The organism is Lysobacter sp. Soil_C_15, assembly GCF_057657315.1.
In genome coordinates, this window is sequence record NZ_JBDGIR010000002.1 from 371,585 (window position 1) to 427,952 (window position 56,368).

Annotated in this window: 50 protein-coding genes (1 of these 50 only partly in view); 16 read left to right on the forward strand and 34 right to left on the reverse strand. The window is 69.8% G+C overall.

Annotated elements, in window-relative coordinates:
- The 4 genes from tadA to AC3A57_RS05625 all read right to left on the reverse strand — a co-directional run.
- Positions 1–454 carry the 5' portion of a tRNA adenosine(34) deaminase TadA gene (gene tadA, locus AC3A57_RS05610; protein ID WP_487577989.1) on the reverse strand. Its footprint begins 35 nt before the window's first position, so the window shows 454 of its 489 coding nt (coding positions 1–454); it begins with the start codon at positions 452–454; the stop codon falls past the left edge of the window.
- A 79-nt stretch (positions 455–533) separates the two neighbouring features.
- Complete coding sequence (locus tag AC3A57_RS05615; protein ID WP_487577990.1) at positions 534–737, reverse strand: hypothetical protein; 204 nt, start codon at positions 735–737, stop codon at positions 534–536.
- A 548-nt stretch (positions 738–1,285) separates the two neighbouring features.
- Complete coding sequence (locus AC3A57_RS05620) at positions 1,286–2,068, reverse strand: SDR family oxidoreductase (RefSeq protein WP_487577991.1); 783 nt, start codon at positions 2,066–2,068, stop codon at positions 1,286–1,288.
- Positions 2,065–2,391, reverse strand: coding sequence for a nuclear transport factor 2 family protein (locus tag AC3A57_RS05625; RefSeq protein WP_363796896.1), 327 nt, complete (start codon positions 2,389–2,391; stop codon positions 2,065–2,067). Before AC3A57_RS05625 ends, AC3A57_RS05620 begins: the two co-directional genes overlap by 4 nt.
- 102 nt (positions 2,392–2,493) lie before the next feature.
- Between AC3A57_RS05625 and AC3A57_RS05630 the strand changes: the two genes are divergently transcribed.
- Complete coding sequence (locus AC3A57_RS05630) at positions 2,494–3,405, forward strand: LysR family transcriptional regulator (RefSeq protein ID WP_487577992.1); 912 nt, start codon at positions 2,494–2,496, stop codon at positions 3,403–3,405.
- Positions 3,406–3,654: 249 nt separating this feature from the next.
- On the opposite strand, the gene guaA is transcribed toward AC3A57_RS05630, so the two are convergent.
- From guaA to folD, 3 genes are all read right to left on the reverse strand, one after another.
- Entirely contained in the window at positions 3,655–5,226 is a 1,572-nt protein-coding gene (gene guaA / locus AC3A57_RS05635) for a glutamine-hydrolyzing GMP synthase (RefSeq protein WP_487577993.1), read from the reverse strand.
- A 142-nt stretch (positions 5,227–5,368) separates the two neighbouring features.
- Complete coding sequence (guaB, locus tag AC3A57_RS05640; RefSeq protein WP_221672469.1) at positions 5,369–6,826, reverse strand: IMP dehydrogenase; 1,458 nt, start codon at positions 6,824–6,826, stop codon at positions 5,369–5,371.
- A gap of 397 nt (positions 6,827–7,223) precedes the next feature.
- Entirely contained in the window at positions 7,224–8,105 is an 882-nt protein-coding gene (gene folD, locus AC3A57_RS05645) for a bifunctional methylenetetrahydrofolate dehydrogenase/methenyltetrahydrofolate cyclohydrolase FolD (protein ID WP_487577994.1), read from the reverse strand.
- A gap of 137 nt (positions 8,106–8,242) precedes the next feature.
- Here folD and AC3A57_RS05650 point away from each other — a divergent pair, with 137 nt between their 5' ends.
- Complete coding sequence (locus AC3A57_RS05650) at positions 8,243–8,578, forward strand: DUF1244 domain-containing protein (protein WP_487577995.1); 336 nt, start codon at positions 8,243–8,245, stop codon at positions 8,576–8,578.
- A gap of 189 nt (positions 8,579–8,767) precedes the next feature.
- Here the strand turns inward: AC3A57_RS05650 and AC3A57_RS05655 are convergent, their stop codons facing one another.
- Complete coding sequence (locus AC3A57_RS05655; protein WP_487577996.1) at positions 8,768–9,793, reverse strand: DUF2272 domain-containing protein; 1,026 nt, start codon at positions 9,791–9,793, stop codon at positions 8,768–8,770.
- Between the two features lie 344 nt (positions 9,794–10,137).
- Between AC3A57_RS05655 and AC3A57_RS05660 the strand changes: the two genes are divergently transcribed.
- Positions 10,138–10,935 (forward strand): alpha/beta hydrolase, encoded by a 798-nt coding sequence (locus tag AC3A57_RS05660; RefSeq protein WP_487577997.1) that lies wholly within the window; start codon positions 10,138–10,140, stop codon positions 10,933–10,935.
- Positions 10,936–10,969: 34 nt separating this feature from the next.
- On the forward strand, positions 10,970–11,338 hold the full coding sequence (locus AC3A57_RS05665; protein ID WP_487577998.1) for a RidA family protein: 369 nt from the start codon (positions 10,970–10,972) through the stop codon (positions 11,336–11,338).
- Here AC3A57_RS05665 and aroQ read toward each other — a convergent pair.
- The 11 genes from aroQ to ndk form a co-directional block, all read right to left on the reverse strand.
- A complete protein-coding gene (gene aroQ, locus AC3A57_RS05670) occupies positions 11,335–11,880 on the reverse strand; it encodes a gamma subclass chorismate mutase AroQ (RefSeq protein WP_487577999.1) in 546 nt (181 codons plus the stop codon). The genes AC3A57_RS05665 and aroQ overlap by 4 nt on opposite strands.
- On the reverse strand, positions 11,870–13,036 hold the full coding sequence (moeB, locus tag AC3A57_RS05675) for a molybdopterin-synthase adenylyltransferase MoeB (protein WP_487578000.1): 1,167 nt from the start codon (positions 13,034–13,036) through the stop codon (positions 11,870–11,872). Before moeB ends, aroQ begins: the two co-directional genes overlap by 11 nt.
- A gap of 116 nt (positions 13,037–13,152) precedes the next feature.
- Complete coding sequence (locus tag AC3A57_RS05680; protein WP_487578001.1) at positions 13,153–14,373, reverse strand: molybdopterin molybdotransferase MoeA; 1,221 nt, start codon at positions 14,371–14,373, stop codon at positions 13,153–13,155.
- A gap of 83 nt (positions 14,374–14,456) precedes the next feature.
- Positions 14,457–15,047, reverse strand: coding sequence for a molybdenum cofactor guanylyltransferase (gene mobA / locus AC3A57_RS05685; protein WP_487578002.1), 591 nt, complete (start codon positions 15,045–15,047; stop codon positions 14,457–14,459).
- A gap of 139 nt (positions 15,048–15,186) precedes the next feature.
- Positions 15,187–16,587 carry a ribosome biogenesis GTPase Der gene (gene der / locus AC3A57_RS05690; protein WP_487578003.1) on the reverse strand — a complete coding sequence of 467 codons (1,401 nt, stop codon included), beginning with the start codon at positions 16,585–16,587 and terminating at the stop codon, positions 15,187–15,189.
- Positions 16,588–16,933: 346 nt separating this feature from the next.
- Positions 16,934–18,181, reverse strand: a complete 1,248-nt coding sequence (bamB, locus tag AC3A57_RS05695; protein ID WP_487578004.1) for an outer membrane protein assembly factor BamB — start codon at positions 18,179–18,181, stop codon at positions 16,934–16,936.
- Positions 18,181–18,810 (reverse strand): YfgM family protein, encoded by a 630-nt coding sequence (locus AC3A57_RS05700; RefSeq protein ID WP_487578005.1) that lies wholly within the window; start codon positions 18,808–18,810, stop codon positions 18,181–18,183. Before AC3A57_RS05700 ends, bamB begins: the two co-directional genes overlap by 1 nt.
- A 107-nt stretch (positions 18,811–18,917) precedes the next feature.
- Entirely contained in the window at positions 18,918–19,742 is an 825-nt protein-coding gene (locus AC3A57_RS05705) for a helix-turn-helix domain-containing protein (RefSeq protein ID WP_487578006.1), read from the reverse strand.
- The gene (pilW, locus tag AC3A57_RS05710) at positions 19,742–20,548 is read right to left on the reverse strand and encodes a type IV pilus biogenesis/stability protein PilW (protein ID WP_487578007.1); all 807 of its coding nucleotides are present in this window, start codon (positions 20,546–20,548) and stop codon (positions 19,742–19,744) included. The genes AC3A57_RS05705 and pilW overlap by 1 nt, the downstream gene beginning before the upstream one ends.
- A 49-nt stretch (positions 20,549–20,597) precedes the next feature.
- Positions 20,598–21,758, reverse strand: coding sequence for a dual-specificity RNA methyltransferase RlmN (gene rlmN / locus AC3A57_RS05715; RefSeq protein WP_487578402.1), 1,161 nt, complete (start codon positions 21,756–21,758; stop codon positions 20,598–20,600).
- 166 nt (positions 21,759–21,924) lie between these two features.
- Entirely contained in the window at positions 21,925–22,350 is a 426-nt protein-coding gene (ndk, locus tag AC3A57_RS05720; protein ID WP_487578008.1) for a nucleoside-diphosphate kinase, read from the reverse strand.
- A gap of 282 nt (positions 22,351–22,632) precedes the next feature.
- On the opposite strand from ndk, the gene AC3A57_RS05725 reads away from it, so the two are divergent.
- From AC3A57_RS05725 to AC3A57_RS05735, 3 genes are all read left to right on the forward strand, one after another.
- Positions 22,633–23,253, forward strand: a complete 621-nt coding sequence (locus tag AC3A57_RS05725) for a TetR/AcrR family transcriptional regulator (protein ID WP_487578009.1) — start codon at positions 22,633–22,635, stop codon at positions 23,251–23,253.
- A 128-nt stretch (positions 23,254–23,381) separates the two neighbouring features.
- Positions 23,382–25,757 (forward strand): 3-hydroxyacyl-CoA dehydrogenase/enoyl-CoA hydratase family protein, encoded by a 2,376-nt coding sequence (locus tag AC3A57_RS05730; RefSeq protein WP_487578010.1) that lies wholly within the window; start codon positions 23,382–23,384, stop codon positions 25,755–25,757.
- Positions 25,758–25,913: 156 nt separating this feature from the next.
- On the forward strand, positions 25,914–27,119 hold the full coding sequence (locus AC3A57_RS05735) for an acetyl-CoA C-acyltransferase (RefSeq protein WP_487578011.1): 1,206 nt from the start codon (positions 25,914–25,916) through the stop codon (positions 27,117–27,119).
- Between the two features lie 508 nt (positions 27,120–27,627).
- Here AC3A57_RS05735 and AC3A57_RS05740 read toward each other — a convergent pair.
- Both AC3A57_RS05740 and AC3A57_RS05745 read right to left on the reverse strand, forming a co-directional pair.
- On the reverse strand, positions 27,628–28,029 hold the full coding sequence (locus AC3A57_RS05740; RefSeq protein ID WP_487578012.1) for a tRNA-binding protein: 402 nt from the start codon (positions 28,027–28,029) through the stop codon (positions 27,628–27,630).
- Positions 28,026–29,321 (reverse strand): NAD(P)/FAD-dependent oxidoreductase, encoded by a 1,296-nt coding sequence (locus AC3A57_RS05745; RefSeq protein WP_487578013.1) that lies wholly within the window; start codon positions 29,319–29,321, stop codon positions 28,026–28,028. Before AC3A57_RS05745 ends, AC3A57_RS05740 begins: the two co-directional genes overlap by 4 nt.
- A gap of 68 nt (positions 29,322–29,389) precedes the next feature.
- Between AC3A57_RS05745 and AC3A57_RS05750 the strand changes: the two genes are divergently transcribed.
- Complete coding sequence (locus AC3A57_RS05750) at positions 29,390–29,842, forward strand: hypothetical protein (protein ID WP_487578014.1); 453 nt, start codon at positions 29,390–29,392, stop codon at positions 29,840–29,842.
- Between the two features lie 90 nt (positions 29,843–29,932).
- Here AC3A57_RS05750 and galU read toward each other — a convergent pair whose 3' ends face one another.
- The 8 genes from galU to cmk form a co-directional block, all read right to left on the reverse strand.
- Positions 29,933–30,847, reverse strand: coding sequence for a UTP--glucose-1-phosphate uridylyltransferase GalU (galU, locus tag AC3A57_RS05755; protein ID WP_487578015.1), 915 nt, complete (start codon positions 30,845–30,847; stop codon positions 29,933–29,935).
- Positions 30,847–32,757, reverse strand: a complete 1,911-nt coding sequence (locus tag AC3A57_RS05760) for a polysaccharide biosynthesis protein (RefSeq protein WP_487578016.1) — start codon at positions 32,755–32,757, stop codon at positions 30,847–30,849. Before AC3A57_RS05760 ends, galU begins: the two co-directional genes overlap by 1 nt.
- Positions 32,758–32,844: 87 nt before the next feature.
- Entirely contained in the window at positions 32,845–33,822 is a 978-nt protein-coding gene (locus AC3A57_RS05765) for an MraY family glycosyltransferase (protein ID WP_487578017.1), read from the reverse strand.
- A gap of 3 nt (positions 33,823–33,825) precedes the next feature.
- A complete protein-coding gene (gene lapB / locus AC3A57_RS05770; RefSeq protein ID WP_487578018.1) occupies positions 33,826–35,004 on the reverse strand; it encodes a lipopolysaccharide assembly protein LapB in 1,179 nt (392 codons plus the stop codon).
- Between the two features lie 2 nt (positions 35,005–35,006).
- The gene (locus tag AC3A57_RS05775) at positions 35,007–35,291 is read right to left on the reverse strand and encodes a lipopolysaccharide assembly protein LapA domain-containing protein (RefSeq protein WP_487578019.1); all 285 of its coding nucleotides are present in this window, start codon (positions 35,289–35,291) and stop codon (positions 35,007–35,009) included.
- Between the two features lie 180 nt (positions 35,292–35,471).
- Positions 35,472–35,774, reverse strand: a complete 303-nt coding sequence (locus tag AC3A57_RS05780; protein ID WP_064749921.1) for an integration host factor subunit beta — start codon at positions 35,772–35,774, stop codon at positions 35,472–35,474.
- A gap of 171 nt (positions 35,775–35,945) precedes the next feature.
- A complete protein-coding gene (rpsA, locus tag AC3A57_RS05785) occupies positions 35,946–37,634 on the reverse strand; it encodes a 30S ribosomal protein S1 (protein ID WP_221672445.1) in 1,689 nt (562 codons plus the stop codon).
- A 199-nt stretch (positions 37,635–37,833) separates the two neighbouring features.
- Positions 37,834–38,523, reverse strand: a complete 690-nt coding sequence (cmk, locus tag AC3A57_RS05790) for a (d)CMP kinase (protein WP_221672444.1) — start codon at positions 38,521–38,523, stop codon at positions 37,834–37,836.
- A gap of 273 nt (positions 38,524–38,796) precedes the next feature.
- Here cmk and ykgO point away from each other — a divergent pair, with 273 nt between their 5' ends.
- The 8 genes from ykgO (at position 38,797) to AC3A57_RS05830 (ending at position 45,455) form a co-directional block, all read left to right on the forward strand.
- Positions 38,797–38,922 (forward strand): type B 50S ribosomal protein L36, encoded by a 126-nt coding sequence (gene ykgO, locus AC3A57_RS05795; protein WP_010342887.1) that lies wholly within the window; start codon positions 38,797–38,799, stop codon positions 38,920–38,922.
- Between the two features lie 248 nt (positions 38,923–39,170).
- On the forward strand, positions 39,171–39,500 hold the full coding sequence (locus AC3A57_RS05800; RefSeq protein ID WP_221672442.1) for a hypothetical protein: 330 nt from the start codon (positions 39,171–39,173) through the stop codon (positions 39,498–39,500).
- A gap of 4 nt (positions 39,501–39,504) precedes the next feature.
- Complete coding sequence (locus AC3A57_RS05805) at positions 39,505–40,542, forward strand: agmatine deiminase family protein (protein WP_487578020.1); 1,038 nt, start codon at positions 39,505–39,507, stop codon at positions 40,540–40,542.
- Positions 40,543–40,730: 188 nt separating this feature from the next.
- Positions 40,731–41,618: a carbon-nitrogen hydrolase gene (locus AC3A57_RS05810; RefSeq protein ID WP_487578021.1), complete on the forward strand. Its 888-nt coding sequence runs from the start codon at positions 40,731–40,733 to the stop codon at positions 41,616–41,618.
- Positions 41,615–42,172, forward strand: a complete 558-nt coding sequence (locus tag AC3A57_RS05815; RefSeq protein WP_487578022.1) for an N-acetyltransferase family protein — start codon at positions 41,615–41,617, stop codon at positions 42,170–42,172. Before AC3A57_RS05810 ends, AC3A57_RS05815 begins: the two co-directional genes overlap by 4 nt.
- 226 nt (positions 42,173–42,398) lie before the next feature.
- Complete coding sequence (locus AC3A57_RS05820) at positions 42,399–43,025, forward strand: TetR/AcrR family transcriptional regulator (protein ID WP_487578023.1); 627 nt, start codon at positions 42,399–42,401, stop codon at positions 43,023–43,025.
- Positions 43,026–43,091: 66 nt separating this feature from the next.
- Positions 43,092–43,973 carry an alpha/beta hydrolase gene (locus tag AC3A57_RS05825; protein ID WP_487578024.1) on the forward strand — a complete coding sequence of 294 codons (882 nt, stop codon included), beginning with the start codon at positions 43,092–43,094 and terminating at the stop codon, positions 43,971–43,973.
- Between the two features lie 270 nt (positions 43,974–44,243).
- Positions 44,244–45,455, forward strand: coding sequence for a TraB/GumN family protein (locus AC3A57_RS05830; RefSeq protein ID WP_487578025.1), 1,212 nt, complete (start codon positions 44,244–44,246; stop codon positions 45,453–45,455).
- A gap of 235 nt (positions 45,456–45,690) precedes the next feature.
- Here AC3A57_RS05830 and AC3A57_RS05835 read toward each other — a convergent pair whose 3' ends face one another.
- The 5 genes from AC3A57_RS05835 to AC3A57_RS05855 all read right to left on the reverse strand — a co-directional run bounded on the left by AC3A57_RS05835 (position 45,691) and on the right by AC3A57_RS05855 (position 56,310).
- Entirely contained in the window at positions 45,691–46,611 is a 921-nt protein-coding gene (locus AC3A57_RS05835) for a general secretion pathway protein GspB (RefSeq protein WP_487578026.1), read from the reverse strand.
- A gap of 3 nt (positions 46,612–46,614) precedes the next feature.
- A complete protein-coding gene (locus tag AC3A57_RS05840; protein ID WP_487578027.1) occupies positions 46,615–48,300 on the reverse strand; it encodes an AAA family ATPase in 1,686 nt (561 codons plus the stop codon).
- A gap of 150 nt (positions 48,301–48,450) precedes the next feature.
- Complete coding sequence (locus AC3A57_RS05845) at positions 48,451–51,540, reverse strand: efflux RND transporter permease subunit (RefSeq protein WP_487578028.1); 3,090 nt, start codon at positions 51,538–51,540, stop codon at positions 48,451–48,453.
- A gap of 12 nt (positions 51,541–51,552) precedes the next feature.
- On the reverse strand, positions 51,553–55,086 hold the full coding sequence (locus AC3A57_RS05850) for an efflux RND transporter permease subunit (protein WP_487578403.1): 3,534 nt from the start codon (positions 55,084–55,086) through the stop codon (positions 51,553–51,555).
- Positions 55,087–55,164: 78 nt separating this feature from the next.
- The gene (locus AC3A57_RS05855) at positions 55,165–56,310 is read right to left on the reverse strand and encodes an efflux RND transporter periplasmic adaptor subunit (RefSeq protein WP_487578029.1); all 1,146 of its coding nucleotides are present in this window, start codon (positions 56,308–56,310) and stop codon (positions 55,165–55,167) included.
- Positions 56,311–56,368: the final 58 nt, after the last annotated feature.

A 56,368-nucleotide genomic window follows, 5' to 3' on the forward strand; every position in this document is an offset into this window, starting at 1 on the left:
GGAAATAAGCGGTCAGGCGCGCCCCGGCCTCCTCGCCGAGCACCCCGCCGCGGACCTCGATCCGGTGGTTGTGGCGCGGGTCGGCGAGCAGATCGAACACGCTGCCGGCAGCGCCGGTCTTGGGGTCGCGGGCGCCGTACACCACCCGCGCCACCCGCGCGTGGACCATCGCCATCGCGCACATCGCGCAGGGCTCCAGGGTCACGTACAAGGTCGCGCCGAGCAGGCGGTGGTTGCCGATCGCGCGCCCGCCTTCGCGCAGGGCGACGATTTCGGCATGGGCGCTGGGGTCGTGGCTGCCGATGTTGCGGTTCCAGCCTTCGCCGAGCACCTCGCCCTCGGCCGAGACCAGCACCGCGCCGACCGGGATCTCGTCGTCCTCGCGTTCGGCCCGCTCGGCCAGCGCCAGGGCGTGGCGCATCCAGCCTTCGTCGATGTCGTCCTGCTCGCTCACTGCGCCCGCTCAGGCCGCCGCTGCGCGGCCTTCCGGCGGGCATTATCTCCGAGCCGCGCGGGACGCGCACCGCATGGGCTCAGCCGTGCGGCGCCAGGCGCCGCGCCGGACGCGCCGGGGCGGCCTGAGCCGGCTTGTCGCGCGCCGCCGCGGCCGCCGGCGCGCGTTGCGCGCACTCGAACGCCTCCACCATCTGCGGCAGCGAGGCGCGATGCGCGGACGCGGCCATCAGCAGGTGCGGCAGGGCCAGCAGCGCCGCCGCCAGCGGCAGGTATCGGGGCATCGTCGGAACTCCTGTACGGCGAGCGTGCGCGGCCGCGCGGGGCAGCGCGGCCTGTACTGATACGACGAACCGACCCGGCCGAAATCGACACGGGCGCCCCGGACGGGGGCGGCCGGGGCGGCGGGCACGGCGGTTCGAGCGCTCAGGCTACGCTGGGTCGCGGTCAGGGTTTGTCCTCGATCGCTTGCAATGGAGCGGCGGATCGACGCAGGGCCGCGGACGGCGGCGCACACCTCGGCTCCCGCGGGGCGGGAGCGACGCCAGTCACGACCGCGGACCGCGCCGGCAGCGCCTAAGCCAACGATCCAAGCCGTTCCCTGCCGCGTGCGGGCGGCGTATCGCAACGTCCGCCGCAGCCGAAGCATCGCGGTCGCGACTGGCGTCGCTCCTACCCCGAGCCCCCGGTAGGAGCGGCGTAAGCCGCGATAGCCGCAGCGGTGCAATACCACGCCGTGGCCGACGCCAGTCGTCCCGCCAAGCTCCTCCACCCACAACGACGAAGCCCGGAGGTCCGGGCTTGTGGCTAGCGTTGCGTGCCCTCCGTGAAACTACACGGTAGGAACCGTACCGCCGTCGATCCGATACTCGGATCCTGCGATCGAAGCCGAACGCGGGGATGCCAGGAAAGCGATCAAATCGGCAACTTCGTCGGGTGTGGCGGGCCGCCCCACTGGAATGCCTCCCAGCCAATCCATGACGATTTTCTTGCCGCCCTCGTAGTCGGTTCCGGCCTGTGCGGCCATGCGCTGCGCAAACACTACCGAAGCCTCGGTCTCGATCCAGCCCGGCGCAACGCTCAGCACGCGAACCCCCTTCGGCGTCACCTCTCTTGCCAGCGACTTGCTGTACGTCGTGAGCGCGCCCTTGGCCGCGGCGTAAGCGGTGGTGGATTCGGGCAGAGGCAGCACGCGCTGGATGGAGCTGACGTGGATGACGACACCCGAGCCTTGGGCCAGCATCGATGGCAGCAGTGCGCGATCCAACCGCACCGCCGGCATCAGGTTCAGATTCAATTCGGCGAACCAATGCTCATCCGTGATCGCAGCGAAACCGCCGCCGGGCGTCTTCGAGCCGCCGAGCACGTTGATCAGGATGTCGACGCCGCCCCAGTCCTGCAGGACGGTTTGGGCAAGGCGGCTCGTGCCTTCCGCTGTCGACAGATCGGCAGGTACGTAGGCGACCCCCTCCACCGGCTGCGCCGGCACGTTGCGTGCGGACGTCGCCACTCGAGCGCCGGCCTGGGCAAGGGTTTTCACGACCGCAGCACCTAGGCCCAGCGTGCCGCCGGTTACCACGGCCCGCAGGCCGTGCAGGCGAAGGTCGAAGCTCATGCCGTGATCTCCAGGCTCGCAATCAGACCGCGTTCGAGGCGAAAGCGGTAAGACAGAACGATCGGGCTGCCAGGGAAGTTGCCGGAAACGTTGGCGCGGACGAGTTGAAAGCCGTCCTCCCGCTCGATGGCGAACGGCACGCTCGTCGCGCTGTACTTGGCCGATGCCTCGGCCATGAAGGCCTTGATGGCGTCGATGCCGGTGTAGGTGTGTCCGTCGTCCTTCATGACGGCTTGGGCCGTGAAGCAATGCGCCAAGGCTTCAGGGCTGTGTTCAGCCGCGAAATACGCGGCAATCGGCTCGGGGAGAGTCAGGGTGTCCATGTCGTCGGTTCCGTGGGGCCAGTGGAGGCCTCAGGATGCGCGCCGGCATTAATTCAGTGAATGCCCTAGAATCCGTATGGGCTATGTAGGAATACATACATAATGCGCGGATCCGACTTCGCTGAGCTGAAGGCCTTCGTCGCCGTCGTGGAGCGCCAGAGCTTTGCCCGGGCGGCCGAGCACCTGGGCCTGTCGCCTTCGGCACTCAGCCAGACGATCCGGCAGCTCGAAGACCGCATCGGCGCCCGCCTGCTGAATCGCACGACGCGAAGCGTCGCGCCGTCGGCAAGCGGCGAACGGCTTTACCGGCGCGTAGCGCCGTTGCTTCGGGAGATGGCGGCGGCCGTCGCCGAAGCCAGCGAGGCGACCGGGCAGATGAGCGGCACGCTGCGGATCAACACGCTGGGGATCGCCGCCCGGACCATCATCGCGCCCCGGCTTTCGCGCTTCCATCAGGCGCACCCCGACGTGGTTCTGGACATCGTGGTCGACGATGCGCTGGCCGATATCGTCGCCGGGCGCTTCGACGCGGGCATCCGCGTGGGCGGACAGCTCGAGAAGGACATGGTGGCCGTGCGTCTTACGCCGGACCTGAACATGGTGGCCGTGGCGTCCCCCGACTACCTCGCGCGTCGGGGAACCCCCAAGTCGCCTGCCGAGTTGCACGGCCACGCCTGCATCAACTGGCGGCTGCAGATGGACGGCAGGCACTACCGCTGGGAGTTCGAGAAACGGGGACAACGGCTCGAAGTCGCGGTGGACGGCCCCGTCGTCACCAATCACGCCGACATCGGCATCGCGGCGGCACTGAACGGGCTCGGCATTGCCTATCACTTCGAGCGAGATGGCGTGGGCGAGCTCTTGGCCCAGGGCCGGCTGGTCCAGGTCCTGGCGGACTGGTCGATCTCGCGCCCCGGGTTGTTCCTCTACTACCCGAACCGGCAGCATCGACCGGCCCTGCTGGGCGCGTTCATCGATTGCCTGTTGGATCGAAAGCCGTTCGATCGACGGTAGGTCTGGGTGGGGCGCGAGCGCGACGGCCCATCGAATTTCCGATGAGGCTCACCGTCGAAGACCGGTCTAGGTACGGATAGCGAATGCGAGGGCCCCGATCCGGCCTCCGGGTCGTATCCTCAGCGCTACCGCCGACCTGTTCTGCAGGCCGGCGATAGCCGCCGCTAGCTGCCGTGATGCCTCTGTTTCTAAATCAACGCGTCACGGCAGACTTTCGATAGCTGACGACAGCCCCGGAACGACCTGTCTTCACTCCCACTCGATCGTCGCCGGCGGCTTGCCGCTGATGTCGTAGACCACGCGCGAGACGCCGCGCAGTTCGTTGATGATCCGGTTCGACACCGTGCCGAGGAAGTCGTACGGCAGGTGCGCCCAGTGCGCGGTCATGAAGTCGATGGTCTCGACCGCGCGCAGCGCGATCACCCATTCGTAGGCGCGGGCGTCGCCGACCACGCCGACCGACTTGACCGGCAGGAACACCGCGAAGGCCTGGCTGGTCTTGTCGTACAGGCCGGCCTTGCGCAGTTCGTCGATGTAGATGTGGTCGGCGCGGGCCAGTAAGTCGGCGTATTCGGGCTTGACCTCGCCGAGGATGCGCACGCCCAGGCCCGGGCCCGGGAAGGGATGGCGGTAGACCATCTCGCGCGGCAGGCCGAGTTCGACGCCCAGGCGCCGCACTTCGTCCTTGAACAGCTCGCGCAGCGGCTCGACCAGGCCGAGCTTCATGTCTTCGGGCAGGCCGCCGACGTTGTGGTGGCTCTTGATCACGTGGGCCTTGCCGGTCTTGCTGCCGGCCGACTCGATCACGTCGGGGTAGATGGTGCCCTGGGCCAGCCACTTGGCGTTGTTCAGCTTGGCCGATTCTTCGTCGAAGATCTCGACGAACAGGTTGCCGATGATCTTGCGCTTGGCCTCCGGGTCGCTGACCCCGGCCAGCTTGGCGAAGTAGCGCTCGGCGGCGTTGACCCGCACCACCTTGACGCCCATGTGCTCGGCGAACATCGCCATCACCTGGTCGCCTTCGTTGTAGCGCAGCAGGCCGGTGTCGACGAACACGCAGGTCAGCTGGTCGCCGATCGCCTTGTGCAGCAGCGCCGCGACCACCGAGGAATCGACCCCGCCGGACAGGCCGAGGATGACCTCGTCCTGGCCGACCAGCTCGCGCACGCGGGCGATCTGGTCGTCGATGATGTGGGCGGCGGTCCACAGGGTCTGGCAGCCGCAGATGTCGACCACGAAGCGGCGCAGCAGGGTCAGGCCCTGCTTGGTGTGGGTGACTTCCGGATGGAACTGCACGCCGTACCAGCGGCGCGCGTCGTCGGCGAAGGCGGCGACCGGGATGCGGTCGGTCTTGGCGGTGACGACGAAGCCTTCCGGCGCCTTGGCGACGTGGTCGCCGTGGCTCATCCACACGTCCAGGCGCGGCGGCGAGCCGGGGTGGTCCTTGAGCCCGTCGAACAAACGGTCCTGCGCGACCAGCTGCACTTCGGCATGGCCGAACTCGCGCTGGTCGGCGGCCTCGGTGGCGCCGCCGAGCTGCACCGCCATGGTCTGCATGCCGTAGCAGATGCCCAGGATCGGCAGGCCGGCCTCGAACACCTGTTGCGGCGCGCGCGGCGAGTCCTGCTCGGTGGTCGACTCCGGGCCGCCCGACAGGATGATGCCCTTGGCGCCGTAGGCTGCGATTTCGGCCGGATCGTGGTCCCAGGCCCAGATTTCGCAATACACGCCCAGTTCGCGGATGCGGCGGGCGATCAGCTGGGTGTACTGCGCGCCGAAATCGAGGATCAGGATTTTGTCGCTATGGATGTCTTGGCTCATCGGGACTCGGGACTCGGGACTCGGGACTCGGGATCCGTCGCCCTTCAGTTACGACGGTGGCCGCAGGCATCGCCCGCGGCCACTTCGCTGCACTTACCGCTTTGCCGAGCCCCGAGTCCCGAGTCCCGAGTCCCGGCAAACATCATCCCGCCCGATAGTTCGGCGGTTCCTTGGTGATCTGCACGTCGTGGACGTGGCTTTCGCGCGAACCGGCGTTGGTGATGCGCACGAAGCTGGGCTTCTTGCGCATCTCCTCGATGGTCGCGCAGCCGACGTAGCCCATGGTGGCGCGCAGGCCGCCGGCGAGCTGGTGGACCACGCCGCGCAGCGGGCCGCGGTACGGCACCCGGCCTTCGATGCCTTCCGGCACCAGCTTGTCGGCGTCGGAAGCGTCCTGGAAATAGCGGTCCTTGGAGCCTTGCTCCATCGCGCCGATGCTGCCCATGCCGCGGTAGCTCTTGTAGCTGCGGCCTTGGAACAACTCGACCTCGCCCGGGGCTTCCTCGGTGCCGGCGAACAGGCCGCCGACCATCACCGTCGAGGCGCCGGCGACCAGCGCCTTGCCGATGTCGCCGGAGTAGCGGATGCCGCCGTCGGCGATCAACGGAATGCGGTCCTGCAGCGCCTCGGCGACCATCGCCACGGCGGTGATCTGCGGCACGCCGACGCCGGCGACGACGCGGGTGGTGCAGATCGAACCGGGGCCGACGCCGACCTTGACCGCGTCCGCGCCATGGTCCATCAGGGCCAGGGCCGCGTCGCCGGTGACGATGTTGCCGCCGATGACCTGCAACTGCGGGAAGCGCTTCTTGACCCACTGCACGCGATCGAGCACGCCTTGCGAATGGCCGTGCGCGGTGTCGACCACGATCACGTCCACGCCGGCCGCGGCGAGCGCTTCCACGCGCGCTTCGGTGTCGCCGCCGACGCCTACTGCGGCGCCGACCAGCAAGCGCTCGGCGCTGTCTTTGGCGGCGTTGGGGTTGTCGGTCTTCTTCTGGATGTCCTTGACCGTGATCAGGCCGCGCAGCTCGAAGCCGTCGTTGACCACCAGCACCTTCTCGATCCGGTGCTTGTGCAGCAGCTGCAGCACTTCCTCGTCGCTGGCGCCTTCGTGCACGGTGACCAGGCGCTCGCGCTTGGTCATGATGTGGCGGACCGGATCGTCGAGCTTCTTCTCGAAGCGCATGTCGCGGCTGGTGACGATGCCGACCAGCTGGCCGCCGTCGACCACCGGCACGCCGGAGATGTTGCGCGCGCGAGTCAGTTTCAGCACTTCGCCGATGGTCGTTTCCGGACCGACGGTGAAGGGCTCTTTGATGACCCCGGCCTCGAACTTCTTGACCTGGGCGACCTGCGCCGCCTGGGCCTCCAGGCTCATGTTCTTGTGGACGATGCTGATGCCGCCGAGCTGGGCCAGGGCGATCGCGAGGCGGGCCTCGCTCACCGTGTCCATGGCCGCCGACAGGATCGGCAGGCGGATCGACAGGTCGCGGGTCAGGCGGGTGGAGAGGTTTACGTCCTTAGGCAGGACGATCGAATGCGCGGGGACGAGAGACACATCGTCGTAAGTCAGCGCTTCAGCCTGGATGCGCAGCATAGGCGGGCCCGGGAGGATGAAGCGCGCCATTCTAACCCGAAAGCGCCCCGCTCCGCTCGCCGCGCGGGCGGAAAGAGGCGTTCTGCAGGTGCGGTTCGAGGGGGCCGTTAAGGCGGGCGGGCGGCCGGTTCGGCCTGGTACCCGGGCGCCGGCGCCCGGCCTGGCCGACACCCCCGCGAACGCGGGGATCCGGCAGATTTCAGCCGGCGCTTGCCGAACGCCGGCTCAGGCGCGGCTTCCGGGGTTCTCGCTCGCAACGCCCCGGATTCCCGCCTTCGCGGGAGCGACGCCGGGGAGACTGGAAGCGAACAGGCGCCATCGAACCGCAAGCGACCGCCTCGCGCCCGGACCTCGGCTCGGAAATCCGCCTGCCGCCGAGCCCCCTGCAGTAGCCCGGTCAGCCGGCCTGGTCCGCAGCCTCGGCCGCTTCCAGGGTGTTCTGCATCAGGGTGGCCACGGTCATCGGCCCGACCCCGCCCGGGACCGGGGTGATCCAGCTGGCGCGCTGGGCCGCGGCGGCGAAGCCGACGTCGCCGACCAGGCGGCCGTCGTCGAGGCGGTTGATGCCGACGTCGATGACCACGGCGCCGGGCTTGACCCACTCGCCGGGGATCAGGTCCGGGCGGCCGACCGCGACCACCAGGATGTCGGCGTTGCGCACCGACTGCTCCAGCACCGCGGCCGGGGTGAACTTGTGACAGCTGGTGACGGTGCAGCCGGCGATCAGCAGTTCCAGCGCCATCGGCCGGCCGACGTGGTTGCTGACCCCTACGATCGTCGCGCTCTGCCCGCGCACCGGCCGGTCGGTATAGCCCAGCAGGGTGGTGATGCCGCGCGGGGTGCAGGGCCGCAGGCCGAACTGGCGCAGCACCAGGTGGCCGACGTTCTCGGGATGGAAGCCATCGACGTCCTTGCGCGGGTCGATGCGGTGGATCAGCGCGGTGGCGTCGCGGCGGTCCGGCAGCGGCAGCTGGACCAGGATGCCGTGCACCTCGGGGTCGGCGTTGAGCCGGTCGATCAGCGCCAGCAGCGCGGCGTCGTCGGTGTCGGCCGGCAGGTCGTAGTCGATCGCCCGGATCCCGACCTTCTGTGCGGCGCGGCGCTTGTTGCGCACGTACACGCTGGAGGCCGGGTCGTTGCCGACCAGCACCACCGCCAGCCCCGGCCGGGCCTTGCCGGCGGCGATGCGCGCGTCGACCTGGGCCTTGAGATTGTCGAGCAGCTCGTCGGCGATGCGCTTGCCGTCGAGAATGCGGGCCGGGTGCGGAGTAGACGTCATGCGGATCGGCGCTGAGGTAGAGTCGGGGCCGCGCATTATCGCCTATTCCCAGCGCCGGTTCCCCGCGCCTGCTCTCCATGCCTGTTCCCCACGCCCGATCCGCCGCTGCCGCCCCGTTCCGCCTTGCGAGCCCCGCCATGACCCAGCCTGCCCCGCCCGCCGACCACGCCCCGCCCGATCACGAAACCCTGGCCATCGAAGCCGCCGCCTTCCGCCGCCTGCTCGCCCATCTGATCCAGGAGCGCCCGGAGGTGCAGAACATCGACCTGATGATCCTGGCCGGGTTCTGCCGCAACTGCCTGGCCGACTGGTACCGCGAGGCCGCCGAGGCGCGCGGCATCGCCATGAGCAAGGACGAGGCGCGCGAGGCCGTGTACGGCATGCCGTTCGCGCAGTGGAAGGCGCAGCATCAGAAGGAAGCGACGCCGGAGCAGTTGGCCGCGTTCGAGGCGGCGCAGCAGCGGCACGGTTGAGGCAGCCGCGGCTTCGGCCGCTGGCGCTCGCGTACGCTGCTTCGGTGGTCGCGGTTCACGCCGCTCCTACAGGGGATGCATGCCGTGGGGTCGGGGCATGGCGGTCGCGGCTTGCGACTGCAGGAAATCCCCGTGGGGCGCCGCCCCTACCCCGCCGCGGTGCGATTCCCGATTCCCGACTCCCGCCCCTCACTCCTGCTGCGGCCGCAGCGACGGGGTATTGGGATTCGGACAACGCGGCACGCCGGAACCGACCACGCATTGCACGCAGCAAGCCTGCGGCTGGCTGGCCGGGGCCTGTTGCGGAGCGAACAACGGCTGCGGCGGCGCCAGCGTCGCCAGCGCGGCCTGCGGCTTGAGCTTGAGCAGCGCCGCCCAATCCATCTTGTTCATGTCGCAGGCCGAGACGGTGTCGGGCGAGCACTCCACCTGGGTGTCGCTGCGCAGCGGCAGCGGCCAGAACTGGCCGTTGCGGTTGACCGCCATCATCCGCATCGTCGCGCCCTGCTGGACGTTGCCGCCGATCAGATAGGCCTTGCCGTCGTGGTCCGGATCGACCGCGACGACGATGTCGCAATGCATGTTCAGGCCGCCTTCGCCGTTGAGCGCAGCGGTCAGCCCGGCATGCCCGTACACCCGGGTGCTGGAGCGCACCGCGCACAGCAGGTCGCCGACCGCCGGATTGGCGGCGGCCGGGTCCAGGTACTGGAACGGGCTCTGTTCGGGGCTGCGGTAGGCGTCGCGCACGTAGTCGTAATGGCTGGCCGAGGGCCGGAAGCCCGGCACCGCGGCCTTCATCATCACGTAGGACACGAACGCCGCCGACCACGGGTTGTCGATCAGGAACGAGCGGCAGGCCGCGGTCGAGTACGCGCTGCCGTACGGATCGAAGCACTGCTCGGCGCCGGCGAAGCCGGCCATGCGCTGCAACAGCCCGGTGTCGCGCCAGTAGCCGGCGGTGCGGCGCCAGGTTTCGGTCGCGCCGTCTTCCAGGCGCGCGCGCTCGGCCTCGCTCAGGGTGGCGCTGGCCAGCCGGCCCTGGGTGTCGATGAAGGGCCGGTACCACTGCAGGTTCTCGGTGCAGGCCGCGGCGGCGATGCGGGTCGCCGCCTCCGCGGCGCCGGCCTGGCCGCGCAAGCGCGGGCAGGCGTCGGCGGCCCACGCCGAGGCGCTGGCCGAAAACAGGACACAAGCGAGCACGAACGAACGCAACATCGAATCCTTTCTCCTGATGGGGGATGCCGCCCGTCGACGGCCGGGGCCGCCGCGCGAGGGCGAGGCGAAGCGACCGGCGACGGCCTCGGCGCGAGCGCCGGCAAGGCGACGCATCCGCAGCCGGCGACCTTACCCGCACGCGGCTTAACTGCCGCACCGCGACGCCCGCCGCCAGCCTATCGCCCGAACGTGCAAAGCGCGTGATCGCCGCCGAACCCTGGCGAGCGGACAGCGCGCGGGTTATCGTCGCCGGGACGTTATCGAACCGGCGCGTCGAACCGACGCGTCGAACCGATCCGCCCGGGCCGCCGCGTCGCGGCCCCCGACCAGGAACGCTCCGCCCGATGGCCCGCACGCCCCGTTTGCTCCCGTCTCTCGCCGCGCTGGCCGGCGTCGCCGCCGCCGGATACCTCAGCATCTGCGGCTGGCTGTACGTGAAGCAGCGCGAACTGATGTATTTCCCGCAGAACACCCGGCTGCGCGCCAATACCACCGACTACACGGTGGACCGCGGCGACATCGTGTTGCGCGGCTGGCGCCTCAACCCCGGCCGCGACAAGGCGCTGATCTACTTCGGCGGCAACGCCGAGCGGATCGAGAACATGCGCGACACCCTGGCGCTGTGGTTTCCCGATCGCACCGTCTACCTGCTGTCCTACCGCGGCTTCGGCGCCAGCGACGGCCGTCCCGAGGAGGCCGCGCTGTTCGCCGACGCCCTGGCCACCTTCGATCAGGTCTCGCGCGAGCATCCCAAGCAGCCGATCGCGGTGATCGGCCGCAGCCTCGGCAGCGGCGTCGCCAGCTACGTCGCCAGCCGCCGTCCGGTCGAGCGCTTGGCCCTGGTGACCCCGTTCGACAGCCTCAGCGAGACCGCGCAGGCGCACTACCGATGGCTGCCGACCCGCTGGCTGGTGCGCGACCGCTACGAGTCGGTCAAGCATCTGCGCAACTACTTCGGCCCGATCCTGATCGTGCGCGCCAGCCACGACGACGTGATCCCGCCGCCGAACACGCAACGCCTGATCTACTCGCTGCAGACCCGCACCCAGGGGCTGGAAGTCGTGCAGTTGAACGGCGCCGACCATCACAACATCGGCCAGTACCCCGAGTACGCTCAGGCCTTGCAAGGTTTCATCGACTGATCCGTCCTTCGCTTCCCAACGCCGGGGCCCGTCCATGCAACGCCGCGAAATCCGTCCTACCGAAGTGTCGTATTCGCAAGCGCTCGAGATCACCGGCTTCAAGCGATTGGTGTTCGTCAGCGGGCAGCTGCCGCAGTGCGAGGAATGCGTCCTGCCCAAGGACTTCGACGGCCAATGCCGGCGCGCCTGGGCCAACGTCGAGCGCCAGCTCGAGGCCGCCGGCATGACCTACGCCAACCTGGTCAAGGTCACCACGTATCTGAGCGAACGCCGGCTGCGCAAGCGCAATTACGAGATCCGCCACGAAGTGCTGGGCGAACACGCGCCGGCGCTGACGGTGATCATCGCCGACCTGTACGAGGAAGGCTGGATGGTCGAGATCGAGGCGATCGCCGCCGACTAGCGCCGGCGGCACAGATCGCCGAACGCGCGGCTCAGGGCGATGCGGTGCAACTCGTCCAGGCGCTGCCGCCGCGCGGCCCGCTCGCGCGCCCGCCGCGACCGCGCCGTGCAGTCCGCGCCTGCCGCTTCGCCCAATCCCGGCCCGAGGGCGTCGAGCAGTTGCTCGTTGAGCCGATTCAACTGCGCGCGGATCGCGTCCAGCTCGGCCGCGGCCTCGCCGCGCCGCGGCGGCTCGCCGAGCAGGCGGTACTGGATCAGCTTGTTGGCTTCGAACTGGGCGCGGAAGAAACCGGTCGCGGCCTCGCGCGGCAGCCCGCGCGCGACGGCGGCCTCGCCGAGCCGCTGCAGCTGATCGCTTTCGCGCGCCGCGTCTTCGACCGGCTTGCCGCTGCGGCGCTTGCTCGCCGCGACCCGATCGGCCAGTTGCAGCCGCTGCGCGCTCAGTTCGGCCAGGCGCTCCAGCGCCATCGGCGCGGGGGGCCGCGCCGAGGCCGGAAGGCCTGCCGCCAGCAGGCAGGCCAGCAGCAGCCGCTCAATGCGCACTGCAGAAGGCGTGGTAATCGATATAGCCGGGAAATGGCCGGCCCGGCGCGCACACCGGGCAATCCGGGTCCGGGCGCAGGCGGGTCTCGCGGAAGCGCAGCCCCAGCGCGTCGAAATGCAGCAGGCGCCCGGCCAGCGGCTCGCCCAGGCCGAGGATCAGCTTGACCACTTCGGTGGCCTGGATCAGCCCGATCACTCCCGGCAGCACGCCGAGCACGCCTGCCTCGGCGCAGTTCGGCGCCGCTTCCGGCGGCGGCGGCTCGGGGAACAGGCAGCGGTAGCAGGGCCGCTCGCCGCGATGGCGGCCGGCGTCGAACAGGCTGACCTGGCCTTCGAAGCGATGGATCGCGCCGTACACCAGCGGCTTGGCGAGCTTGACGCAGGCGTCGTTGAGCAGATAGCGCACCGGGAAATTGTCGGCGCCGTCGAACACCACGTCGGCCGCGCCGATCAGGCGCTCGACGTTGTCGGCGCCGATGCGTTCGGCGAAGGTCTCCACCCGCACCCTCGGGTTGAGCGCTTGCAGGGCGATCTTCGCCGACTCGACCTTGGCCGTGCCGATGCGCTGCTCGGTGTGCAGGATCTGCCGCTGCAGATTGCTGCGGTCGACCACGTCGTCGTCGGCCAGGACCAGGGTGCCGACCCCGGCCGCGGCCAGGTAGAACGCCGCCGGCGAGCCCAGGCCGCCGGCGCCGACCATCGCCACCCGCGCCGCCTGCAGCTTGCGCTGGCCGGCTTCGCCGACCTCGGGCAGGCGCAGATGGCGCGAATAACGATCGTAGAAATCGCGCTCGGCCTCGGACTGCTTCAGGTCGGCCAGCGGCAGGCCGTCGGCGATCCAGCCGCTGGTGCCGCCGTCGACCGAGGCCACGCGCGCGTAGCCAGCGTCGAGCAGGGCCTGCGCGGCGCGCAACGAGCGCGCGCCGGACTGGCAGATCAGCACGATCTCGGCGCCGCGATCGGGCAGGAAGGCCCGCGGATCGGCTTCCAGCGCGTCCTTGGCCACGCCGAGCGCGTGCTCGGCCTGGCCGGACGCGCGCTCGTGCGCCTCGCGCACGTCGACCAGGATCGCGCCGGCCTCCTGGCGGGCGCGCGCCTGCGTGGGGGAAATCTGCTCGGGGGCCATCCTCTCGGGGGCGCTACGTTCGCTGCTCATGCCGGGATTATCCGCTTTCGCCGGCGGGGCGGCAGGCGAATGCGGGGATGCAGCGTTGCGCGGAGCGGCGGTTGGGATCGGCTCGGCTCGCTGCCCTCCCCCCTCGGCTCGCTGCCTCACCCCAACGCGTAAGGCCAAACCTCCATCACCGTGCCTTCGCCCAGTCGCTGGGGTCCTTCCGGCACCATCATCAGCGCCTCCGACTCGGCCGCGGCTCGCAGCCGGTGCGAGCCCGTGGCTGGATTCGGGTCGGCCCACAGCACGCCGTGCTCGTCGCTGCGCAGGCGCGCACGCACGAATTCGCGCCGCGGATGGGTCTTGTCGATGCCGCCGACCAGGCGCGCGCGCAGGCGCGGCCGCGGCTCGCTGCGGCCCTGCAGGCCATCGACCAGGGCGCGGCCGAAGCTCAGGTAGGTCGCCAGCACCGACACCGGATTGCCGGGCAAGCCCAGCAGCCGCGCCTGGTCCATGCTGGCGAACAGCAGCGGCATGCCCGGGCGCATGCGCACCTTCCACAGATGGATCCGGCCGAACTCGCCGAGCACCGTGGGGATATGGTCCTTCTCCCCGGCCGAGACCGCGCCGCAGGTGAACACCAGATCGAAGGCGCAGGCCGCATCGCGCAGCGCGATCTCGACCCGCTTGGGATCGTCGGGCAGGCGCGGCCAGGCGGTCGGCTCCAGGCCGTCGGCGCGCAACAGGCCCATCAGCAGTTCGCGGTTGCTGTCGTAGATCTGCCCCGGCCGCAGCGGCATGCCGGGCTCGACCAGTTCGTCGCCGCTGGTGAACACCGCCACGGTCGGGCGCCGCCGCACCTCCAGCGAAGACAGCCCCAACGAGGCGGCCAGCGACACCCGCGCCGGGGTCAGCACCTGCCCGGCCTGCAGCAGCCGCTCGCCTTCGCGCACGTCTTCGCCGGCATAGCGCACGTGATGGCCGAGCGGGCAGGCCGGAATCAGCGCCGCATCGCCGTCCAGGCGCACGTTCTCCTTGATCGCGACCGTATCGGCGCCGGCCGGCAGCGGCGCGCCGGTGGTGATGCGCACGCACTCGCCCGGCCCCAGCCGCCAGTCGCCGGCAAGCCCGGCGAACTGTTCGCCGATCACCCGCATCGGGGTCGACTCGCCGTCGAGGTCGGCATGGCGGAACGCATAGCCGTCCATCGCGCTGTTGTCGAACGGCGGCAGCGACAGGACGGCCTCGACGTCGTGGGCCAGGACGCGGCCGTGGCTGCGCCCCAGCGACAGGGTTTCGCTGTCGAGCCGGTGGGCGGCGGCGACTTCGGCGACGATCGCCATCGCCTCGTCGAACGGCAACCCGGTCGGGAAATCGGTCATGGTGCGGGGGTCTCCGGTGGTGCGGGCATTCGGGGCGAGGATCGGCAAACGGCAGGGCCGCCGGCGCCGGCCGAGGCGGCGGCTCAGCCATCCGGATCGGGCACGAAACCGGCCGCGGCCAGGTCGTCGGGCGTATTGAGGTTGCCGAAGCGTAGGCCATCCAGGCGCAATGCGGCCATGCCGAGTGCGGCCTGCAGTTCGCGCACCGCCCAGCGGTCGCGTTCGGCCGCCTGCGCCAGCGCCTGCCGCAGCGGCGCGGCCGGCCACAGCGCGAACAGCGGCTGCACGCCGTCGTCGTCGACCGCGTAGGCGCCCTGCCCGTCCTGCGCGGCGATCAGCGCCGGCAGCAGTTCCGGCGCGGCATCGACCGCATCGACCGGCAAGGTGAACAACCACGGCGTAGAGCAGGCCGCCGCCAGGGCGTCCAGACCGCCGAACGGGCCGACCTCGTTCAAGCTGTCGCGCACCGCGCTCAGACCGTGCGCTGAGTAGCGCGCCAGATCGCGATTGGCGCTGATCCGCACCGCCCCGACCCGCTCGCGGAAACGCCGCACCAGGCGCAGCACCTGGGCTTCGCCGTCGCGCTGCAGCCAGGCCTTGTCCAGCCCGCCCAGCCGGCTGGCGCGGCCGCCGGCGAGGATGCCCAAGGTCAATTCGGAACGCGGGATCTGCATGCGAGCGGGCTTGCGGCGGCGATGCCGCCATTGTGCCTGCGGCCTGCGGCGCCGATACCGGACCGGCGCCGCGCGGCGCGGCGCGAACAAAAAAACCCCGCGCGACGGCGGGGTTTTTCCGGTTCGGCGCGGGCGCCGCTTACTTGCCGCGCTTGACGTGGCGGATCAGGCGGCGCTTCTTCGCCACCTGGCGCTCGGTCAGCACGTTCTTCTTGCCTTCGTACGGGTTGCTGCTGTCCTTGAACACGAACCGCACCGGGGTGCCGACCAGCTTGAAGCGCTTGCGGAAGAAATTCTCCAGGTAGCGCTTGTAGCTGTCGGCCAGGGTGCGCAGGCGGGTGCCGTGGACGACGAAGGTCGGCGGATTGGTTCCGGCCGGATGGGCGAAACGCAGCTTGGCCACGTGCCCGCGCACCACCGGCGGCGGGTTGCTTTCGTAGGCGATCTCCAGGGCCTTGGTGACTTCGCTGGTGCCGATCTCGGTGGTCGCCGAGGCATGCGCGCGATGGATCGCGGCGAACAGCTCGCGCAGGCCGGAGCCGTGCTTGGCGCTGATCCGCACCGGCTCGGCCCAGTCGACGAAGGCCAGCTTGCGGATCAGCAGGTTCTCGGTCTGCTGGCGCTGGTACTCGGTCTGCCCGTCCCACTTGTTGACCGCGACCACCAGCGCGCGGCCGGCGTCGAGGGCGTAGCCGAGCACGCTGGCGTCCTGGTCGGTGACGCCTTCGCCGGCGTCGAGCATGACCACCGCGACCTGGCACTGCTCGATCGCCTGCAGGGTCTTGATGATCGAGAACTTCTCCACCGCCTCTTCGACCTTGGACTTGCGCCGCACGCCTGCGGTGTCGACCAGCCGGTACAGGCGGCCGTCGCGCTCCATGTCGATGGCGACCGAGTCGCGGGTGGTGCCCGGCACGTCGGAGGCGATCATCCGCTCCTCGCCGAGCAGGCGGTTGACCAGGGTCGACTTGCCGACGTTGGGGCGGCCGATGAAGGCGACCCGGATCCGGTTGGGATCGTTGTCCAGTTCGGTCGCGCTGCCTTCGGCCGGCAGGCGGCCCAGTACCTCGCTCAACAGTTCGTCTAGGCCCTGGCGGTGGGCCGAGGACACCGCGATCGCGTCGCGGATGCCGTAGCGGGCGAAGTCGTTGATCGCCTCGCGCGCGTCGATGCCGTCGGTCTTGTTGACCACCAGCAGGGTCGGCCGCGCGGTCTTGCGCAGCCAGGCCAGGATTTCGTCGTCCAGCGCCGAAGCGCCTTCGCGGCCGTCGACCACGAACAGCACCAGGTCGGCCTCCTCGGCGGCGGCGCGCGCCTGGCGCGCGGTCGCGCCGGCCAGGCCCTCGTCCTCGCCGGCGATGCCGCCGGTGTCGACCACCGCGAACGCGCGCTGGCCTTCCGGCCGGCACACGCCGTAATGGCGGTCGCGGGTCACCCCGGGCTCGTCGTGGACGAGCGCGTCGCGGCTGCGCGTAAGCGCGTTGAACAAGGTGGATTTTCCGACGTTGGGCCGGCCAACGAGGGCGACGAGCGGGAGCATGTGTTTGGAGCCGGGAATGGGGAATGGGGAATGGAGAGTCGGAGAACGCCGCTGTCAGCCAGCGGCGGCGGCGGCCGATTCCGTCTAAACAGGCCGACATAGTGCCAGAGCCGCTGCCTGGCCGCTCCGACTTCCGATCCGGAGAGCCGTGGCCGGGCACGTCGCCGCATCGGAAAGCGAGCGGCGGCGCTCAAACAATCGGCCCGGAACGGCAGTCGCCGTCCGGGCCGCAGGTCACACGACGAGCGGGAAACCAGGGAATCGAAAACCGGTGCCGGGCCGGGCCGCGCGCCCCGCAGGTCGCGCCGAACCCCCAGTGCCTATGCCCGATTCCCTACTCCCGGCTTCACTGCAACTTGAACGCCGTCAGCTCGCCTTCCACGTTCTGCACCACCAGCACGCCGTCGACGACGACCGGGCTGGCGCGCAGGGCCTTGCCGCCGACCCGGGCCCGGGCGGCGAATTCGCCGGTGTCGAGCTTGAGCCAGTGGATGTAGCCGTCGTAGTCGCCGACCACGGCGTAGTCGCCCTGCACCGCCGCTCCGGACAGGTTGCGGCGCGCCAGCGAGGGCTGCTGCCACAGGGCGCTGCCGCTGGCCTTGTCGAGGCCGAACACCAGGCCGGTCGGGTCGGCCACGATCAGGCGGTCGCTGCCGATGCCGAGGCGGCCGACGCCGCCATGATCGCTGACCCAGATGGGACGGCCGCTGGGCGCGTCGATGGCGACGGTGCGCTTCTTGAAGCTGGTCGCGTACAGCACCGTGCCTTCCAGCACCGGGGCGCCGTCGACGTCGGCCATGCGGTCCAGTTCGCTGCGGCCTTCCGGCAGCGCGACCGGGGCGTCCCAGGTCGGGCGGCCGTCGTTGGCGGCCAGGGCGTTGATCGTGCCGTCGTCGTTGCCGACGAAGACGTAGCCCGGGCCCAGGGTCGGCGAACCGTTGCCGCGCACCGACAGCATCGGCACTTCATGGCTCCAGAACCAGCGGCGCTCGCCGCTGGCGGCGTCGAAGGCGGTGACGCGGCCGTCGTTGGAACGCACGAACACCATGCCCAGGCCGATCGTCGGGGCGGCGATGACTTCGTTGGAGACCTTGGCCTTCCACTTCTCGGCGCCGGTGGCCGCGTCGAGCGCGATCACCTCGCCGTCCAGGCCGCCGATCACGACCAGGCCGTCGCCCGCGCCGGGACCGCCGGACAGGCGGATGTCCTTGTCCTTCTTGTCCTTGTCTTCGCGCTTGGGCACGTAGTGCCAGACTTCCTTGCCGGTCTGCAGGTCGTAGGCGTGCACGCCGCCCTTGATCGCCGCGGCGTAGACGCGGCCGTCGGCCACCGTCGGGCCCTGGCGCACGCCGATCCGGTCTTCGCCCTTGCCGGCGTTGACCGACCAGATCTTGTCGACCTTGACGCTGGGCGTGATGTCGGTGAGCTCGGTCGGCTCGTTGGGCTTGCCGTCGTCCTTCTTGCCGCCGCCGAACCAGCCCTTGACCGTCGAGCAGCCGCTCAGCGCCACCGCGCACAAGGCGACGGCGGCGAAGCGGGCGACGTTACGGGCCGGGAAAAACGACGGCGAACCACCCGCATTAACGTACTTCATCAAGACTTGGCCTCGGGCTTGACCGGCGTGCCGCCGGCTTCGGTGAGCTTGAGTTCGAGCAGGCGGCGGCGCGGCGACTCGGCGTCGAGCTTGGCCAGGGCGGCGCTGTACTCGGTGCGCGCCTGCTCGGCCTTGCCGAGGGCGAACTGGGCGTCGCCGCGGACTTCGATCGCCATCGCGGTGCTCGACTTGGCCAGCAGCTTGATCGCTTCGGCCGGTTGCTTGGCGTCGATCAGCAGACGCGCCAGGCGCTGGTTGACGATCTCGGCGATCGCAGCGTCCTCGGTCTTGATCGACTTCAAGGTGGCGATGGCCGCGTCGCGCTGGCCGGCTTCGATCTGGCTCTTGGCCAGGTCGAGCATGGCCAGGGTCTGGTACATGCCCGGCGGCAGCGCCTTGACCTTGGCGGCCGCGGTCTTGTCCTTGGCTTCGAGCGCGTCGACCGCGGTCTGGAACTGATTGGCGCCGCGGGTGTGCTGCTCGAGCTGGTGGTTGCCCCACCACTTCCAGCCGCCGATCGCGGCCAGGCCGAGGGCGACGCCGCCGATCAGGGCCGCGCCGTTGGCGCGCAACCAGGCCAGTACGCGTTCGCTTTGTTCGTGTTCGTCGAGCAGATCGTCAATTGCCATTAGGCCGTACGCCGCCGTGCAAGGCCCTCGCCCGAACGGGCGCGGCCAGAGTCAATGGGAACCGGCCCGCGTGCGGGCCGGCGAGGGTCGCGACCCCGCCGCTGCGCTCAGTTCGAGGCCGGCGCGAGGGAACCGTCAGAGGATAGCGTAAAGCGGGCCACGCTTCCGCGGCTGAACGGAGCCAGATCGACCGCTTCGCCCGCCTTGCGCACTTCCACTCCCGGCACGTTGCCGAGCTTCACGTAGGCGACCTCGGCCAGCGCGTAGCTGCGGGTCTGGCCGGCCTGCACGGTGCCTTCGTCGAGCACCCGGCCGTCGCCGCCGCGCACCTGGATCCAGCTTTCGCCGGTGAAGTTCAGGCTCAGCGTCTTCTGCGCCGGCGCCGATGCCGGCGTGGGCAAGGGCGCGATCGAGGCGATCAGCGGGGTGCGCTGCGGCGTCTGCGCCGCGGCCGGATGCTGGGCCGGACCGGCGTCGCCGGCGGCCGGCATGGCCGGCATTTCCAGCGACTGCACCGCGACCTGGTTGCCCAGGTGCGGACGGGTCGCGATCACCACCGGCACAGCGATCGCCGCCGTGAGGACGATGTAGATGGCGCGGCGGGTGGTTTGCTCGAACACCCGGCGGTAGCGCGGGGTGTGGGTGTGGCTGACGAGTTCGGACGGCGCGGTCGACGCCAGCGGGGTCGCTGCGAGTTGATTTTCCAGGTCGATGCCGAGCAGGCGCGCATAGCTGCGCAGCTGGCCGCGCACGAACACCGGCGCGCCGAGCAAGGCGACGTCGTCGGTTTCCAGCGATTGCACGACGCGGGTCGGCATCTTCAAGCGCGTCGCGACGTCTTCGATGGACAGCCCCGCCGCGATGCGGGCCTGTTTCAGACGCGCGCCGCAGCTTCCGCCGACTTCAGGCGCGAATTCGTTCGACTGCATCATCACCTACCGCCATCCCCCAATCCGGAGCCCTGCGCGTCAGGGAACTCCGCCCTCAGACGCTGAACGTATCTCGCGGCGGCAGCCGTGTCGCCGAGTTTTTCTTCGATCTGTGACGCAGTCATCAGCGCTTCAGCTGAAACCGGTTGGAGCGCCAGCCGGCGTTCAGAAAAAGCCCGCGCCTCGAAAGCCTTGCCCAGGCGCAGCTGGCGCTTGGCCATCGCGCTCAAGGCCATCGCGCTGTTCGGATCCAGCGCCAGCGCCATGCGCAGGTCGCGGTCGGCGCGTTCGCCCTGGCCGATCTGATCGGCGCAGGCGCCGCTGTTGGCCAGCGCCACCGCCGGGGTGGAATAGCGCGGGTCGGCCAGGGTGCGGTCGAACCAGCCCATCGCTTCGCTGGCGCGGCCGTTGGCGCACAGCCATACGCCGTAGTTGTTGAGCGCGGCGCCGCGGTCGGGCGCCAGTTCGGCGGCCTTGCGGTAGTAACCGCCGGCCCTGGCGTTGTCGCCGCCCTGCTCGGCCAGCATCGCCATCAGGCTGTAGGCCTCGGCCGACTTGGGGTCGAGCTTGAGCGCCTGCTTGAGTTCGGCCGCCGCGTTGTCGCGCTCGCCGAGCGAGAGGTAGCGCTGCGCGGCCTGGATCCGGCCGGCGGCGGCGTAGGCATTGCTGTGCTCGCGCTTGTCGCCGACCTCGTAGTCGATCGCGGTCTGGGTGAAGCCCTTGCGCTCCATGTTCGGCTTGATGAAGCTCAGCCGGTTGCAGGCGGTGGCGGCGAATACGATCAGGGCCGACAGCAACGCGGTGCGCAAGGCCCGCCCCGCCGGCGCGGCGGCAGTCGCGGACGCGCGGCGGGGGAACTCAGGCTGCGGCATCGCCGACGTCCTTATCCAGGCCCTGGGCCTGCAATTGTTTGCGGAACTCGGCCTGGCGCCGGGTCCGGTCCATGACCTGGCCCTTGAGCTGGCCGCAGGCCGCGTCGATGTCGTCGCCGCGGGTGCGGCGCACCGGCGCGATCATGCCGGCCTCGTTGAGCAGTTTCTGGAAGCCGCGGATCGCCGCGTCGTCCGGGCGCTCGAAGCGGGTGCCGGGGAAGGGATTGAACGGGATCAGGTTGACCTTGGCCGCGTCCTTCATCTGCACCGCGTTGTCGAACTGGCGCAGCAGGCGGACCAACTGGCGCGCATGGGTCGGCTGGTCGTTGACGCCCTTCATCAGGGTGTATTCGAAGGTCACCGAGGTGCCGCGCTTGCGCAGCGCGTAGCGCACGCAGGACTCCATCAGCTCGGCGATCGGGTACTTCTTGTTGAGCGGCACCAGCTCGCTGCGCAGCTCGTCGTTGGGCGCGTGCAGCGACACCGCCAGCGACACGTCGCTGACCTCGCCGAGCTTGTCGATCATCGGCACCATGCCGGCGGTCGACAGGGTCACGCGCTTGTTGGCCAGGCCGTAGCCCAGATCGTCGCGCATGATGCTCATCGCCCGCACCACGTTGTCGAAATTCGCCAGCGGCTCGCCCATGCCCATCATCACCACGTTGGTGAGCTTGCGCTGCTGGTGCGGGACGTTGCCGAGGTGGCGCGCCGCGACCCAGACCTGGCCGATGATCTCGGCGGTCGACAGATTGCGGTTGAAGCCCTGGGTCGCGGTCGAGCAGAACTGGCAGTTCAGCGCGCAGCCGACCTGCGAGGACACGCACAGCGTGCCGCGGCCCTTGTCGGGGATGTAGACCGCCTCGATGGCGTTCTTGGTGTCCATGCCGAGCAGCCACTTGTGGGTGCCGTCGGCGGAGGGCTTGTCGAACACGACCATCGGCGCGCGCACCTGCGCATGCGCCTCGAGCTTGGCGCGCAGCGCCTTGCCCAGGTCGGTCATGTCGTTGAAGTCGGTGACGTAGCGGTGGTGGATCCACTTCATCACCTGGTGCGCGCGGTAGCGCTTCTCGCCCAGGGTCTGCTCGAAGAAATCCTCGAGCTGGGCGCGGTCGAGATCGAACAGGTTGGTCTTGCCGTTGTCCGGCACGACGGAGCCGGCCGCGGCCGGCTTCGCCGCCGCGCCCGCCGGAGCGGGCGCGTCCGCGCGCGCAGCGGTTTCCGCCGCCTGCGCATCGCCGGCGGGAGGAAGGTCGTTTGCGTTGTCGCGGATATCGTTCACTGCTTGGCTCGCGATGCGTGCTGCGTCGAGCGGATCAACGCGCGTAGACGTCGGTAGCCGGGAAGAAGTACGCGATTTCGATCGCGGCGTTCTCCAGGCTGTCCGAACCGTGCACGGCGTTGGCGTCGATGCTGTCGGCGAAGTCGGCGCGGATCGTGCCCGGCGCGGCGTCCTTCGGATTGGTGGCGCCCATCAGCTCGCGGTTCTTCAGCACCGCGCCCTCGCCCTGCAGGACCTGGATCATCACCGGGCCGCTGATCATGAACTCGACCAGGGCGGCGAAGAACGGACGCTCGCGGTGCACGGCGTAGAAGCCTTCGGCTTCCTGCTTCGAGAGATGCTTCATCTTGGCGGCGACGACCTTCAGGCCGGCCTTCTCGAAACGGGTGTAGATCTCGCCGACCACGTTCTTGGCAACGGCGTCGGGCTTGATGATGGACAGGGTGCGCTCCAGCGCCATGGATACTCTCCGGGTAGGCGGGCCGCTTGCGGTCGGCCCGAGAATAACAGAAAACCCGCGACGGGACGCGGGTTTAGCCGATATGGCTGCGGTAATTCTAACGGATCGCTCACTGCTTTTGCATCCTCTGGCGGTGTCCGCGGACGGGGCTTCCGCCGCCCCGTACGGATGAGTACGTTTACCGTTGACGAGCCGGGGGCGCCGCGACTAGCATCAAACAAGCGTTTGATTCAGGCCGCGGTCCGCGGTCGCCCGCCCTTCCCGACCGGCCGCACCTTCTCCATGTCCAGCACCGCCCATTTCTCGACCAAGGACCGCATCCTCGGCGCCGCCGAAGAGCTGTTCGCCCAGTTCGGCTTCACCGGCACCTCGCTGCGCCAGGTCACCAGCCGCGCCGACGTCAACATCGCCGCGGTCAACTACCACTTCGGCAGCAAGGAAAACCTGGTCAACGAGGTGTTCCGCCGGCGCATGGACGAAATGACCGGCCAGCGCATGAACGCGCTCAAGGCCGCGGTCGCCGAGCACCCGGGCGAGCTGGAGCCGATCCTGGCCGCCTTCGTCCAGCCCGCCCTGGCCCTGGCCCAGGACCGCAACGGCGGCGGCGCCTTCGTCCGGGTGATCGCCCGTGCCTACGCCGAGAAGAACGACAGCCTGCGCAAGTTCCTGTCCGACCACTACGGCCACGTCCTGCGCGAGTTCGCCAAGGCCATCGCCGGCGCGGTGCCGGGGCTGAGCAAGGAAGAGCTGTACTGGCGCCTGGACTTCCTGGCCGGGGCGCTGACCTACGCCATGGCCGATTTCGGCCTGATCAAGCGACCCGCCGGCGTCACCGAACAGGCGCACCGCGAACGCGCCGCGCGCGAACTGATCCGTTTCGCCGCCGCCGGCTTCAAGAGCTGAGCGGCGCCAGGCCCGGTCCCGGCGGGGGCCGGCGCCGCCGGAGAGCCCAGCGCCCCGGTCGTACCGATACCGCCCGCAGAACTCCCCTCGCCCACGAAGTTTCGAATTCCTTCAAGGAGTTGTAGACGATGTCCAAGCAATTGCTAGTCCGTCGCGCCGCCGTCCTCGGCGCCGGCGTCATGGGCGCCCAGATCGCCGCGCACCTGACCAACGCCGGCGTCGACACGGTCCTGTTCGACTTGGCCGCGAAGGAAGGCGACCCCAACGGCGTGGTCGCCAAGGCCATCGCCAACCTGGCCAAGCTGAGCCCGGCGCCGCTGGCGAGCAAGGCCCTGGCCGAGCGCCTGACCGCGGCCAACTACGACACCGGCCTGGAACAGCTGCGCGACTGCGACCTGGTGATCGAGGCGATCGCCGAGCGCATGGATTGGAAGCAGGACCTGTACAAGAAGATCGCCCCGTTCGTGCCGGCGCACGCGGTGCTGGCCTCCAACACCTCCGGCCTGGGCATCAACAAGCTCGCCGAGGTGCTGCCGGAAGAGCTGCGCCACCGCTTCCTCGGCGTGCACTTCTTCAACCCGCCGCGCTACATGCACCTGGCCGAGCTGATCCCGGCCAAGACCACCGACGCGGCGGTGCTGGAGGGCCTGGAAACCTTCCTCACCACCACCCTGGGCAAGGGCGTGGTGATCGCCAAGGACACCCCGAACTTCATCGGCAACCGCATCGGCGTGTTCTCGATGCTGGCGGCGATGCACCACACCGAGCAGTTCGGCCTGGGCTTCGACACCGTCGACGCGCTGACCGGCCCGGCGATCGGCCGGCCGAAGTCGGCGACCTTCCGCACCGCCGACGTGGTCGGCCTGGACACCATGGCCCACGTCATCAAGACCATGGCCGACACCCTGCCCGACGACCCGTGGCACGGCTATTTCCAGGCGCCGAAGTGGCTGTCGGCGCTGATCGGCAAGGGCGCGCTCGGCCAGAAGACCGGCGCCGGCGTGTACACCAAGAAAGGCAAGGACATCCTGGTCCTGGACCTGGCGGCGCAGGATTACCGCGCCTCGGCCGGCGAGCTCGACGCCGAAGTGGCCGGCCTGCTGAAGGAAAAGGACCCGAGCAAGAAGTTCGCCGCGCTGCGCGCCAGCCAGCACCCGCAGGCGCAGTTCCTGTGGGCGGTGTTCCGCGACAGCTTCCACTACAGCGCCTTCCACCTGGAATCGATCGCCGACACCGCGCGCGACGTCGACTTCGCCATGCGCTGGGGCTACGGCTGGTCGCTGGGCCCGTTCGAGACCTGGCAGGCCGCCGGCTGGAAGCAGGTCGCCGACTGGATCGCCGAGGACATCGTCGACGGCAAGGCCATGGCCAGCGCGCCGCTGCCGAACTGGGTGTTCGACGGCCGCGAAGGCGTGCACGACGGCAAGGGCAGCTACAGCCCGGGCCGCAATGCCCAGGTGCCGCGCTCGTCCAACCCGGTCTACGCGCGCCAGCGCTTCCCCGACGCCCTGATCGGCGAGAAGTTCTCGCAGGGCCGCACCGTCTATGAAAACGACGGCATCCGTCTGTGGGCCGACGACGGCGACGATATCGCCGTGATCAGCTTCAAGACCAAGATGCACACGGTCAACGATCATGTGCTCAACGGCATCCAGGAAGCCATCGCCATCGCCGAGAAACAGTTCAAGGGCGTGGTGATCTGGCAGCCGAAGGAACCGTTCTCGGCCGGCGCCGACCTGTCCGGCGCGCTGGGCCTGCTGCAGGCCGGCGACATCAAGGGCTTCGAGGCGATGGTCGCCAACTTCCAGGCCACCAGCCAGCGGATCAAGTACTCGCTGGTGCCGGTGGTCGCGGCGGTGCGCGGCCTGGCCCTGGGCGGCGGCTGCGAGTTCCAGATGCACGCCGCGCGCAGCGTGTTCGCGCTGGAAAGCTACATCGGCCTGGTCGAGGCCGGGGTCGGCCTGCTGCCGGCCGGCGGCGGCCTGAAGGAATTCGCGGTGCGCGCCTCCGAGGCCGCCGGCCCGGGCGGCGACGTGTTCGCCCAGCTCAAGACCGCCTTCGAGAGCGTGGCCATGGGCAAGGTCTCGACCTCGGCCTTCGAAGCGCGCGAGCTCAAGCTGGCCCGCGACGGCGACGCGGTCGTGTTCAACGCCTTCGAGCTGCTGCACGTGGCCAAGGCCCAGGCGCGCGCGCTGGCCGAAAGCGGTTACCGCCCGCCGTTGCCGGCGCGCCGCATCCAGGTCGCCGGCGACGTCGGCATCGCCACCTTCAAGATGCTGCTGGTCAACATGCTCGAAGGCCGCTTCATCTCGCCGCACGACTACGAGATCGCCAGCCGCATCGCCACCGTGATCTGCGGCGGCGAAGTCGACCGCAACTCGCTGGTCGACGAGGAATGGCTGCTCAAGCTCGAGCGCGAGCACTTCGTCGCCCTGGCGCAGATGCCCAAGACCCAGGAACGCATCGCGCACATGCTCAAGACCGGCAAGCCCCTGCGCAACTGACCTTGCGCCGGGAACAAGCCTCTGCGCAACCGACGTTGCGCCGGGAATTGAGAATCGAGAATCGTTAAAGCGGGATACGGCGATCGGGACGGGAATCGGGCTTCGGCTCTTCGATTCCCGATTCCCGACTCCCGATTCCCGACTCCGGAGAATCCAATGAGCAAGCAAGTGCAAGAAGCCTACATCGTCGCCGCCACCCGCACCCCGGTCGGCAAGGCGCCGCGCGGCGTGTTCCGCAACACCCGTCCCGACGACATGCTCGCCCACGTGCTCAAGTCGGTGGTCGCGCAGGCGCCGGGCATCGACCTGGGCCGGATCGACGACGCGATCATCGGCTGCGCGATGCCGGAAGGCGAGCAAGGCATGAACGTGGCGCGCATCGGCGTGCTGCTGGCCGGCCTGCCCAACACGGTCGCCGCGCAGACCATCAACCGCTTCTGCTCGTCCGGCCTGCAGGCCGTGGCCCTGGCCGCCAACGAGATCCGCCTCGGCAACGCCGACCTGGTCCTGGCCGGCGGCACCGAGTCGATGTCGATGGTGCCGATGATGGGCAACAAGGTCGCCCTGAGCCCGTCGGTGTTCAAGGACGACCACGTCGCCATCGCCTACGGCATGGGCATCACCGCCGAGAAGGTCGCCGAGGAATGGAAGGTCTCGCGCGAGGAACAGGACGCGTTCGCCCTGGCTTCGCACCAGAAGGCCATCGCCGCGATCCAGGCCGGCGAGTTCAAGAGCGAGATCAGCCCCTACCAGATCGCCTCGCACCTGCCCGACCTGGCCGGCAACACGATCCGCCTCAAGCAGGCCCTGATCGATACCGACGAAGGCCCGCGTCTGGACACCACTCTGGACGGCCTGGGCAAGCTCAAGCCGGTGTTCCGCAACGGCCAGTTCGGCGGCACCGTGACCGCCGGCAACAGCTCGCAGATGAGCGACGGCGCCGCCGCGGTGCTGCTGGCCTCCGAACAGGCGGTCAAGGACTACGGCCTGACCCCGCTGGCCCGCTTCGTCAGCTTCTCGGTCGCCGGCGTGCGTCCGGAAGTGATGGGCATCGGCCCGATCGCGGCGATCCCGAAGGCGCTCAAGCAGGCTGGCCTGAGCAAGGACCAGTTGGACTGGATCGAACTCAACGAAGCCTTCGCCGCGCAGGCCCTGGCGGTGATCCGCGACAGCGAGCTGGATCCGTCCAAGGTCAACCCGCTCGGCGGCGCGATCGCGCTGGGCCACCCGCTCGGCGCGACCGGCGCGGTGCGCACCGCGACGATCGTCCACGGCCTGCGCCGTCGCCAGCTCAAGTACGGCATGGTGACCATGTGCATCGGCACCGGCATGGGCGCGGCGGGGATCATCGAAGCGCTGTAAACGCGCCCCACGGCGCCCCGGTCCGGGGCGCCGGCGAGGAAGCGAGGGAAAGGCGGCCGGGTTCCGGCCGCCTTTCTGCGTTTCGGGGTCCGCCGCGGAAGCGGAGCATGCGGTGCGCCGGACCGACGTCGGCGCTGTGGCGCTTGGTTGCTGGTTGCTACGACAACGGCACGGAGAGCGCCAGGGCAAAAGCAAGAGCAAAAGCAAATCCCCCGCGTCCGCTACGCGGCCGCCGCCCCCTTTTTCAAAGGGGGCAACTGCACCGCCCCCCCTTTCCCCATTTCGAAAAGGGGGCAACTGCACGGCGCCCTACTCCCCTCCCCATTTCGAAAAGAGAGCAGCTGACAGCGCCTCCCGCTCCCATTCCCCCCTTTGAAAAAGGGGGGCTAGGGGGGATTTGCCGTTGCTGTTGCCGTTGCTGTTGCCGTTGCTGTCCCCGCCGCGGTTGCCGTCACTCTTCCCTGCCCCGCCGCACACCCGCGAACCTCGCCGATCGCGACCCTCGAGGTCACGCCAACCGGGTACCGTTCGGCACCGGCCGCTCGATCGCGGTGACGACCACGCCGTCCTCGGTCGGAAATCCGGTCAGCAGGAATTCGGACACGAACGGGCCGATCTGCTTGGGCGGAAAATTGATCACCCCGACGATCTGCCGGCCGACCAGGTCCTGCGCCGCATACAGATCGCGGATCTGCGCGCTGGTCTTGCGGATGCCGTGCGGGCCGAAGTCGACCCACAGTTTCCACGCCGGCTTGCGCGCTTGCGGAAACTCCTCGACCTGGGTCACCGTGCCGGCGCAGATCATCACTTTCTCGAAATCGCTCCACCCGATCAGGCCGTGTGCGGCGTGGTGGGTGCTGTCGTTGCGGGCGCTGCCGTCGCGAGTGTTGTCGTCGCCGGTCTGGCTCATGCGCTATGTCCTTCGCTGCGGTCTTTCCACCAGTCCTTGAACTGGGCCCAGGTATAACTGATTTGCGCCGCCGCCAACCCGGCCGGCTTCCACGCCGAGACCAGGCCGTAGTCGCTCAACTCGCGCCAGCGGTCGTCGCCCACTGCGATCGCCGCGGCCAGGCGCTCGCCGGCGAAGGTGGTCGGCGCCACGCCGTGGCCGCCGAAAGCCTGGGCCAGCCACAGCCCTTCGTCGATCCGGCCGATCTGCGGCATCTGGTGGCGGGCGTAGCTCATCAGCCCGGACCAGGCGTAGTCGATGCCGACTCCGGCCAACTGCGGAAACACCTTGAGCAGGTCGCGGTACAACAACCGCTGGACCTGCTCCGGCGAGCGGTCCAGTACCGAGATCCGGCCACCCCACAGCAAGCGCGTGTCCGGCAGCGGCCGATAGTAGTCGAAGGCGAAACGGGTGTCGTAGACCGCCGCGCGCGTGCGCAGCGCCCGTTCCAGGTGCGCGCCGAGCGGCGCGGTGACCATGACGTAGGTCGCGATCGGCATCACCGCCGCGTCGACGTCGCGGCGCAGGCCGGCCAGGTAGCCGCCGCAGGCCAGCACCACCTGCTCGGCCTCGACCTCGCCCTGGGCGGTGCGCACCCGCCAGCCGGCGCCGTTGCGTCGCAGCTCGATCGCCGGGCTGGCTTCGTGCACCGCCACGCCGAGCCGGCCCGCCAACGCGGCCAGGCCCTGGGCGTATTTCAGCGGATGGAAGTGCAAGGCCCGCGGTTCGTACAGGGCGTCGTGGTAACGCTCGCTGCGCACCTGCTCGCGCAAGCGCTCGCGCGGCCACCACTCCCACTCGACCCCGTAGTGTTCGGCCAGCAGGCGCTGGCGCGCGCGCAGCACCTGCGGATCGCGGAACCAGTTGGCCCACAGGATGCCGGCTTCGACCGCATCGCAGTCGATGCGGTGCTCGTGGATGCGCCGGCGGATCAGTTCCACCGCCGCGGTGGTGCCCGCATACAGGGCGCGGGCGCGCTGCGCGCCGAGCTCGCGCAGCAGCGCGTCCTCGCCGCGCGAGAAACCGCCGAACACGAAGCCGCCGTTGCGCCCCGAGGCGCCGTGGCCGACCGTCTGCGCTTCCAGCAACACCACCTCCGGCCAGTCGCGTTCGGCCAGCCCCAGCGCGGTGTTGAGCCCGGCGAAACCGCCGCCGATCACGCAGACCCGGGCGCTGCGGCGCTGCTGCAGCGGCGGCCACGACGGCGCCTGCGGCAGGCTGGCGCGATAAAAACTGTCGGCGGGCATGGACATGGGACGAGAGCGGCTGTTCTGATGGCGGCGTTGAGGACGGCGATCGACGGCGAAGAGTGCCGCAGGACATGCAAAACACCGACATCCACGACATCCACCGTGCCGACCTAGCCTACCGCAGACGCAGCCTGGCCTTGCTGGGCGCGCTGGCGGTGATGTGCGGCCTGGGCCTGTGGCAATGGCGCGACTGGCTGCTGGCCGTGCAGGCCCAGGCCCTGGCCGGTCCGGCCGCGCAGGCGCGGCATGGGCTCGGCCTGGCGATCGCGGCGATGCTGGCCGCGCCGGTGCCGCCGCTGGTCCTGTGGGGCCGAAGCCTCTGCCGGCTCGGCCGTGCCGCGAGCGCGCAAGGCCGGTTCCCGCCGCACGAATGGAAGACCTACCGCGACGTGCGCGTGCTGCGCGGCGAGATCGCCGCGGCCTGGGCGCGGCGCAGTCTGTCGATGGGCCGCGCCGCGCAGGTCGCGGCCGGCGCCTGCGCCACGGCCTCGCTGCTGGCCCTGGCCTGGGCGGGCAGCGGCTAGGAAGGAGATAGCGGCAAAGCTTGTGTCTTTGACTTCGCTAAGTCCTGACTCCTACTTGTTACCTTCTGGCTCTCTACCCGACTCCTGGCTTCAAGCCAGATCCTCGACGCCGAGTTCGCTGAGCGCGTTCTGCATCAGCTGGCGCGCCGAATCGCTGAGGGTCTCGTGGTCGAGCGCGTAGCGGATGGTCGCCTCGATCAGGCCCAGGTGGGTGCCGCAGTCGAAGCGGGTGCCCTGGAAGCGATAGGCGTTGACCGTTTCCTGCTCGAGCAGGGTCGCGATCGCGTCGGTCAGCTGGATCTCGCCGCCGGCGCCCGGAGTGGTGCTTTCCAGCAGTTCGAAGATGCGCGGGTTGAGCACGTAGCGGCCGACCACGGCCAGATTGCTCGGCGCGGCCTCGGGCTTGGGCTTCTCGACGATCGCGCGGATCCGGCCCTGGCGGGCCTGGAAGCCGTCGGTGGCGACGATGCCGTAGCTGCCGGTCTGCTCGCGCGGCACGTCCTGCACCGCGATCACGCTGGCGCCGCTGGCCTGGGCCGCATCGGCCATCTGCTTGAGCGCGCCGGGGCCGCGGTTCCAGATCAGGTCGTCCGGCAACACCACCGCGAACGGTTCGTTGCCGATCACTTCCTTGGCGCACAGCACCGCATGGCCCAGGCCCAGCGCTTCGGCCTGGGTCACGAACACCGCGCGCACGCCTTCCGGCAGCACATGGCGGATCAGCTCCAACTGCTCGGTCTTGCCCGAGCGCTCCAGCTTGTGTTCGAGCTCGTAGGCCTTGTCGAAGTAATCGGCGACCGCGTGCTTGTAGCGGTTGGTGACGAAGACCAGGGTGTCGCAGCCGGCTTCGATCGCCTCGTCGACCGCGTACTGGATCAACGGCCGATCGACGATCGGCAGCATTTCCTTGGGCACCGTCTTGGTGGCGGGAAGGAACCGGGTGCCCAGACCGGCCACCGGAAACACGGCCTTGCGGATACGGGCCTTGACGGGAGCTGTAGCCATCAAATCTTCCTGGCGTTACGGGCGGGAAATGCGACCACCGTAGCCGACTCTTTGTAATCCGGATGTTCGCCGACCGGCTGGAATTCCGGGACTGCGATGCGCAGCAAGGAATTGAGCGCGTCGCGGTCGTACCGCACCGAGGCCTCGCGCAGCTGCTGCAGCGAGCCTTCCAGCGCCGTCATCGACACGTCGCGCGGCTCGGCCTGCAGGATCTTGGGATGCACCGTCGGGCGGTAGCGCTCGTCGGCGTGGAACAAGGTCTCGTGCAGCTTCTCGCCCGGGCGCAGGCCAGTGTAGACGATGGCGACGTCGCGCCCCGGGGTCTTGCCGGCCAGGCGGATCATCTGCTCGGCCAGCAGGCGGATCGGCACCGGCTCGCCCATGTCGAGGGTGTAGATCGCTTCGTGGGTGCCGATCGCCGAGGCCTGCAGGATCAGCTGGCAGGCTTCGGGGATGGTCATGAAGAAGCGGGTCACTTCCGGATCGGTCACGGTGACCGGGCCGCCGCTGCGGATCTGTTCGCGGAACAGCGGCACCACGCTGCCGGCCGAGTCGAGCACGTTGCCGAAGCGCACGGTGACGAACCGGGTCGCGCGCTGGTCGGCCAGGGCCTGGCAGGTCATCTCGGCCAGGCGCTTGGTCGCGCCGAGCACGTTGACCGGGTCGACCGCCTTGTCGGTGGAGATCAGGACGAAGGTGCCGACCCCGGCGGCGCGGCAGGCGCGGGCCACGGTTTCGGTGGCCAGCACGTTGTTGCGCACCGCTTCGCGCAGTTGCGCTTCCAGCAGCGGCACCTGCTTGTAGGCGGCGGCGTGGAACACGGCTTCGGGTTCGGCCAGCTTCAGCGCGTACTCGATCACCGCCTTGTCGCCGCAGTCGCCGAGGATCGGGATGAACTCGACATCGGGGAAGTCGCGACGCAGCGCGGTCTCGGTGGTGACCAGGGCCAGTTCGTCGATCTCGATCAGGGCGATCCGGCTGGCGCCGTGGCGGGCGCTCTGCCGACACAGCTCCGAGCCGATCGAACCGCCGGCGCCGGTGACCAGCACCGAACGCGCGCCGAGCCAGCTGCGGATCGCTTTCCAGTCCGGCATCACCGGCTTGCGCCCGAGCAGGTCCTCGATCGCCACTTCCTTCAGTTCGCCAGGCAGCGAGCGGCCTTCCAGCACGTCCTGCAGGCGCGGCACCATCCGGAACGGCACGCCGGTGCGTTCGCAGGCCATCACCACCCGCTGCATCGCCGTGGCGTCGGCCGAGGGCATCGCGATCACCAGCAGCTTGGCCGCGGTTTCGCGCGCGATCTCGGCGACGTCGTCGACCTGGCCCAGCACCGGCACGCCCTGGACCTTGCTGCCGCGCAGGCGCGCGGCGTCGTCGAGGAAGCCGACCGGATGGTAGGTGCCGAAACGGCGCAGGTCGCGCACCAGCGCCTCGCCGGCGCGGCCGGCGCCGAGGATCAGGATCCGCACCGAGACCGCGTTGGCGCTGTCGATGCGGCTGTCCTTCCAGGCCCGGTACAGCAGGCGCGGGGCGCCGAGCATGCCCATCAGCACCAGCGGGTACAGCACCAGCACGGTGCGCGGCACCAGGTCGAGGCGGTTGTACAGGAACAGCCCCAGCACGATCGCGAACAGGCCGAGCATGCAGGCCTTGAAGATGTTCCAAAGATCGGGCACGCCGGCGAAACGCCACAGCCCGCGATACAGGCCGACCTGCCAGAACACCAGGCCCTGCGCGGCCAGCACCAGGGCGATCTCGGTCGACCACAGCGGCAACGCCGGCGGCGTGGGGACCACGCCGAAACGCAGCTTGTGCAGGGCCTGCCAGACCAGCCACACCATCGCGAGATCGTGCGCGACCACCGCCAACCGGGGCAACGCGCCTTTCAAACGATCACGCAATGAGTTCATTCCTTGCCTCTGCTAAGTCGGTCGAATCGAACATCCGGGGTGCCGCGGATCGCAACGACGACGCCCCGCCGATAGTCGGTCGGGGCGTCAGGCCGCCTGGGCGCGGTCCGGTGTTTCGGCCCTGCGGATAAGCCACCAAAAAAAAGCGCCGGACATATACCACGCCGCTCCCATACCCAAGATGAAACCAGTCCGGACTTCGGTCACATAGCGCAGCGACACTACGGCCAGCAGCGTGAAAGCCGCATAAGCGAGGGTGACCCGAGTGTGCCCTACCCGACGCGCCCAGACTTGGTAAGCGTGCTGGGTGTGCGGCGTCCACCAACGTTCGCCGCGACGGACTCGGCTCAGCAGGGTCAGGCCGGCGTCGACCATGAATGCGGCAAGCGGCCACAGCAGCAGGGCTGAACGCGAGCCGAGCCCGCTCGCCGCCAGCGCGGCCAGACCGGCCAGGGCGTAGCCGATCGCGCCGCTGCCGACGTCGCCCATGAAGATCCGCGCGCGCGGGAAATTGAACGGCAGAAAACCCAGGCAGGCCGCCGCCAGGGCCAGCGCCAGCCAACTCCACACCGGACCGCCCAGCCAGGCCAGGGCCACGGCGACCAGGGCCGCTTGCGAGGCAGCCAGGCCGTTGATCCCGTCCATGAAGTTCCACACGTTGGTCAGGCCGATCGCCAGGGCGAACGCAGCCAGGCCGAGCCAGGGATCGCCCTGCAGCGCCCCCACCGCGGCGCCCAGCAGGGCCGAGGCCAGGGCATGCACGCCCAGGCGCAGCCAAGGCGACAGCGGCCGGTGGTCGTCGACCCAGCCGATGCCGGCGATCAGGATCAGACCGAGCCCGAACGCCGCCGCCAACGGCGCATGCGTCGGAAAGCGCACCCCGACCGCGACCGTCGCGATCAGCAAGGCGGCGACGATGGCGATGCCGCCGCCGCGCGGCGTCGCCACGCTATGGCTGCGGCGCTCGCCAGGTTCGTCGATCATGCGCCGGTGCAGCGCATAGGCGCGCGCCAGCCAAGTGCCCGCGGCGCCGAGCGCCGCATAGATCGCGATCCAAGCCCACATCGCTCAGACCACCGCGTAGTTGAGCAGCGGCTTGACCGTGCCCCACTCCTTGCAGCTCGGGCATTGCCAGTGGTGGCTGCGCGCGCCGAAGCCGCAGCGGTTGCAGCGGTAGCTCGGATTGCGTACCAGCAGTTGGTCGGTGATGTGCTTGAGGTCGTGCAGGGTCGCCAGCGGATCGGCGTTCTCGGCCAGGGTCAGGTCGATCAGGGCGGCCTCGCCGCGCACCGACGGCCGGTCCTTGAGCTGGCGCGCCAGGTAGGCGCGTGCGGCCGGCACGCCGTCTTCGGCCTCGACCATGCGGGTCAGCGCCAGCACCGGAGCGATGCCGCGGTAGTGCTCGCACATCTCGGCCAGGAAGGCGCGCGCGCCGGTCGCGTCGCCGTCGCGCTCGTAGCAGCTCAACAGCGCCGGCAGCACTTCCGGCAGGTAGTCCGGGTCGGCGCGGGCGACGCGCTCGAAGGCGCGGATCGCCGCGCCGTCGTTGCCGGCCTCGACTTCGATCCGGCCTTCGAGCATGCCAGCGCGGACCGAGTTGGCGTCGGCCTCGTAAGCGCGCTTGACCGCTTCGCGCGCGGCGTCGATCTCGCCGGCGGCGCGGTGGCGGTCGGCCAGTTCGCATTCGAACTGGGCGATCAGCTTGCCCATCGGTTCGCCGGTCGCCGCTTCGAAGCGCTGCGCGTTCTCGATCGCCTTGCCCCAGTCGCGCTCGGCCTGGTAGATGCCGATCAGGTGGCGCAGCGCCAGCGGCGCGCGCATGTCCAGCGCGACCAGGTCGCTGAACACCGTCTCGGCGCGGTCGAGCAGGCCGGAGCGCATGTAGTCCTCGCCCAGCGCGAGCAGGGCCTGGACCTTCTGCTGATCGCTCAGGCCGGGGCGCTGGACCAGGGCCTGGTGCAGGCGGATCGCGCGGTCGACTTCGCCGCGGCGGCGGAACAGGTGGCCCAGCGCGACCTGGGTCTCGAAGGTGTCCTTGTCCAGTTCGGCGATGTGCAGGAACAGCTCGATCGCCTTGTCCGGCTGCTCGTTGAGCAAGTAGTTGAGGCCGCGGAAATACGTGGTCGACAGGCGGCTGACCTGGGTGTCGCTATGGCGCTCGCCGCCGCGTCGGCCGACCACCCAGCCGCCGATGGCGGCGATCGGCAGCAACAGGAAGAACCAGAACCACTGGCTGATGAACTCCATGCTCAGACCTCGGGACCGGTGAGGTTCGGCTCGGCGGCCGGCGCTGCGGAAGCGGCGCGCTCGGCGCGGGCCAGGCGACGGCGCAGCGGCAGCACCACGCTGGCGCTGATCGCCAGGCCGCCGATCAGGGCGCCGATCAGCAGGGCCACGATCAGGGCGATGCCCAGCGAGGTCGGCGGCACGAAACCGATGCCGAGGTCGATGCTGACGATCTGGCGGTTGAGTGCGCCGAGGATCGCCCCTGCCGCGAGGCAGGCCAGGGCGACGAGAAGGCGGATCACGCGCATGGGAGAGTTCCGGAAGTCGTGCACCGGCGGGTGCGTGTCGCGCCTAGCTTAACGGACGCGAATGCAGGCCGCGTAGATGCGCGGACGGGCCGGCGAGGCGCCGGACGGACGAATCGGGAGGTTGCCGCAAAGGCCGGCGCGGCGCAGCGGACGCGGCGCGGGCGGCCCGGTTTGGCCGGATCAGGCGTCTTCGTCGAGCGGGGTCGCCCCGCTGACGCGTTCGCGCAGTTCCTTGCCGGGCTTGAAGTGCGGCACGTGCTTGCCGGGCAGCGCGACCGATTCGCCGGTCTTGGGATTGCGGCCCAGGCGCGGCGGACGGTAATGCAGAGAGAAGCTGCCGAAACCGCGGATCTCGATGCGGTCGCCGGCGGAGAGCGCGCCGCCCATCATTTCCAGCAAAGCCTTCACCGCCAGATCCACATCGTCGCCCTTGAGGTGGGCCTGACGCTGCGAAAGGATCTCGATGAGCTCGGACTTGGTCATAGGCGAAACGTGGCCTGGCCGCGAAAGATTCGGAAGTGCTGCGGCGTCGCGATCGCTCGCGATCCCCTGCCGCAGACCGAAGGCGGCCCGGCCCTGCCGGGCCGCCTCGGTGGAGCATCGGTGTTGCCGGCCCGGACGAACCGGGCCGTAGTGCCTGAAACGGAACAGCGTTTACTCGGACTTGCCGCCCAGACGCTCGCGCAGCAGCGCGCCGAGGCTGGTGGTGCCGCTGGCGGCGTCGCCGGCCTGACGGTTGTAGTCGGCCAGAGCCTCCTGCTGCTCGGCTTCGTCCTTCGCCTTGATCGACAGCTGCATGCTGCGGCCCTTGCGATCGGTACCGATGATCTTGGCCTCGACTTCCTGGCCGACCTTCAGGTACTGCGAAGCGTCTTCGACGCGCTCCTTGGCGATGTCGCGCGCGGCGACGTAGCCTTCGATGCCGTCGGCCAGCTCGATGGTGGCGCCCTTGGCGTCGACTTCCTTCACCACGCCCTTGACGATCGAGCCCTTGGCGTTGGAAGCGACGTACTGACCCATCGGGTCCTGCTCCAGCTGCTTGACGCCCAGGCTGATGCGCTCGCGCTCCGGATCGACCGCCAGGACCACGGCTTCCAGGGTGTCGCCCTTCTTGAAGTTGCGGACCACGTCTTCGCCGGTGGTGTTCCAGCTGATGTCGGACAGGTGGACCAGGCCGTCGATGCCGCCGTCCAGGCCGATGAAGATGCCGAAGTCGGTGATCGACTTGATCTGGCCTTCGACCTTGTCGCCCTTCTTGTGGATGGCCGCGAAGGTCTCCCACGGGTTGCTGGTGACCTGCTTCATGCCCAGCGAGATGCGGCGACGCTCTTCGTCGACGTCCAGGACCATGACCTGAACCTCGTCGCCGACCTGGACGATCTTGGACGGGTTGACGTTCTTGTTGGTCCAATCCATCTCGGACACGTGCACCAGGCCTTCGACGCCCGGCTCGATCTCGACGAACGCGCCGTAGTCGGTGACGTTGCTGACCTTGCCGAACACGCGGGTGTTGGCCGGGTAGCGGCGGGCGATGTTGTCCCACGGATCCTCGCCCAGCTGCTTGAGGCCGAGCGAAACGCGGTTGCGCTCGCGGTCGTACTTGAGCACGCGGACGTCGAGTTCCTGACCGACTTCGACCACTTCGGACGGGTGACGCACGCGCTTCCACGCCATGTCGGTGATGTGCAGCAGGCCGTCGATGCCGCCGAGGTCGACGAACGCGCCGTAGTCGGTGAGGTTCTTGACCACGCCCTTGAGGATCGCGCCTTCCTGCAGCTTCTCCATCAGCTGTTCGCGCTCGACGCTGTACTCGCTCTCGACCACCGCGCGGCGGGAGACGACGATGTTATTGCGCTTGCGGTCCAGCTTGATCAGCTTGAACTCGAGTTCCTTGCCTTCCAGGTAGGCGGAGTCGCGCACCGGGCGCACGTCCACCAGCGACCCCGGCAGGAAGCCGCGGACATCCTTGATGTCGACGGTGAAGCCACCCTTGACCTTGCCGCTGATGCGGCCGGTGATGGTTTCGTTCTTTTCCAGCGCGGCTTCCAGCTCGTCCCACACCATCGCGCGCTTGGCCTTCTCGCGCGAAAGGACGGTTTCGCCAAAGCCATTTTCGATCGAGTCGAGGGCGACCTTGACTTCGTCGCCTTCGGCGACGTCGATCTCGCCGGCGTCGTTACGGAACTGTTCGATCGGCACGATGCCTTCGGACTTCAGGCCGGCGTTGATCACCACCACGTCGCCGCGGACTTCCACGACGACGCCGGTGACGATGGCGCCCGGCTTCAGCTTGGCCAGGTACTGCTGGCTCTGTTCGAACAGTTCGGCAAATGATTCGGTCATTGGATTGAATACTCGGTTGAACACACGGGCCGCACCGGCTGGCATCGTCGCCGTCATGGCGACGCAAGCAGCGCGTGGTCGACCCACCCGTTATGTGGCGCGATGGAGCCGCACCATGTGTTGTGGTTGATCCGCCGCGGAATTGCGGCGGGGCTGTTGCTGCATCCGCTGCGGGAGAAAGACGCTCGCGCGATATCGCTCAGCGCGCCGGCAACAAGGCCAGCACCTGGTCGACCACCGCGTCGATGCCCAAGCCGGTGGTGTCGATGCGGACGGCCTCCTCGGCCGGTCGCAGCGGCGCCACCGCGCGCTGGGCGTCGCGCGCGTCGCGGGCGAGAATCTCCCGTAGCAGACCGTCTAACGTAACCGAAACCCCTTTGTCTTTCAACTGCTTATAGCGCCTCTCCGCCCTTTCCTCGGCGCTGGCGGTCAGAAACACCTTGAACGGGGCGTCCGGGAAGATGACCGTGCCCATGTCGCGGCCGTCGGCGACCAGGCCCGGGGCCCGGCGGAAGGCCCGCTGGCGGTCCTTGAGCGCGGCCCGGACCTCGGGGATGGCGGCGATGGCCGAGGCGGCCGCGCCGGCGGTCTCGGTGCGCAGTTCGTCGGTGGCGTCGACCCCGTTGACCAGGACCCGCAACTCGCCGGCCTGTTCGCGGAAGCCGATCTGGGTGTCGAAGGCGCAGCGGACCAGGGCGGCGGGGTCGGCCAGGTCCAGGTCGGCCCAGCCGGCGGCCACGCCGACCGCCCGGTACAGGGCGCCGGAATCCAGGTAATGCCAGCCCAGGCGCTGGGCCACCAGGCGGCTGATCGTGCCCTTGCCGGAGCCGGAGGGGCCGTCGATGGTGAGGACGGGGATGAAGGAGGAATCGGAAGATGCGCTGTTCATGACCGTATTATGCGGCCGGCGCCGCGGTTTCTCCGCCGATCGGGGCCGGATCGGCGCGCCGCCCCTCCGACCCGGCCCGGCATGCCGACAGGGCGCCGCCCCTGCCCCACGGCGCCCCTCCCCGGCACGGCACGGCCCGTCCGGCGCGCCCGAGCCGGCGCCCGGCGCAGATTTCTTCATGCAAGCACTTGATCGGGCGAGTTTTTATCCGCTAGAATCGCGGGCTTAATTTTCCACCCGCTCCATTTCACCCACTTTTTGCCGAGGTCTGTCATGAAGGTCCTGTCCTCTCTGAAGTCGGCGAAGGCCCGTCACCGCGACTGCAAGGTCGTCCGCCGCCGCGGCAAGGTCTTCGTGATTTGCAAGTCGAACCCGCGTTTCAAGGCGCGTCAGCGCTAAGCCTGAAACGAACCGGCTTGGTCGAGGCGCATCAGCGCCGAGATCTCGCCGACGCCAGCCCCGCTGGCGCCCGGGTTCAAGTCGAAAGCCGCCGCGAGGCGGCTTTCTGCGTTATGCCCCTCGCGTCCGTTCGCCCCGCGCCGCGTCGCCCTGTCCCGCCCCGGTTCATCAAAGCGTGACGGCCGCACGCTGCCGCTGCGCGTCACCTTGTGCCTAGAATCCCGCGTCCTTTGACGAGGTGAAATGTAATGAAACTGCGCATTGCCGTTGCACCGCTGCTCGCCCTGCTGGCCCTGTCGGGCGCGGCTTCGGCCGAGACTTTGTTGATCGAGCGCGTGCAGCAGGAGGGCAAGGCCCTGCTGCCGGCGCGCGGCCAGAGCATGGATCAGGTCAAGGCCCGCTATGGCGAGCCGACCCAGCGCCTGGACGCCCGCGGCGGCCAGAAGCGGGCCTGGCCGCAGATCAACCGCTGGGTCTATCCGGCCTTCACCGTGTACTTCGAGAAGAGCCGGGTGATCGACGTGGTCGCGAACAAGGCGGACGCCGAGGAAATCGGACCGAAACCGCCTATCCTTTGAGGTTATGACCAACAACGCATTGCGCTTCCCCGCGGAGTGGGAACCCCAGTCCGCGGTCCTGATCGCGTGGCCGAACGCCGACACCGACTGGGCCGACCGCCTGGGCGAGGTCGAAGAGACCTACATCGCCCTGGTCGCGGCCATCACCCGTTTCCAACCCGCCCTGGTCTGCGTCGCCGACGACGACGTCCAGGCCTATGCCCGTGCGCGCCTGTCCTCGGCGCGGATCGACATGAGCCGGGTGCATTTCATCGACGCGCCCTACGACGACACCTGGCTGCGCGACTCCGGCCCGATCACCCTGCGCCAGGGCGACGGCTTCCGCCTGCTCGATTTCCGCTTCACCGGCTGGGGCGGCAAGTTCGACGCCAGCCAGGACGACCTGCTGGTCGAACGCCTGCATGAGCAGGGCGTGTTCGCGCCCGGCAGCGAGCGCGAGAGCATCGACTTCGCCCTGGAGGGCGGCGGCATCGAGACCGACGGCGCCGGCACCCTGCTGACCACCTGGCGCTGCCTGCACGAACGCCACCCGCAGCTCGGACGCCAAGAACTCGGCGCCAAGCTCGCCGGCTGGCTGCGCCAGGACCGGGTGCTGTGGCTGGACCACGGCTATCTGGAGGGCGACGACACCGACGCCCACATCGACACCCTGGCCCGCTTCGCCGCCGAGGACGCCATCGTCTACCAGGGCTGCGACGACCCCGCCGACTCGCATTACCAGGAGTTGCAGGCGATGGCCGCCGAACTGGCCGCGCTGCGCACCCGCGACGGCCGCCCGTACCGGCTGTTCGCCTTGCCGTGGGCGCAGCCGATCCTGGACGAAGGCCGGCGCCTGGCCGCCAGCTACGCCAACTTCCTGATCGTCAACGGCGCGGTGCTGATGCCGGCCTACGGCGACGCCGCCGACGGCGCGGCCCAGGCCGTGCTGGCCCAGGCTTTCCCGGACCGCGAGATCGTGCCGGTGCCGTGCCGCGCGCTGATCTGGCAGAACGGCAGCCTGCATTGCGTGACCATGCAGTTGCCGCAGGGCGTGGTGGCCTAACCCCGCCGCGCAGCGCAACGCGCGGCCGCCGGCCACGCGTTGCGCCACCGGGCGCGGAGCGCAAAGGCGCCGCGCCCGCCAGGGCGAATCCGCCCCGCCCCGATGTTGCGCGCATCGCCGCGACCGACCTCCCCGTCATGGCGCTCTCCTACAATAGGCGTTCGCCCCACCGCCGGACCGTGCTCCCGATGAAGAAGACCACCCTCCCCGTCGCCCTGATCCAGGACCGCGACCACGGCTCGCGCGAGGCCAATCTGGCCAATATCGAGCAGCGCGTCGGCGAGGCCGCCCGCCAGGGCGCCAAGCTGGTGCTGCTGCAGGAGCTGCATAACGGGCCCTACTTCTGCCAGCACGAATCGGTGCAGGAGTTCGATCTGGCCGAGACCATTCCCGGCCCCAGCACCCAGCGCCTGGGCGCGCTGGCCAAGCAGCACGGCATCGTCCTGGTCAGCTCGCTGTTCGAGCGCCGCGCGGCTGGGCTGTACCACAACACCGCAGTGGTCTTTGAGGCCGACGGCTCGATCGCCGGCAAGTACCGCAAGATGCACATCCCCGACGACCCGGGTTTCTACGAGAAGTTCTACTTCACCCCGGGCGACATCGGCTTCGAGCCGATCCAGACCTCGGTCGGCCGCCTCGGCGTGCTGGTGTGCTGGGACCAGTGGTACCCGGAAGGCGCGCGCCTGATGGCCCTGGCCGGCGCCGAGCTGCTGCTGTACCCGACCGCGATCGGCTGGGACCCGGACGACGCCCAGGACGAGAAGGACCGCCAGCGCAACGCCTGGATCCTCAGCCACCGCGGCCACGCGGTCGCCAACGGCCTGCCGGTGCTCAGCGTCAACCGGGTCGGCTTCGAACCCTCGCCGCTGGGCGCGTCCGGGATCCAGTTCTGGGGCTCCAGCCACGTGCTCGGCCCGCAGGGCGAGTACCTGGCCGAAGCCAAGACCCAGGAACCGGAAATCCTGATCGCCGAGGTCGACCTGGGCCGCAGCGAACACGTGCGGCGGATCTGGCCGTTCCTGCGCGACCGCCGCATCGACGCCTACGCCGACCTGCTCAAGCGCTACCGCGATTGAACGCGCCCAGCCCGGTGCGCCTGCGCGTCGCGGTCGAATCCGACCTCGACGCGATCGCCGCGCTGTACGCGCGCGAAGTGCGCGAGGGCGTGGCTACTTACGAGTACGACGTCCCCGATCGCGCCGAGATGCGCCGGCGTTGGCGCGCGATCGCCGACGCCGGCTATCCCTATCTGGTCGGCGAGGTCGACGGCGCGTTCGCCGGCTACGCCTACGCCAGCGCCTACCGCAGCCGGATCGGCTATCGCTGGACGGTCGAGAATTCGGTCTATGTCGAACCGTCGATGCAGGGCCGCGGAGTCGGCCGCGCGCTGATGCTGCGCCTGATCGAGGACTGCACCGCGCTGGGGTTCCGGCAGATGGTCGCGGTGATCGGCGACGGCAGCAACGCCGCCTCGGTCGCCCTGCACGAGCGCCTGGGCTTCCGCCTGGCCGGCGTGTTCCCCGGGATCGGCCGCAAGCACGGCCGCTGGCTCGACACCGTGCAGATGGTGCGCCCGCTCGGCGACGGCCGCGACGGCGAGCCCGATCCGGACGTGCCCGGCTTGCGCTAGACACGACGCGCTCAGATGCAGGCCCGCTTCCGGCACACGCCGCGGCGGCGCGCTCGGATATGCGCCGGCCGCCACGGACACGCCGGACCGACCGGCGCAATGTGCTTTTCCCGAACCCCAGCGTCTCCGCCCTTTGGCCCAGGCGCGCGGGAACGGTTCGGCTAAGCTGAACGAAACCGCCGACGAGCGGTCAAAATAAAACGAACGGACGTGCTATTTTATGGCCATGTCGACCCTGACCGCGACCAACAAAGGCGCCGCCACCCGCGACGCGATCCTCGAACAGGCCTACGGCATCGCCTGCTCGGCCGGCCTGGAAGGCCTGTCGATCGGCCCCCTGGCCGCCGCGGTCGGCATGTCCAAGAGCGGCGTGTTCGCCCACTTCGGTTCGCGCGAAGACCTGCAACTGGCGGTGCTGGACAAGGCCGCGCAGCTGTTCACCGGTTATGTGCTGCTGTCGCAGCTGAAGCAGCCGCGCGGGCTGGTGCGCTTGCGCGCGATCGTCGACGCCTGGTTCGACTGGTCGCGCCACACCGACGGCGGTTGCGTGCTGCTCGGCGCGGTCAGCGAATACGACGATCGCCCCGGCGCGCTGCGCGACTGGGTGGTGGAACAACAAAAGCGCTGGCGCGCCGCCCTGGCCCAGGCGGTGCAACTGGCGGTCGACAACGGCGAACTCGGCGCCGACACCGATACCGAGCAACTGGCGTTCGAAATCTACGGCCTGGCGCTGATCGTGCATCACGACGCCGGCCTGTTCGGTTTCGACTCGGCGCGCGAACGCGGGCGGCGGGCGTTCGATCGCCTGGTCCGCTCGTACGCGAACGCCGCTTCCGCCTCCCCCAACGCCTGATTCCGTTTCGCGAGGTCCGTCATGCATCCGTTCATCGCCAAAATTAGTACGACCGTTCGTAATATCGTGCGTTTGTACGGGCTGCGCCTCGGCTTCGTGTTCGGCGCCTGGTTCGCGCCGAATGCGGCGGTACGCCGCGCGGCCGATCTGTTCTGCACCCCGTTCGCGTCCTCGCGCGCGCGCGCGTTAGCCGCGCCGACCTTCGGCGCGCGCGAGGAAACCCTGCACGTCGACGGCCACGCCATCGTCGCTTACGTCTGGGGCGAACCGCGCCGACAGCCCTATGTGCTGTTCGCCCACGGCTGGTCCAGCCACGGCACCCGCGTCGCCAAGTGGCTGCCGGCCCTGCGCGAGGCCGGTTACGCCCTGGTCGCGTTCGACCAGCCCGCGCACGGGCGCAGCCCGGGCCGGCTGGCGACCCTGCCCGACTTCACCCGCCATCTGTACGCGGTCGGCGATCACTACGGCCCCGCCGCGGCGGTGATCGGCCATTCGCTGGGCGGCGCGGCGACCCTGCTGGCGATGGCGCGCGGGCTGCAGGCCGAACGCGCGGTGCTGATCGCGCCGGCCGCCGACCCGGTCGCCGCGGTCAGCCGCTTCGCCCGCTTCCTGTGGGTCGGCGAAGACCTGTGCCGGCGCCTGATCGGCTACTTCGAAACCCGGGTCGGACTGAGCTTCGATTCGCAGCAGGCGCACCGCAACGCGCCCAACATCGCCCGTCCGGCGCTGATCGTGCACGACCTGGACGACCGCGAAGTGCCGTGGTCGGAAGGCGAGCGCTATGCGCGCTACTGGCCCGGCGCGCGCCTGCTCAGCACCCAGGGCCTGGGCCACAACCGCATCGCCGACGACGGCGGAGTGATCGCCGCCAGCCTGCGCTTCCTGCGCGGCGAAACCGTCGGCGACACCGTGGTGTCCAGCGACAACTTGCCGTACGGGATGGCTTGAGGGGCCGGGACTCGGGACTCGGGACTCGGGACTCGGGACACGGGGTTCGGGACACGGGGTTCGGGGTTCGGGGTTCGGGATTCGGGGTTCGGGATTCAAGTTCCGGCTCGGCACTACGCCATCGGCAGGAAGTACGGACAAAGCTCCGACGAGTCCCGAGTCCCGAGTCCCGAGCCCCGCCCCCATGCGGTTTGCCCGCAGCCGGCCGCAACCTCTATGCTGCGGGACTTTCTGTGCTCCGGCACAGCCGCCGCGAGCCTCCCGATCCGCATGAACGAACCGCACCTCGTATCCGACGGCCTGCAGGGCCAGCCGCACGCCATCGTCGAACGCGACGGGGTGCGCTATACCCTGCTCGGCACCGCCCACGTGTCCCAGGCCAGCGTCGACGCGGTACGCGATGCGGTCGGCACCGGGCGCTACGATGCGGTCGCGGTCGAGCTCGACCCGCAGCGCCTGCAGGCCCTGACCGACCCCGACGCATTGGCGCGGCTGGACCTGATCCAGGTGATCCGCTCCGGCAAGACCGCCTTGTTCGCCGCCAACCTGGCCCTGGCCGCGTACCAGCGCCGGCTCGCCGAACAGCTCGGCATCGAGCCCGGCGCCGAACTCAAGCGCGCGGTGCTGGAAGCGCGCCAGCGCGAGCTGCCGGTGCACCTGATCGACCGCGAGGTCGGCCTGACCTTCAAGCGCGCTTCGCAGCGGCTGGGCTTCTTCGGCCGCGGCAAGCTCGGCGTCGGCCTGGTCACCAGCCTGTTCGCCGCCGACGAGGTCGGCGAGGACGAGATCGAAAAGCTCAAGCAGGGCGACATGCTGGAGTCGAGCTTCGGCGAGTTCGCCAAGGAAAGCCCGGAGCTGTACGACACCGTGATCGCCGAGCGCGACCGCTACATGGCCGCGCGCCTGCGCGAGAGCGCCGGCGAGTCGCGCGAGGTGCTGGCGGTGGTCGGCGCAGGGCATCTGCAAGGCCTGGCCAAGCATCTGCGCGAGGACCAGGGCGACCCGGTCGCGCAGCGCACCGCGCTCGAGCAGGTCAAGACCAAGAGCAAGGTGCCGTGGGTGATGATCGCCATCACCACCCTGATCCTGGCCGGCATCGCCTGGGGCTATTGGAAAGGCGGCGCGCAGATGGGCACCGAGCTGCTGCTGCAGTGGGTGCTGTTCACCGGCGGCCTGGCCGCGCTGGGCTGCGCGATCGCCGGCGGCCATCCGCTGAGCGTGATCACCGCGGCGATCGTCGCCCCGCTGAAGCCGTTCCGCCCCGGCGTGCCGACCGGCGCGCTGAGCGCGCTGGTCGAAGTGCATCGGCGCAAGCCGGCCTACGGCGACTTCCTCGCCCTGCGCGACGACGCGCAGACGATCGGCGGCTGGTACCGCAACCGGGTCGCGCGCGTGGTGCTGAATTTCCTGCTCACCAACCTGGGCTCGATGGCCGGCGTCTGGCTGGCAGGTTTCCGCATCGCCGCCAAGCTGGTCGGCTGAGCAGCGCGCCCCGCTGAAAATCGCGCCCCCTCTGTAGGAGCGGCGTGAGCCGCGACAAGCGGAGCGATGTACGCAAGCGCAAATGCCGAAACCAGGACCGTCGGGGTTCGGCGCGGTCGCGCATGAGCTTCGGATCCTGGCACGGCACTTCACCGCTCCGGCTGTCGCGGCTCATGACCGGAGGAAATCCCTGTGGAACGCCGCTCCTACAACGGCGGATTCGCGCCGATGCCGCTCAACGCAACGACAACTGCAGGCGGCGCCCGTTCCAGTCGAGCACCGCGCCGTCCGGGCGGATCGCCACCAGCACCGCTTCGCCGATCCGGTCGCCTTCGCTCAGACGCTGGCCGTCGACGATCACGAAACGCCGCGCCGGCTCCTCGTTCCACATGTGCATGCTGAGCTTGAGCGGCGGCAGTTGTTTGCGCGCCTCCGGCGACAGATCGGCCAGGCGCATCGCCCCGCCCTCGCCCGCCGGCCTGGCCGCAGGGGGCGCCGGCGGTGCGATCGGCAAGGGCTCCGGCGCGGCGGCCGGAGCCGGCTTGGGTGACGGCAGCGAAGCCACCGTCTGAGTAGGCGCGGCGACGACGGCAGGCGCCGTAGCCGGCGCGGCGGACGACGGACGCGGGGCTGCGGCAACGGGCGCTGCGGCGGAGCTCGCAGCCGCGGCGACCGCCGCCGGTTCCGCCGCTTTCGTGGCGGGATCGGCCGAACCTGCCGCCGCCGGAGCGACAGCGTCGCCACCGTCAGCTGCGACCGCGGTCGCGGCGGCCGGCGTAACCGCGAGCGGCCGTCCCGGCTCGGTCGATGCCGGCTCGGTCGGTGCCGACTCGGACGGTGCCGACTCGGTCGGTGCCGACGCGACGGCCGGCTCGGGCGGCGCGCGGCGCTGCGCCGGGTCCGAGGCCGCATCGCGCGAGATCGCGCTATCGCCCGCCTTCGCGGTCGATTCGGTGCTGTCCGATTCGGGACCGGAACGCAGCAGCCACACCCCGATCGCCGCGGCGACGGCCAGCGCGCCGGCGCCCCACAGCCAGGGCGCGCCGGAGCGCGCCGGCGGCGGCGCCATCGGCGGCAGCGGCGCGTACAGATCCGGCGACTGGCCGCGGCGGCGCTCGGCTTCCGACTTGCGCAGGGCTTCGAGGATCAACGACATCGTCTACTCCAGTACCCGTTGCAGGCGCGGCCCGGCGCTCTCTGCGGCCGACAGCGCGAACAGGGTTTCCGGGCCGATCACGCCGTCGCTGCGCAGGCCGCGCGCGGCCTGGAACCGGCGCACATCGTCCGCGTCCGCCGCTTCGACCCCGAGTCGCGCGTCCAACCACCGCTGCGGCGCGCCCTGCAGGGGCTTGGGCAAGGGCGCGCTCAAACCGTCCGGACCGCGCCACAAGGCGGCGTATTCGCCGTTCCACAGGCGCTGCAGGGCGATCCGGTCGAGATCGGCCTCGCCACCGTGCAGCCACAGCCGCGCATCGACCGCATCGACGCCGCGCAACAGCGCCCAGGCGCTGCGGCCGTCGGCGTTCAAGCGCAGCAGCACCGGCCGGCCCAGCGCGGCCAGCGCATCCAGGCGCGCGTAGCCGCGCAGGCAGTACACCCCCGGCGCGACGCTGCGCGCGCAGGCCGACGCGGTTTCGGCCGCAGCCGCATCGGCCGGCAGCTGCCACAGGCCGAGCAGGCGTTGCCAGGCCGCCATCGGCTCGGCGGCGGCCTGGCCCACCCGGCGCGTCGCGGCCGCCGCGTCCAGGCGCGGTATCGCGGCCGCTTCGACGCGGGTTTCGGCCTTGGCTTGGGGTTTCGCCGACGCTACGGCCGGAGCTGCCGCGCGAGCCGGCGCGGCGGGCTGGGTCGCGCTGCGGCCGTCGCCGGCGCGCGCCTGCGGCGTCGCCGCGGTCGCGGTGGCGGCGGTCTCGATCGGCCGCCACCACCAGGCCGCGGCCGCGACCGCGCCGGCGAGCACCGCCGCGACCGCGGCGATGCGCGCGTAACGGCGACGGCGCGCGACCGGCGCCAGGGCCTCCTGCGCGGCCTGGTCGACCAGCGACTCGCCGATCGTCGCGTCGTCGCGTGCGTAGCCGCCGAGCAAGGCGCGTTCGGAGATCACGTTGATCAGGCGCGGCACGCCGCCGGAATGGGCGTGGATCCGTTTGACCGCCGCGGCGGTGAACGGCAGCCGCTGGCCGCCGGCGACGCGGTAGCGATGGCGCAGCAGCGCCGCGGTCTCCAGCGCGTCGAGCGGGGTCAGGTGGAAACGCGCGGTGATGCGCTGCGACAGCTGGCGCATGTCCGGCCGCGCCAGCATGTCGCGCAACTCGGGCTGGCCGATCAGCACGATCTGCAGCAGCTTCTGGGTATCGGTCTCCAGGTTGGTCAGCAGGCGCACCTGCTCCAGCGCGTCGCGCGACAGGTTCTGCGCTTCGTCGACGATCAGCACCACGCGCAGCCCGCGCGCGTAGGCGTCGAGCAGATAGGCGTTGAGCGCGTCGACCAGCGCCTTGACGCTGCCGCGGCGGCCGGCCAGGTCCAGGCGCAGTTCTTCGCCGATGGTCTCCAGCAGTTCGACCGGACTCAGACGCGGGTTCAACACCAGCGCGGCGCGGGCGTTGTCGGGCAATTGCTCCAGCAGCAGGCGGCACAGGGTGGTCTTGCCGGTGCCGACCTCGCCGGTCAGCAGGACGAAGCCGCCGCCGCCGCCCTGGCCGACGCCGAACAACAGGTGCGCCAGCGCGTCCCGGTGGCGTTCGCTGAGGAACACGAAGCGCGGGTCAGGCGTGATCGAAAACGGCGGTTCCTTGAGCCCGTAATGATCCAGGTACATGCGCGTGCCGGCGGCGGCGGGATGCACCTAGCCTGCCACGAATCGCGCGCGGACGCGTGTCCGGGGAAGTCGCCGCGGGCGCCGGCGCGGCGCCCGCGCCGGGACGCGTGATCCGCGCCGGAACCGGAACGTGCGCCAGGGCACGGACCGGCCGGCCGCGGCGGCGTCAGCGCGCGCTCAGGCGTGCTGCGCCGCCGGTTCCGCCGCGCCCGCGTCGTGCGCCGGCAGGCCGCGCGCGCGCCGCACCAGCTTGGCGGTGCCGCCGCGCAGGTCGTCGAGGATGGCGTAGATGGTCGGCAGGAACAGCAGGCTGACCACGGTCGAGAACGCCAGGCCGCCGGCGATCGCGCGCGCCATCGGGTAGTACGGCGGCATGTCGCCGCTGGTCTTGGTCGACAGCGCGATCGGCACCATCGCCAGGATCGCCGTGCCCATGGTCATCAGGATCGGGCGCAGCCGCTCGCGGCTGCCTTCGACCAGCGCTTCGGTACGCGACAGGCCGCGCCGGCGCAGGTTGTTGATGTGCTCGATCATGACGATGCCGTTGTTGACCACCACGCCCATCAGCACCAGCACGCCGATGAAGGACATGATCCCGAAGGTGGTGCCGGTGATCCAGAACAGCCAGAACACGCCGAACACCGAGAACAGCACGCCGCTCATGATCGCCGAGGGGAACAGCAGCGACTCGAACACCGCCGCCATCACCACGTAGATCATGATCAGGGCGATCAGCAGGTTGAACAGCATTTGCTGGTTGGCCTCGTCGTCGCGCTGGAACGCGCTGCCGTCGAAGGAATAGCTGTAGCCCGGCGGGAACGCGATCCGCTTGAGGATCGCCTCCATCTCCTTGCGCGCCTCCGGCACGGTGACCTTGTCGCCGAGGTTGGACTTGATGGTCAGGGTGGTCTGGCGGTTGACCCGGTTGATCTGGGTCGCCGACGGGCGCACCTCGACCTGGACCATGCTCAGCAGCGGCACGGTGCGGCCGTCCGGCGCACGCACGGTGAAGGAGGCGATCTCGGCGGTGTTGAACTGGTCGGCGCCGGCGAAGCGCGCCCACACCTGGACCTCGGTGTCGCCGCGGCGGAACTCGCGCAGGGTCGCGCCGCGCAAGGCCAGGCCGACGAACTTGGACACCTCGTCGGCGCTGAAGCCGAACGCGGCGGCGCGTTCCCGGTCGACCCGGATGCGCAGTTCGTTGTTGCGGTCGCCGGCGTCGATGCGCACGTCGCGGAAGCGCGGGCTGCGGGCCAGGATCGGCACGATGTCCTGGCCGAGCTGCTCGAGCATGGCGCTGGAATCGCCGACCAGCTGCACCTGGACCTGGTTCTGCTGGCCCTGGTCGTCGTCGAAGCCGACGCCGATGCCGGCGCGCGCCGACTTCGGCAGGCCCTTGCTGATCTGGTCGGTGATCGGCTTGGTCTTCTTGACCAGCTCCTTGTCGAAGGTGACGACCGTGCTGGCGTCGCCGTCCTCGCTGTAATACGAGTACACCTGGGTGATGTGGAACTTCTTGCGGTTGGCGTCGAGGTAGTCCTCGACCCGCTTGACCTCGTCCGACATCTGTTCCTTGGTGTAGCTGCCCTTCCACTGGTAGTAGATGTTGGCGCTGTCGCCGCCTTCGCCGCCGAACATGTCGAACTTGGTTTGGGTCATCGGCAGGATGCTGACGGCGATGATCAGGACGATGCCGAGCACGCTCCAGCCGCGGTGCTCCAGGGTCCAGCGCAGCAGCGCGGCGTAGTTGCGCTGCAGGTAGGGGATCAGGCCGGTGCTGCGGTTGATCGTCGGCGGGGTCTTCAGCCGCGCCGAGATCATCGGGATCAGGCTGACCGCGACCAGCCACGAGGCCAGCAGCGAGACCGAGATCGTGATCGCCAGCTGCGACATGAAGATCTTGATCTGGTTGGTCTCGCCGAACAGGTTCGGCACGAACACGATGCAGTGGCACAGGGTGCCCGCCGACAGGGCGATGGCGACGTGGCGGGTGCCGATCACCGAGGCCAGCCGCGGCTGGTCCGGCATCTTCTCGCGTTCCTGGTAGATGCTCTCGACCACCACCACGGCGTTGTCGACCAGCATGCCGACCGCCAGCAGCAGGCCCATCATGGTCAGGATGTTGAGGGTCACGCCGACGAAGTACATGAAGCCCAGGGTGATCACGAAGCAGATCGGGATCGCCAGGGTCACCATCAGCGTCGACGGCCAATGGCGCAGGAAGAAGAACAGCACCGCCATCGACAGCACCAGGCCGACCGCGCCGGCCTCGGCCAGCTCCAGCAGCGAGCTGGTCACCTCCTCGCCCTCGTTGGAGATGATCTTGAACTGGACCCCGCGCAGCGCCGACTCGGACTTGACCTTCTCGACCTCGGCCAGGGCCAGGCGCGAGACCTCGACCAGATTGGCGTTGCGGTCCTTGAAGATGTCCAGGCCCACCGCCGGACGGCCGTCCAGGCGCCGGCCGTAGGCCATGCGCTTGGGCTTGTAGCGGACCTCGGCGATGTCGCCCAGGCGGGTGCCGTTGGTGCCGATGACCAGGTCGCGCAGCTGCTGCAGGTCGGTGATCTCGCCGATCGGCTGCACCCGCAGGCGCCGGCCGCCGTCCTCGATTTCGCCGGCCGACACCGAGAAATTGACCGTCTGCAGGCGCGTGGTCAGCTCGTTGAGGCTGATGTTGTGCGCGGTCAAGCGGTCGGGCGCGATCGCGATCTCGACCTCGTTCGGCGACACCCCGGAAATCTCGACCTTGGCCACGCCCGGCAGGCGCTCGATGCGGCGCTTGAATTCGCGGTCGATCAGCTCGTAGGAACCGGACAGGTCGTGGTCGCTGGCCAGCCGGACGCGCAGGAACGGCTGGTCGGTGGTGGAGAACTTGAGCACGAAGTAGCGCTGCAGGTCGTCCGGCAGGTCGCTGCGGATCGCATCGATGCGCTCGCGCGCCTCCGAGGCTGCGATGGCGACGTCGCGGTCCCAGTCGGCGAATTCGATCACCACGCTGGCGTTGTCCGCGCGCGCCTCGCCCTGCATGCGCTTGATCCCGGTCATGGTCGACAGCGCGTCTTCGGTCGGCCGCAGCAGGGTGCGCTCGACTTCTTCCGGGGTCGAGCCGGCGTACGGCATCTGCACCACCAGGAACGGGAACGAGATCGACGGAAAGGCCTCCAGCGGCAAGCGCACCGCTGCGATCAGGCCGATCACGAACATCGACACGAAGGCCATGATGATCGTGACCGGGCGCCGGATGCTGAACTCAGCAACGCTCATCCTGGACGCTCCTCAGGCCTGGCCCGGCTGGTGGCCGTGCGGCGGGTGGTGCAGGTCCGCGTCGGTCAGCGGTTCCTGCTCTTCGTGGATGTGCTCGGCCACCGCGTTGGCGTCGCGGCGCGCGCGGCGGGCGCGTTCGCGGTAATGCTCGTCGGAGCGGCGGTCGAGCAGGTCGTACACCACCGGGATCACCACCAGGGTCAGCAGGGTCGACACCAGCAAGCCGCCGATCACCGTGATCGCCATCGGCGCGCGCACCTCGGCGCCCTCGCCGGTGGCGATCGCCAGCGGCAGGAAGCCGAACAGGGTGCAGGTGGTGGTCATCACGATCGGGCGCAGGCGCGAACGCGCGCCCTCGATCAGCGCCTCGCGCTTGGCCACGCCTTCCTCGCGCAGCTGGTTGACCTTGTCGATCAGGATGATCGCGTTCTTCACCACCAGGCCGACCAGCAGGATCAGGCCGATGAACACCACCACCGACACCGGCGAGCGGGTCAGGACCAGCGCCAGCACCGCGCCGACCAGGGCCAGCGGGATGGTGAACAGGATCACGAACGGGTGCAGCAGCGACTCGAACTGCGAGGCCATCACCAGATAGACCAGGAAGATCGCCAGGCCGAAGGCGAACAGCAGCGAGTTGATCGACTGCTGCAGTTCCTCGCCCTGGCCGCCGATGTGCATGCCGATCTCCGGGCCGAGCGGTTGCTCGGCGACCATCTGCCGGACCTCCTCGATCGCGCCGCCCAGGTCGATGTCGCGCAGGTTGGCCGAGACGATCGCCACCCGCACCTGGTCGGCGCGGTGGATCTCGCTCGGGCCGGTGGTCGAGACCACCTCGGCGACCGAGTTCAGGGTCACCGGCCGGCTGCTGCCCGGATTGACGATCAGGCGGCGGATGCTTTCCAGCGAGGCCCGGTCGGACTCGCGCGCCCGCACCAGCACGTCGATCTTGCGGTCGCGGAAGCTGTAGCGGGTGGCGACTTCGCCGCGCACCTTCTTGACCACCGCATCGGCGATCTGGCGCGTGGTCAGGCCGAGCGCGCCGGCGCGGTCCTGGTCGAAGCGGATCTGAATCTCGGGGAAGCCCTGCTCCACCGTCGACTTGACGTCGGCGTAGTGCGGGTTGGCGCGCAGCATCGCGGCCATGCGCTGGCCGGCGCGCTGGATGGTCTCCAAGTCCTGGCCGCGCAACTCGATTTCCAACGGCGTGGAGAAGCTGAACAACTGCGGCCGGGCGAAACCGACCTGGGCCGCCGGATGGGCGGCCATGGTCTCGCGCAGGCGCTCGGTTTCGGCCGCCTCGACTTCCTTGCTGCCGCCGTCGGCCATCACCACGGTGAGCTTGCCGATGTTCTCGCCGCTCTCGGTGGGGTTGGCGTCCAGGCGCGTGCCGCTGCCGCTGACGCCGAACAGCGCGCGGATGCCGGGGTCCTTGTCGTGCTTGAGCTGCAGCTCGCGCACCAGCTTGTCGGTCTCGCGCAGCGGCGTGCCCGGCGGCAGCTTGACCGTCATCTCGAAGCGGTCCTGGGCCAGCTGCGGGATCAGGTCGGCGCCGAGCAGCGGCACCGTGGCCATGGTCGCGACGAAGGCCGCGCCGGCCAGGACCAGCACCAGGGCCGGCCGGCGCATCGCCGCCGGCAGCAGCTTCAGGTAGGCGCTCTCGGCGCGGCCGTAGGGCGCCATCGCCAGGTCGCTGGCCTTGCGCATCACCGGACCGACCACCGCGGCCAGGCCGCGCCAAAACTTCACCAGCAGCCAGCTCAGGCCGAACACCGCGCCGCGCACGCCGGTGCCGGCGCCGTGGCCGACCGCGGCTAGCGGCTTCTGCAGGCGCGAGGTCGGCTGCCAGCGCGGGTGGCCTTCCTCGTCCGGGAACGCCATCGGCGGCCGGCCCTTGAGCGCGCTGAGCATCGGGATCAGGGTCATCGACACGACCAGCGAGATCGCGATCGCCAGCGCCACGGTCAGGGCCTGGTCGCGGAACAGCTGGCCGGCGATGCCTTCGACGAACACCAGCGGCAGGAACACCGCCACCGTGGTCAGGGTCGAGGCCATCACCGCCATGCTGACTTCGCGGGTGCCCTGGATCGCCGCCTCGAGGATGCCCAGGCCGCGTTCGCGCGCCTTGGCGATCGACTCCAGCACCACGATCGAGTCGTCCACCACCAGGCCGGTGGCCAACGCCAGGCCGCCCAGCGACATCACGTTGAGGCTCAGGTCGAGCTGGCCCATGAAGAAGAAGGTGGTGACGATCGAGACCGGCAGCGACAGGCTGATCACGAACGTGCTCCAGCCGTCGCGCAGGAACAGGAAGATGATCAGGATCGCCAGCAGGCCGCCGATCACCGCGTCCTTCTTGACGTCGGCGATGGCATGGCGGATGAACTGCGACTGGTCGTCGATGGTGGTCAGCTCGACGTCGGCCGGGATCTGCGACTTGATCGCCTCCAGCCGCGCCTGAATGGCGTCGGCGGTGGCGACGGTGTTGGCGTCGCCTTCCTTGTAGATCGCCAGTTCGACCGCTTCCTTGCCGGCCAGGCGGATGATCGCCTCGCGTTCCTTGTAGCCCTGGCGGACCTCGGCGATGTCCTTCAGCCGCACCGGCTTGCCGCCGGCCGGGGTGCTCTGCGAGCCGTCGTTGGCGCTCTGCACCGAGGCCGCGGCGGCCATCGCGTCGGCCGAGCCGGAAGCGGCGGCGACCCGGGCCATCTCGGCGGCCGCGTCGGCGGCGGCGTTGCCGCCGGCCTGCTGGGTGGTGACCAGCATCTCGCGGATTTCCGGCACGGTCGCGAACTGGTTGACCGTGCGCACCAGGTAGCGCTGGCTGCCCTCCTGCAGGCTGCCGCCGGAGATGTTGATGTTCTCCTGCTGCAGGCGCTGGATGATGTTGTCGATCGGCAGGTTGAGCTGGGCGATCTTCTGCTGGTCGATGTCGACCTGGATCTCGTCCTCCAGGCCGCCGCCGACCTTGACCGCGGCGACGCCGTCGACCGGTTCGAGCTTCTTCTTCAGGTCGTCGTCGGCGTAGCGGCGCAGCTCGGTCAGGCGTCGGATCGCGTCGGTGTCGTCGGCGGCCGCGCCCTTGTTGGACAGGGCGATGCGCAGGATCGGCTCGGTCGAAGGGTTGAAGCGCAGCAGCACCGGCTTCTTCACTTCCAGCGGCAGCTGCACGACTTCCATCTTGTCGCGCACTTCAAGGCTGGCCTGGTCCATGTCGGTGCCCCAGGCGAACTCGAGCACCACGTCGCTCTGGCCGGTGCGCGAGACCGACTTCAGCTTGCGCAGGCCCTTGACCACGCCCAGCGCTTCTTCCAGCGGCTCGGTGACCAGGGTTTCGATTTCGGTCGGCGCCGCGCCGGTGTACTCGGTGCGCACCGTCAGCGTCGGGTAGCTGAGGTCGGGCAGCAGGTTGACCTTGAGGCTGTTGAGGGCGATCACGCCGAACAGCAGGAAGGTGATGGTCACCATCGCCACCGTGACCCGGCGGCGCGTGGAGAATTCCACGAGGTTGAAGGACGTCGTGTCCGAAGGCTGAGCCACAGTCAGTCCCCACGTTCTCTTAGTGTTGTCAGCGGCCGACGCCGCGGCGGCCGCGGCGTCGGCGATGGCGCGCGTGGAGCGCGCTTATTGCTTCTGCGTGGCCGGCTTCGCCGCGGCGACTTCACGCGGCGGTTTCTGGCCGATCAGCTGCACCTCGGTGCCTTCGCGCAGCGCGGTCTTGCCGGCGACCACGACCTGGTCGCCCAGCTTGACCCCGTCGCGGACCTCGGCCCAGGCGCCGTCGAGGTAGCCCAGCTTGATCGGCACCCGCGCGACCTTCTTGCCGCGGACCACGAACACCGCCGGATCGCCTTCGTCGTCGAGCAGCGCCGCGCGCGGCACCACCAGCGCGTCGGCGCGGTTGTCGTAGTCGATGCGCAGGCGGCCGAACATGCCCGGCTGCAGCGCGCCGCCGCCCTCGAAACTGCAGATCACCCGGAACGTGCCGCTGCCGGAGTCGACCACCGGCGCGACCCGGTCGACGGTGCCGGCGAAGGCCTTGCCGGGCATGGCGTCGACCGTCATCTGCACCGGCAGGCCGGCCTTGAGCGTGGCCAGCTCGCGCTCGGGCACGTTGAGCGTAGCCTCCAGGCGCGAGGTGTCGACGATGCGGATGATCGGCGAGTTGATCTGGACGAAGTTGCCGGTCTTGATCGAACGCGACGCGACGATGCCGGAGATCGGCGCCTGGACGTTGGCGTAGGACAGTTCCAGGTTGGCCATCCGGTTGGCGGCGCGCGCGTTTTCCGTGTCGTAGCGCAGCTGGTCGATGTCGTTGGCGCTGAGCAGGCGCTGTTCGGCCAGTTGCTTGGAGCGGGCGTAGTTGGCCTCGAGCTTGCGCAGGGTGGCGTTGGTCTGGGCCGCCTGCAGCTCGGCGCGGGCCGAGTCCAGCCGGACCAGCACTTGGCCGGCCTGGACCTGCTGGCCTTCTTCGACCATCACCGCCAGAGCCACGCCGGAGGTCTTGGCGACCACCTGCGACTCGGCGCGCGCTTCCAGCGGCGCGGTGCCGGTATAGCTGGCCGCGATCGCCCGCCGGGTCGCCTGGGCGACTTCGACCGGGACCGCTTCGGATGCCTTGTCCTTGGCTTCCTTGCCCTGAGCCTCGGCGGCGCCGGGGCCGCCCTTGCAGGCCGCCAGCCCGAGGGTGCAGGCCAGGGCCAGGGCGGCGAAGGCCAGCGTACTGCGCGCCGAAGCACCGCCGCGGCGGTTATTGGAGAGATGACGCATGCGAAACGACCCCAGGATTCTAGTAATCACAGCTGCCAATGGACTCGGCGGACCGGCT

Bases quoted from the DNA above. Each gene is read 5' to 3' on its own strand.
- AC3A57_RS05615 (WP_487577990.1), bottom strand. From the start codon at position 737: ATGCCCCGATACCTGCCGCTGGCGGCGGCGCTGCTGGCCCTGCCGCAC.
- AC3A57_RS05620 (WP_487577991.1), bottom strand. From the start codon at position 2,068: ATGAGCTTCGACCTTCGCCTGCACGGCCTGCGGGCCGTGGTAACCGGC.
- AC3A57_RS05625 (WP_363796896.1), bottom strand. From the start codon at position 2,391: ATGGACACCCTGACTCTCCCCGAGCCGATTGCCGCGTATTTCGCGGCT.
- AC3A57_RS05630 (WP_487577992.1), top strand. From the start codon at position 2,494: ATGCGCGGATCCGACTTCGCTGAGCTGAAGGCCTTCGTCGCCGTCGTG.
- guaA (WP_487577993.1), bottom strand. From the start codon at position 5,226: ATGAGCCAAGACATCCATAGCGACAAAATCCTGATCCTCGATTTCGGC.
- guaB (WP_221672469.1), bottom strand. From the start codon at position 6,826: ATGCTGCGCATCCAGGCTGAAGCGCTGACTTACGACGATGTGTCTCTC.
- folD (WP_487577994.1), bottom strand. From the start codon at position 8,105: ATGACGTCTACTCCGCACCCGGCCCGCATTCTCGACGGCAAGCGCATC.
- AC3A57_RS05650 (WP_487577995.1), top strand. From the start codon at position 8,243: ATGACCCAGCCTGCCCCGCCCGCCGACCACGCCCCGCCCGATCACGAA.
- AC3A57_RS05655 (WP_487577996.1), bottom strand. From the start codon at position 9,793: ATGTTGCGTTCGTTCGTGCTCGCTTGTGTCCTGTTTTCGGCCAGCGCC.
- AC3A57_RS05660 (WP_487577997.1), top strand. From the start codon at position 10,138: ATGGCCCGCACGCCCCGTTTGCTCCCGTCTCTCGCCGCGCTGGCCGGC.
- AC3A57_RS05665 (WP_487577998.1), top strand. From the start codon at position 10,970: ATGCAACGCCGCGAAATCCGTCCTACCGAAGTGTCGTATTCGCAAGCG.
- moeB (WP_487578000.1), bottom strand. From the start codon at position 13,036: ATGAGCAGCGAACGTAGCGCCCCCGAGAGGATGGCCCCCGAGCAGATT.
- AC3A57_RS05680 (WP_487578001.1), bottom strand. From the start codon at position 14,373: ATGACCGATTTCCCGACCGGGTTGCCGTTCGACGAGGCGATGGCGATC.
- mobA (WP_487578002.1), bottom strand. From the start codon at position 15,047: ATGCAGATCCCGCGTTCCGAATTGACCTTGGGCATCCTCGCCGGCGGC.
- der (WP_487578003.1), bottom strand. From the start codon at position 16,587: ATGCTCCCGCTCGTCGCCCTCGTTGGCCGGCCCAACGTCGGAAAATCC.
- bamB (WP_487578004.1), bottom strand. From the start codon at position 18,181: ATGAAGTACGTTAATGCGGGTGGTTCGCCGTCGTTTTTCCCGGCCCGT.
- AC3A57_RS05700 (WP_487578005.1), bottom strand. From the start codon at position 18,810: ATGGCAATTGACGATCTGCTCGACGAACACGAACAAAGCGAACGCGTA.
- AC3A57_RS05705 (WP_487578006.1), bottom strand. From the start codon at position 19,742: ATGATGCAGTCGAACGAATTCGCGCCTGAAGTCGGCGGAAGCTGCGGC.
- ndk (WP_487578008.1), bottom strand. From the start codon at position 22,350: ATGGCGCTGGAGCGCACCCTGTCCATCATCAAGCCCGACGCCGTTGCC.
- AC3A57_RS05725 (WP_487578009.1), top strand. From the start codon at position 22,633: ATGTCCAGCACCGCCCATTTCTCGACCAAGGACCGCATCCTCGGCGCC.
- AC3A57_RS05730 (WP_487578010.1), top strand. From the start codon at position 23,382: ATGTCCAAGCAATTGCTAGTCCGTCGCGCCGCCGTCCTCGGCGCCGGC.
- AC3A57_RS05735 (WP_487578011.1), top strand. From the start codon at position 25,914: ATGAGCAAGCAAGTGCAAGAAGCCTACATCGTCGCCGCCACCCGCACC.
- AC3A57_RS05740 (WP_487578012.1), bottom strand. From the start codon at position 28,029: ATGAGCCAGACCGGCGACGACAACACTCGCGACGGCAGCGCCCGCAAC.
- AC3A57_RS05745 (WP_487578013.1), bottom strand. From the start codon at position 29,321: ATGTCCATGCCCGCCGACAGTTTTTATCGCGCCAGCCTGCCGCAGGCG.
- AC3A57_RS05750 (WP_487578014.1), top strand. From the start codon at position 29,390: ATGCAAAACACCGACATCCACGACATCCACCGTGCCGACCTAGCCTAC.
- galU (WP_487578015.1), bottom strand. From the start codon at position 30,847: ATGGCTACAGCTCCCGTCAAGGCCCGTATCCGCAAGGCCGTGTTTCCG.
- AC3A57_RS05760 (WP_487578016.1), bottom strand. From the start codon at position 32,757: ATGAACTCATTGCGTGATCGTTTGAAAGGCGCGTTGCCCCGGTTGGCG.
- AC3A57_RS05765 (WP_487578017.1), bottom strand. From the start codon at position 33,822: ATGTGGGCTTGGATCGCGATCTATGCGGCGCTCGGCGCCGCGGGCACT.
- lapB (WP_487578018.1), bottom strand. From the start codon at position 35,004: ATGGAGTTCATCAGCCAGTGGTTCTGGTTCTTCCTGTTGCTGCCGATC.
- AC3A57_RS05775 (WP_487578019.1), bottom strand. From the start codon at position 35,291: ATGCGCGTGATCCGCCTTCTCGTCGCCCTGGCCTGCCTCGCGGCAGGG.
- AC3A57_RS05780 (WP_064749921.1), bottom strand. From the start codon at position 35,774: ATGACCAAGTCCGAGCTCATCGAGATCCTTTCGCAGCGTCAGGCCCAC.
- rpsA (WP_221672445.1), bottom strand. From the start codon at position 37,634: ATGACCGAATCATTTGCCGAACTGTTCGAACAGAGCCAGCAGTACCTG.
- cmk (WP_221672444.1), bottom strand. From the start codon at position 38,523: ATGAACAGCGCATCTTCCGATTCCTCCTTCATCCCCGTCCTCACCATC.
- ykgO (WP_010342887.1), top strand. From the start codon at position 38,797: ATGAAGGTCCTGTCCTCTCTGAAGTCGGCGAAGGCCCGTCACCGCGAC.
- AC3A57_RS05800 (WP_221672442.1), top strand. From the start codon at position 39,171: ATGAAACTGCGCATTGCCGTTGCACCGCTGCTCGCCCTGCTGGCCCTG.
- AC3A57_RS05805 (WP_487578020.1), top strand. From the start codon at position 39,505: ATGACCAACAACGCATTGCGCTTCCCCGCGGAGTGGGAACCCCAGTCC.
- AC3A57_RS05810 (WP_487578021.1), top strand. From the start codon at position 40,731: ATGAAGAAGACCACCCTCCCCGTCGCCCTGATCCAGGACCGCGACCAC.
- AC3A57_RS05820 (WP_487578023.1), top strand. From the start codon at position 42,399: ATGTCGACCCTGACCGCGACCAACAAAGGCGCCGCCACCCGCGACGCG.
- AC3A57_RS05830 (WP_487578025.1), top strand. From the start codon at position 44,244: ATGAACGAACCGCACCTCGTATCCGACGGCCTGCAGGGCCAGCCGCAC.
- AC3A57_RS05835 (WP_487578026.1), bottom strand. From the start codon at position 46,611: ATGTCGTTGATCCTCGAAGCCCTGCGCAAGTCGGAAGCCGAGCGCCGC.
- AC3A57_RS05845 (WP_487578028.1), bottom strand. From the start codon at position 51,540: ATGAGCGTTGCTGAGTTCAGCATCCGGCGCCCGGTCACGATCATCATG.
- AC3A57_RS05855 (WP_487578029.1), bottom strand. From the start codon at position 56,310: ATGCGTCATCTCTCCAATAACCGCCGCGGCGGTGCTTCGGCGCGCAGT.